This is a genomic window from Pseudomonas sp. MAG002Y (genome assembly GCF_019400845.1).
Taxonomy (GTDB): Bacteria; Pseudomonadota; Gammaproteobacteria; order Pseudomonadales; family Pseudomonadaceae; genus Chryseomonas; species Chryseomonas luteola.
Genome location: NZ_WOEJ01000002.1, coordinates 57,479 through 115,149 on the forward strand (window position 1 = coordinate 57,479; position 57,671 = coordinate 115,149).

43 protein-coding genes and 1 pseudogene (1 of these 44 cut by a window edge) are annotated in these 57,671 nt (G+C 57.5%); 33 read left to right on the top strand and 11 right to left on the bottom strand.

All coding sequences use genetic code 11. The features are described from left to right. Positions 1-81 precede the first annotated feature (81 nt). The 5 genes from GM154_RS03265 to GM154_RS03285 all read left to right on the top strand — a co-directional run bounded on the left by GM154_RS03265 (position 82) and on the right by GM154_RS03285 (position 7,186). A complete protein-coding gene (locus GM154_RS03265) occupies positions 82-1,980 on the top strand; it encodes a feruloyl-CoA synthase (protein ID WP_244322538.1) in 1,899 nt (632 codons plus the stop codon). Then, positions 1,977-2,498 (top strand): DUF3237 domain-containing protein, encoded by a 522-nt coding sequence (locus GM154_RS03270; RefSeq protein WP_122041533.1) that lies wholly within the window; start codon positions 1,977-1,979, stop codon positions 2,496-2,498. Before GM154_RS03265 ends, GM154_RS03270 begins: the two co-directional genes overlap by 4 nt. Positions 2,499-2,507: 9 nt before the next feature. Further along, positions 2,508-3,755 carry a thiolase family protein gene (locus GM154_RS03275; protein WP_219650986.1) on the top strand — a complete coding sequence of 416 codons (1,248 nt, stop codon included), beginning with the start codon at positions 2,508-2,510 and terminating at the stop codon, positions 3,753-3,755. Positions 3,756-3,764: 9 nt separating this feature from the next. Next, on the top strand, positions 3,765-5,501 hold the full coding sequence (locus GM154_RS03280; protein ID WP_219650987.1) for an acyl-CoA dehydrogenase family protein: 1,737 nt from the start codon (positions 3,765-3,767) through the stop codon (positions 5,499-5,501). A 266-nt stretch (positions 5,502-5,767) separates the two neighbouring features. Then, positions 5,768-7,186, top strand: a complete 1,419-nt coding sequence (locus GM154_RS03285; protein ID WP_219650988.1) for a sugar porter family MFS transporter — start codon at positions 5,768-5,770, stop codon at positions 7,184-7,186. A 15-nt stretch (positions 7,187-7,201) separates the two neighbouring features. Here the strand turns inward: GM154_RS03285 and GM154_RS03290 are convergent, their stop codons facing one another. Beyond that, a complete protein-coding gene (locus GM154_RS03290; protein WP_258019719.1) occupies positions 7,202-7,639 on the bottom strand; it encodes a MarR family winged helix-turn-helix transcriptional regulator in 438 nt (145 codons plus the stop codon). A gap of 438 nt (positions 7,640-8,077) precedes the next feature. On the opposite strand from GM154_RS03290, the gene putA reads away from it, so the two are divergent. After that, a complete protein-coding gene (gene putA, locus GM154_RS03295; protein WP_219650990.1) occupies positions 8,078-12,055 on the top strand; it encodes a trifunctional transcriptional regulator/proline dehydrogenase/L-glutamate gamma-semialdehyde dehydrogenase in 3,978 nt (1,325 codons plus the stop codon). Positions 12,056-12,110: 55 nt separating this feature from the next. On the opposite strand, the gene arcC is transcribed toward putA, so the two are convergent. Genes arcC through arcD form a run of 4 tightly spaced genes read right to left on the bottom strand, consistent with a single transcriptional unit; the run spans position 12,111 to position 16,795 of the window. Beyond that, on the bottom strand, positions 12,111-13,040 hold the full coding sequence (arcC, locus tag GM154_RS03300; RefSeq protein WP_074821851.1) for a carbamate kinase: 930 nt from the start codon (positions 13,038-13,040) through the stop codon (positions 12,111-12,113). 11 nt (positions 13,041-13,051) lie between these two features. Beyond that, positions 13,052-14,062 (bottom strand): ornithine carbamoyltransferase, encoded by a 1,011-nt coding sequence (locus GM154_RS03305; protein ID WP_074821853.1) that lies wholly within the window; start codon positions 14,060-14,062, stop codon positions 13,052-13,054. A gap of 37 nt (positions 14,063-14,099) precedes the next feature. Further along, entirely contained in the window at positions 14,100-15,356 is a 1,257-nt protein-coding gene (gene arcA / locus GM154_RS03310) for an arginine deiminase (RefSeq protein WP_219650991.1), read from the bottom strand. A gap of 14 nt (positions 15,357-15,370) precedes the next feature. Further along, a complete protein-coding gene (gene arcD / locus GM154_RS03315) occupies positions 15,371-16,795 on the bottom strand; it encodes an arginine-ornithine antiporter (RefSeq protein WP_219650992.1) in 1,425 nt (474 codons plus the stop codon). Between the two features lie 259 nt (positions 16,796-17,054). Between arcD and GM154_RS03320 the strand changes: the two genes are divergently transcribed. Further along, positions 17,055-17,414, top strand: coding sequence for a DUF5064 family protein (locus GM154_RS03320; protein WP_219650993.1), 360 nt, complete (start codon positions 17,055-17,057; stop codon positions 17,412-17,414). An 83-nt stretch (positions 17,415-17,497) separates the two neighbouring features. Here the strand turns inward: GM154_RS03320 and GM154_RS03325 are convergent, their stop codons facing one another. Next, positions 17,498-18,397, bottom strand: a complete 900-nt coding sequence (locus GM154_RS03325; RefSeq protein ID WP_219650994.1) for a LysR substrate-binding domain-containing protein — start codon at positions 18,395-18,397, stop codon at positions 17,498-17,500. Positions 18,398-18,544: 147 nt separating this feature from the next. Here GM154_RS03325 and GM154_RS03330 point away from each other — a divergent pair, with 147 nt between their 5' ends. The 11 genes and pseudogenes from GM154_RS03330 to GM154_RS25880 form a co-directional block, all read left to right on the top strand. Next, complete coding sequence (locus GM154_RS03330; RefSeq protein ID WP_150346537.1) at positions 18,545-20,035, top strand: aldehyde dehydrogenase family protein; 1,491 nt, start codon at positions 18,545-18,547, stop codon at positions 20,033-20,035. A 179-nt stretch (positions 20,036-20,214) separates the two neighbouring features. Continuing rightward, positions 20,215-21,495 (top strand): FAD-binding oxidoreductase, encoded by a 1,281-nt coding sequence (locus tag GM154_RS03335; RefSeq protein WP_219650995.1) that lies wholly within the window; start codon positions 20,215-20,217, stop codon positions 21,493-21,495. Positions 21,496-21,774: 279 nt separating this feature from the next. Beyond that, positions 21,775-22,896: a branched-chain amino acid ABC transporter substrate-binding protein gene (locus GM154_RS03340; RefSeq protein ID WP_010795895.1), complete on the top strand. Its 1,122-nt coding sequence runs from the start codon at positions 21,775-21,777 to the stop codon at positions 22,894-22,896. A 99-nt stretch (positions 22,897-22,995) separates the two neighbouring features. Further along, the gene (locus tag GM154_RS03345; protein ID WP_010795894.1) at positions 22,996-23,910 is read left to right on the top strand and encodes a branched-chain amino acid ABC transporter permease; all 915 of its coding nucleotides are present in this window, start codon (positions 22,996-22,998) and stop codon (positions 23,908-23,910) included. A 4-nt stretch (positions 23,911-23,914) separates the two neighbouring features. Beyond that, a complete protein-coding gene (gene livM / locus GM154_RS03350; RefSeq protein ID WP_074821874.1) occupies positions 23,915-25,192 on the top strand; it encodes a high-affinity branched-chain amino acid ABC transporter permease LivM in 1,278 nt (425 codons plus the stop codon). Then, on the top strand, positions 25,189-26,064 hold the full coding sequence (locus GM154_RS03355; RefSeq protein WP_074821877.1) for an ATP-binding cassette domain-containing protein: 876 nt from the start codon (positions 25,189-25,191) through the stop codon (positions 26,062-26,064). Before livM ends, GM154_RS03355 begins: the two co-directional genes overlap by 4 nt. Beyond that, complete coding sequence (locus GM154_RS03360) at positions 26,061-26,777, top strand: ABC transporter ATP-binding protein (protein ID WP_074821881.1); 717 nt, start codon at positions 26,061-26,063, stop codon at positions 26,775-26,777. The genes GM154_RS03355 and GM154_RS03360 overlap by 4 nt, the downstream gene beginning before the upstream one ends. Before the next feature lie 90 nt (positions 26,778-26,867). After that, positions 26,868-27,800 carry an ornithine cyclodeaminase family protein gene (locus GM154_RS03365; protein WP_219650996.1) on the top strand — a complete coding sequence of 311 codons (933 nt, stop codon included), beginning with the start codon at positions 26,868-26,870 and terminating at the stop codon, positions 27,798-27,800. Positions 27,801-28,534: 734 nt separating this feature from the next. Continuing rightward, complete coding sequence (locus GM154_RS03370) at positions 28,535-29,296, top strand: SDR family oxidoreductase (RefSeq protein ID WP_122041551.1); 762 nt, start codon at positions 28,535-28,537, stop codon at positions 29,294-29,296. A gap of 813 nt (positions 29,297-30,109) precedes the next feature. Continuing rightward, positions 30,110-31,855 carry a glycoside hydrolase family 5 protein gene (locus GM154_RS03375; protein WP_010795888.1) on the top strand — a complete coding sequence of 582 codons (1,746 nt, stop codon included), beginning with the start codon at positions 30,110-30,112 and terminating at the stop codon, positions 31,853-31,855. 508 nt (positions 31,856-32,363) lie between these two features. Continuing rightward, positions 32,364-35,132: pseudogene (locus GM154_RS25880) on the top strand (glycoside hydrolase family 5 protein); the annotation flags it as partial. A 66-nt stretch (positions 35,133-35,198) separates the two neighbouring features. Here the strand turns inward: GM154_RS25880 and GM154_RS03390 are convergent. Continuing rightward, positions 35,199-35,822 (bottom strand): hypothetical protein, encoded by a 624-nt coding sequence (locus tag GM154_RS03390; RefSeq protein ID WP_219650999.1) that lies wholly within the window; start codon positions 35,820-35,822, stop codon positions 35,199-35,201. Positions 35,823-36,156: 334 nt separating this feature from the next. Here GM154_RS03390 and GM154_RS03395 point away from each other — a divergent pair, with 334 nt between their 5' ends. The 4 genes from GM154_RS03395 (at position 36,157) to GM154_RS03410 (ending at position 40,325) form a co-directional block, all read left to right on the top strand. Beyond that, positions 36,157-37,443 (top strand): sodium:alanine symporter family protein, encoded by a 1,287-nt coding sequence (locus tag GM154_RS03395; RefSeq protein WP_219651186.1) that lies wholly within the window; start codon positions 36,157-36,159, stop codon positions 37,441-37,443. 132 nt (positions 37,444-37,575) lie between these two features. Continuing rightward, the gene (gene dmeF / locus GM154_RS03400; protein WP_010795883.1) at positions 37,576-38,526 is read left to right on the top strand and encodes a CDF family Co(II)/Ni(II) efflux transporter DmeF; all 951 of its coding nucleotides are present in this window, start codon (positions 37,576-37,578) and stop codon (positions 38,524-38,526) included. A 59-nt stretch (positions 38,527-38,585) separates the two neighbouring features. Further along, on the top strand, positions 38,586-39,935 hold the full coding sequence (gene chrA, locus GM154_RS03405) for a chromate efflux transporter (protein WP_219651000.1): 1,350 nt from the start codon (positions 38,586-38,588) through the stop codon (positions 39,933-39,935). 36 nt (positions 39,936-39,971) lie between these two features. Then, entirely contained in the window at positions 39,972-40,325 is a 354-nt protein-coding gene (locus GM154_RS03410) for a rhodanese-like domain-containing protein (protein ID WP_010795881.1), read from the top strand. An 86-nt stretch (positions 40,326-40,411) separates the two neighbouring features. Here GM154_RS03410 and ahpF read toward each other — a convergent pair whose 3' ends face one another. Together ahpF and ahpC are read right to left on the bottom strand one after the other, a co-directional pair. Continuing rightward, positions 40,412-41,968, bottom strand: coding sequence for an alkyl hydroperoxide reductase subunit F (gene ahpF, locus GM154_RS03415; protein ID WP_010795880.1), 1,557 nt, complete (start codon positions 41,966-41,968; stop codon positions 40,412-40,414). Between the two features lie 121 nt (positions 41,969-42,089). After that, positions 42,090-42,653: an alkyl hydroperoxide reductase subunit C gene (gene ahpC / locus GM154_RS03420; RefSeq protein WP_010795879.1), complete on the bottom strand. Its 564-nt coding sequence runs from the start codon at positions 42,651-42,653 to the stop codon at positions 42,090-42,092. 465 nt (positions 42,654-43,118) lie between these two features. Between ahpC and GM154_RS03425 the strand changes: the two genes are divergently transcribed. Next, entirely contained in the window at positions 43,119-44,207 is a 1,089-nt protein-coding gene (locus tag GM154_RS03425; protein ID WP_219651187.1) for an AI-2E family transporter, read from the top strand. Positions 44,208-44,243: 36 nt separating this feature from the next. After that, complete coding sequence (nhaA, locus tag GM154_RS03430) at positions 44,244-45,419, top strand: Na+/H+ antiporter NhaA (RefSeq protein ID WP_219651001.1); 1,176 nt, start codon at positions 44,244-44,246, stop codon at positions 45,417-45,419. Between the two features lie 33 nt (positions 45,420-45,452). Here the strand turns inward: nhaA and GM154_RS03435 are convergent, their stop codons facing one another. After that, positions 45,453-45,746, bottom strand: coding sequence for a YciI family protein (locus tag GM154_RS03435; RefSeq protein ID WP_010795876.1), 294 nt, complete (start codon positions 45,744-45,746; stop codon positions 45,453-45,455). Positions 45,747-46,142: 396 nt separating this feature from the next. Here GM154_RS03435 and GM154_RS03440 point away from each other — a divergent pair, with 396 nt between their 5' ends. The 4 genes from GM154_RS03440 (at position 46,143) to GM154_RS03455 (ending at position 51,394) form a co-directional block, all read left to right on the top strand. Further along, the gene (locus tag GM154_RS03440) at positions 46,143-47,207 is read left to right on the top strand and encodes a hypothetical protein (RefSeq protein ID WP_219651002.1); all 1,065 of its coding nucleotides are present in this window, start codon (positions 46,143-46,145) and stop codon (positions 47,205-47,207) included. A gap of 134 nt (positions 47,208-47,341) precedes the next feature. Beyond that, a complete protein-coding gene (locus GM154_RS03445; RefSeq protein WP_219651003.1) occupies positions 47,342-48,403 on the top strand; it encodes a hypothetical protein in 1,062 nt (353 codons plus the stop codon). Between the two features lie 119 nt (positions 48,404-48,522). Beyond that, a complete protein-coding gene (locus tag GM154_RS03450; RefSeq protein ID WP_219651004.1) occupies positions 48,523-49,902 on the top strand; it encodes a hypothetical protein in 1,380 nt (459 codons plus the stop codon). A gap of 142 nt (positions 49,903-50,044) precedes the next feature. Beyond that, on the top strand, positions 50,045-51,394 hold the full coding sequence (locus GM154_RS03455) for a hypothetical protein (protein WP_219651005.1): 1,350 nt from the start codon (positions 50,045-50,047) through the stop codon (positions 51,392-51,394). Between the two features lie 21 nt (positions 51,395-51,415). Here the strand turns inward: GM154_RS03455 and GM154_RS03460 are convergent, their stop codons facing one another. After that, positions 51,416-52,120: an aspartate/glutamate racemase family protein gene (locus GM154_RS03460; protein WP_219651006.1), complete on the bottom strand. Its 705-nt coding sequence runs from the start codon at positions 52,118-52,120 to the stop codon at positions 51,416-51,418. Positions 52,121-52,329: 209 nt separating this feature from the next. On the opposite strand from GM154_RS03460, the gene GM154_RS03465 reads away from it, so the two are divergent. The 5 genes from GM154_RS03465 to GM154_RS03485 all read left to right on the top strand — a co-directional run. After that, positions 52,330-52,737 carry a biopolymer transporter ExbD gene (locus GM154_RS03465; protein ID WP_010795870.1) on the top strand — a complete coding sequence of 136 codons (408 nt, stop codon included), beginning with the start codon at positions 52,330-52,332 and terminating at the stop codon, positions 52,735-52,737. A 3-nt stretch (positions 52,738-52,740) separates the two neighbouring features. Then, positions 52,741-53,511 (top strand): energy transducer TonB, encoded by a 771-nt coding sequence (locus tag GM154_RS03470; protein ID WP_125887600.1) that lies wholly within the window; start codon positions 52,741-52,743, stop codon positions 53,509-53,511. Between the two features lie 22 nt (positions 53,512-53,533). Beyond that, positions 53,534-55,816 (top strand): TonB-dependent receptor, encoded by a 2,283-nt coding sequence (locus tag GM154_RS03475; protein ID WP_219651007.1) that lies wholly within the window; start codon positions 53,534-53,536, stop codon positions 55,814-55,816. A gap of 33 nt (positions 55,817-55,849) precedes the next feature. Continuing rightward, complete coding sequence (locus GM154_RS03480) at positions 55,850-56,500, top strand: MotA/TolQ/ExbB proton channel family protein (protein ID WP_219651008.1); 651 nt, start codon at positions 55,850-55,852, stop codon at positions 56,498-56,500. 61 nt (positions 56,501-56,561) lie between these two features. Beyond that, positions 56,562-57,671, top strand: the 5' portion of a protein-coding gene (locus tag GM154_RS03485) for a phospholipase D-like domain-containing protein (RefSeq protein WP_219651009.1). 135 nt of this gene lie beyond the right edge of the window; only the first 1,110 of its 1,245 coding nucleotides appear in the window; the start codon lies at positions 56,562-56,564; the stop codon falls past the right edge of the window.

Genomic DNA, 57,671 nt, shown 5'->3' on the forward strand with positions numbered 1-57,671 from the left:
AAACAGGCTGGCCATGCATGGGGCCTGATGCGCGAATTCAGTCGTGCTCGGCCCCCTGCGTGCCAACAGGAGGTATGCGACGTGAACTGCGAGTCCGAGCTGTGCATTGAAAAGGTCGGTGCGGCCAAGCCCCGATACCGTTCGGTGTCGATCGGCCATCCGGCCGTAGACATCCGCCATGAGCAGAATGGCACTATCCGCATGCAGGCTCTGGAACCCCTGGCGCCGTTACCGCAGCGCTTGCTTGATCGCCTGGTCCATTGGGCCAGGGTACGGCCCGATCAAACCTTTGTAGCGGCACGTGAACAGGGCGGGGAGTGGCGGCGCATCACCTACGCCGACATGCTCCAGCGCGCACGTGCCATCGCACAAACCCTGCTGGGGTTTGGGCTTTCTGCCGAGCGCCCATTGGTCATCCTGTCCGGGAACGATCTTGAACATTTTCAGCTGTGCATGGGCGCGCTCTATGCAGGTATTCCCTATTGCCCGGTCTCACCAGGGTATTCGCTGCTTTCCCAGGATCTGGGCAAGCTCAAGCATGTAATCGATCTGCTTGATCCTGGCATGGTGTTCGCCTGTGACGGTGAGCTGTACCGCCGCGCCATCGAGGCGCGTGTGCCAGCGGAGGTGCCCGTAATCCTGACGCGGGGTGATCTTGACGGGCGGCTCTGTATTGCGTTCGAGGAGTTGCTCGCCCAGCCCGGCGGCGCCGAGGCGGATGCGGCTTTTGAGGCCACAGGGCCGGACAGCATTGCCAAGTTTCTCTTCACCTCCGGCTCTACCAAGCTGCCAAAGGCGGTAGTCACTACCCAGCAAATGCTCTGCGCCAATCAGCAGATGCTGCTGCAAACCTTTCCCACCTTTGGTGAGGAGCCGCCTGTGCTGGTGGACTGGCTCCCGTGGAATCACACCTTTGGCGGCAGCCACAACATCGGCATCGTGCTTTATAACGGTGGCAGCTTCTATTTGGATGAGGGCAAGCCTACGCCGCAGGGCATGGCTGAAACCTTGCGCAATCTGCGGGAGATTTCACCTACCGCGTACCTGACCGTACCCAAGGGCTGGGAGGAGTTGGTTACTGCGCTGGAAAATGATCCTGAGTTGCGTGAGCGATTTTTCGCCAAGATAAAGTTGTTCTTCTTTGCCGCCGCAGGGCTTTCTCAAAGTGTCTGGGACCGTCTGGATCGTGTAGCGGAGCGGCATTGCGGCGAGCGTATCCGCATGATGGCCGGGCTTGGCATGACCGAAACGGCGCCGTCCTGCACCTTTACTACCGGGCCACTGTCCATGGCGGGCTATGTCGGGCTACCGGCGCCGGGCTGTGAGGTCAAGCTGGTGCCGGTGGATGGCAAGCTCGAGGCACGCTTTCGCGGACCGCACGTGATGCCGGGCTATTGGCGCTCACCAGAGCACAACGCCCAGGCCTTTGACGAAGAAGGCTTCTACTGTACCGGCGATGCGCTCAAGTTCGCGGACCCGCAGCAGCCGCACCTGGGGCTGATGTTCGACGGGCGGATCGCCGAAGACTTCAAGCTATCGTCCGGTGTGTTTGTCAGCGTGGGGCCGTTACGCACACGCGTGGTGCTGGAAGGCGCGCCCTATGTGCAAGATGCGGTCATTGTCGGCCCGGACCACGACTGTCTTGGCCTGCTGATCTTTCCCCGTCTGCCTGAGTGCCGAGCCTTGTCCGGCCTGGGTGATGATGCCTCGTCCGCCGATGTGCTGGCCTCACCTTCAGTACGCGCCTGGCTTGCCGGGCTGCTCAGGCGGCTCAATCGGGAGGCAACCGGCAGTGCCAGCCGGGTGGAGTGGGCCTGCCTGCTCGATGAGCCGCCCTCTATCGATCGAGGTGAAATTACGGACAAGGGTTCGATCAACCAGCGCGCCGTGTTGCAGTGGCGAGCGGATCGGATCAAGACAATCTGCCAGGGCAATGACGCCTCGGTTGTCCGTTTCGAGGCGATGGAGGCAGCGCGATGAACAATTCTGTGGGGATCAAGGCGCGTACTGTGATGGGACTCGTCACTGGATGGATGCTTTTATCGATGATGACCACTGCCCAAGCGGCCACCGGTGTGGCTCCCCAGACGGAGCTGGTTTACGAGGCGACCGTGGAGATTGCCGATACCGTGTCCCTGGGCAAAGGCCCCCTGGGGGAGCGTCGTATCGTACCGATTACCGGCGGACGTTTCGTTGGTCCCAGGCTGCGTGGCAAGGTCTTGCCGGGCGGGGCGGATCGGCAGCTGGTCCGTGCCGATGGCGTCCAGCAGCTCGATGCCTTGTATGAGATGCGCACCCATGATGGCGCGATCCTGACAATCCACAATCAGGCCCTGATCCACGAGCTGGATACCAAGCCCTACGCCTTCTCCACACTAACCATTACCGCTCCGGACGGCCCTTACGGCTGGTTGAATCGCTACGTTTATGCCGGAACCGTCGAAAGGGCACCCTTGCAGCGCAATGCCGTACTGATTCGCGTGTACCGCCTCAAATAGGAAACTGCCATGGCGCGACAACAGGGCTTGTATTCTGCATTCGACGACGTGGTGCTGCTTGGGGGTGTCCGTACACCCTGGGTAGATTACTGCGGCGCGCTGGGGCAGGTTTCACCGATTGACCTGGGCATCAAGGTCGCGCGCGAGGTACTGGCACGCAGTGGCGTGGCGCCGGATCAGGTTGATAGCGTTCTGGCAGGGTCTGTCGCTCAGGCCAGTTTCGATGCTTACCTGTTACCCCGACACATCGGCCTTTATGCGGGCGTTCCCTTAGAGGTGCCGGCCCTGCAAGTCCAGCGTATCTGTGGCACCGGTTTCGAGTTGCTGCGTCAGGCGGGTGAACAGATTGGCTTGGGTCAGGCCGAGATCGCCTTGTGCGTCGCCAGCGAGTCCATGTCTCGCAATCCCATTGCGGCCTATACGCACCGGAGCGGTTTTCGCCTGGGAGCCTCGGTGGAGTTCAAGGACTTTCTCTGGGAGGCCCTGATGGACCCGGCACCGGGTATCGACATGATTGGTACCGCTGAAAATCTGGCCCGTCGCTACAGCCTTACGCGTGCCGAGGTTGATACCTATGCATTGGCAAGCTTCAACCGGGCGCTGGCAACACAGGAGGCCGGTTGGTTTGCGGATGAAATTGTTCCTGTGCAAACAGAAGAATTTCGGCTGGAAGGGTATCGCACGCGGGGTATTCAACTGCCACGTCGTATCGCTTCTGTCGCTGTCGACAGTCATCCGCGGCCCACGTCACTTGACGCACTGGCCCGGCTCGCCGCGATTCACGAGGGCGGTGTGCAGACGGCAGGCAACAGCTGTGCAGTGGTTGACGGTGCTGCGGCGATGGTCGTGGCCAGAAGATCAAACCGGACAGACAAGCCACTGCTAGCCAACCTGTTGGCCGCTACCGCGGTCGGGGTTGCTCCAGAAGTAATGGGCATCGGTCCGGCATCGGCCATCAGCCTGCTGCTCGAACGCAGCGGGCTGACGCTGGCGGAGATTGCGCGCATCGAGATCAACGAGGCGCAGGGCGCACAGGTGTTGGCTGTCCAGCGTGAACTGGATATCGATCCGGAAAGGCTGAATACCTGTGGCGGTGCGATTGCGCTGGGACATCCCCTGGCCGCAACCGGCCTGCGCCTGACGCTTACCCTGGCGCGGCAGCTACAGGCCAACCACGAACGCTATGGCATTGCCGCCGCGTGTGTGGGCGGCGGGCAAGGCATGGCGGTGCTGATTGAAAACTCGAACTATCGTTAAGAGGATGCCATGACCTATCACCCTCCGCTGCGCGATATACGGTTCGTTATTGATGAATGGCTCGATGCTCCTTCTACATGGCCTGCAATACCAGCCTTTAGTGAAATAGATGCTGATCTATCCATGCAGGTTCTGGAGGAAGCGGGGCGTTTTAGTGCCGACAGGTTGGCGCCGCTTAACGCCTCGGGCGATCGCCAGGGCTGCCAGCTGCAGGATGGACAGGTGACGACGCCGTCCGGATTTGCCGAGGCCTATCAGGCCTATGTCGAGGGTGGCTGGCCCGCCTTGGCTTGTGACCCGGCCTGGGGAGGGCAGGGCCTGCCACAGTTGCTGGACGCGGCGCTTCAGGAAATGCTGGTTTCCGCCAACCATGCCTGGGCCATGTATCCCGGTATTGCCCATGGTGCATACGAATGCCTGCGCGCCCATGCCTCAGAAGCGCTCAAGGATGCCTACCTTGGCAAGCTTGTAAGTGGCGAGTGGCTTGCCACCATGTGCATCACCGAGCCCCAGGCTGGCAGTGACGTTGGCCTGATTCGTACCCGGGCAGAGCCGATAGAGGGGGGACGCTATCTGCTCGACGGCAGCAAGCTGTTCATCTCGGGTGGCGAACATGATCTGACATCCAACATCGTGCATCTCGTACTGGCTCGCCTCCCTGACGCACCTGCCGGCAGCCGCGGGTTGTCGCTGTTCCTGGTGCCCAAGGTGCTTGAGGGCACGGCTAATGGCGTGTACTGCGAGAGCCTGGAGCACAAGATGGGTATCAAGGGCAGTGCAACCTGTGCCTTGCGTTTCGAGGGGGCCTGCGGCTGGTTGATTGGCGAGCCCCATCGGGGATTGGCGGCAATGTTTGTCATGATGAACTCGGCACGCCTGCATGTAGGGCTGCAAGGGTTGGGACATGTCGAGTCGGCCTATCAACAGGCACTTGCCTATGCCTCGGAAAGAAGGCAAATGCGCGCGCCGAAGCGCTCTGAAGAGACGGCTGAAGCAGCCGATCTGCTTGTTCATCATCCGGCCATGCGACGCGTTTTGCTGGAACTACGGGCTTGCAGCGAGGGAATGCGGGCGCTGGGGTACTGGGGAGCGCATCTGCTGGATCTGGCCGAGCATGCGACAGAGGCCGATGAGCGCGCCCGCACCCATCAACTGGCATCGCTGCTGACACCGGTCATCAAGGCATTCTTTACCGAGCAGGGGTTTCAGCAGGCCAGTGCGGCGCTGCAGGTGCTGGGTGGTTATGGCTACGTGACAGACTTTGGCATTGAGCAGACCCTGCGCGACAGCCGGATCGCCATGATCTATGAGGGCACCAACGAAATTCAGGCCAATGACCTGCTCGTGCGCAAGGTCATCGGCGACAGGGGAGCAGCACTGGGCAGGCTTCTGGAGCACTATCAGGCAGAAGCCGAGCGGTGTTTGGCAACGCCTTCGTGCAAGTCTTATGGTGCGGCGTTAAGACAGGCCTGCGACCAGACTTGGCAGGTGACAGCGGACTTGATGAGTTCCAGCGATTCGGAATGGCCCTACCGCGCTGCGTTGGATTATCTGCGCTTGCAGGGCTGGTTAGGGTTGGCATTTGTCTGGGCACGTACGGCTCGGCTGACCGAGTCCCGTCAGGAAGATGCATTTTATAGAACCAAAAGCGAAACGGCCCGCTTCGCGTTTGACTATCTGCTGCTCAATGTTGCGCAGACCGCGGACGCTATCAAGGTGAGCCGGGCACCTTTACCTGCTTTATAGGAGATAGTGGCGAAACGGTCGGGATCTGGCAGTAATTGGTGTGAAAACGGCAGGCATAATGGGGCGATGGCAGGCATTTCGTCAGCTTTTCTTTGTAGGGGTTGTTTATCGTTTTATGGCCCTTGAGCGCTGAAAGCGCCATGTCTGAGCGGTTGTAAGACCTTGATCGAGTCAAGGCTGACCGCAAGCGTCATGCGGCAGGCGGAACCACATGGGTAACGGCTCTCTCCATACCTTCATATCCCTCCCATATGACAGGTAACTTCATGGCAGACGCTGTTAGCTCCGCAACCGAGAGCCATATCAAGCCCAAGGCCTATATGGCAATGGTGGCTACCGTTGCAGCCATCGCCGGAGGGTTGTACGGCTATGATACGGGCATCATCTCCGGTGCCCTTCCACAAATTGCCCAGGACTTCGAGCTTAATCACCGCGCCCAGGAGCTTGTCACGGCTGCCATCTTGCTGGGTGCGGTAATCGGTGCCCTGAGTTCGACACGTATGTCGGCAAGGCTTGGGCGTCGGCTGACCATCGTGATCGTGGCGGGTATCTATTGTGTGGGGGTGGTTGCTGCTGCCATCTCTCCCAATGTCTGGTGCCTAGGGCTGTCTCGCCTGGTGCTGGGCTTTGCAGTCGGCGGCTCGACGCAAATTGTCCCCACCTACATCGCTGAACTGGCACCTCCCGAAAAGCGGGGTCGCCTGGTGACCTATTTCAACGTTTCCATTGGTGTAGGGATTCTCCTGGCTGCAATTGTGGGTGTGGCTGGCCAGAACCTCTTTACCTGGCGCTGGATGATTGGGGTTGCGCTTGTACCTTCGCTGGTACTGTTGTTTGGCATGACCCGAATGCCGAGAAGTCCGCGGTGGCTGGTCGAGCAGGACCGTCCGAAAGAGGCCAGGCATGAGCTGTCCAAGGTACGGGATACCACGGGGGAGGTGCGCGAAGAGATTGCGGATATCCAGGAAGTTGTGGACAAGAAGGAGGAGCATTCGGTAACAGGCTGGCGGGCCATGCGCCAACCGTGGTTACGACCGGCGCTTGTGGCCGGCCTGGGCGTAGCGGCGTTTACCCAGCTCAGCGGTATCGAGATGATGATCTATTACACGCCGACGTTTCTGAGGGATGCCGGCTTTGGCGCGTCCGCTGCGCTGTGGTCAGCCCTTGGCGTGGCAATCACTTATCTGGTCATGACGGTAATCGGTAAGCTGATTGTCGACAAGGTCGGACGGCGAACGCTGAGCCTAGCGATGATTCCGGGGGCAGTGGTGGCGCTTCTGGTATTGGGCGCCGTGCTGCACTTCAATTTGGCGGGCGATTCGCAGAGCTGGTGGGTAGTGGGGTGCCTGATCGTCTTCATGATCTTCAACGCAGGCGGCATCCAGGTGGTGGGCTGGCTGACCGGATCGGAAATCTATCCGCTGGCTATTCGGGATCAGGCGACCGGTGCTCATGCCGCCATGCTCTGGGGGTCCAATCTATTGCTGACCGGGACTGCCTTGACCATGACGCAATGGCTGGGTGTAGGCGGTGCGATGTGGGTTTACGCCGGACTCAATGTCCTGGGCTGGGTCTTCATCTTCTTCCTGGTCCCGGAAACGGGTGGACGAAGCCTGGAAGACATCGAGCGGTCACTGAAGGCCGGTTCCTTCCTGCCCCATCGCACCCACAAGCAGCCCGCGTAAATGTAATGCGCCGGGCTACCGGTAGACCTTGTGCAACAAGTGCAGCAGTTGCTGCCGCTCCTCGGTACTCAGGGCGGCGGTGGCCTCGTTATCACTGCGGATAGCCACTTCTTTAAGCTGCTTGAGCAGGGTCTCGCCGGTTTTGCTCAGAAAGATGCCATAGGAGCGCTTGTCGGCCTTGCAGCGTATACGTAGCGCAAGGCCCAGCGCTTCCAGCTTGTTCAGCATGATAACCATCTGCGGTGGCTCGATGGCCAATGCACGCGCCAGCTCGGCCTGCATGAGGCCCGGGTTCTGCTCGATCAGCGTAAGGGCGGTGAACTGGGCGGGGCGAAGATCATAGGCTTCCAGCTCATTGATCAGATGCTGGAAGACTCTCAGCTGAGCCCGACGCAGGGCATAGCCGATCACCTCGTCCAGAAATGGCGAGTTGATTTCGCTGCTTTCTTCCATATCGGTCGTATCGACTGCAACCTGCTGTTTTTTATTCATTGAATGAGAAACGGTTTCGTCATGATCATCGAATAATGCGGGCAGATAATATACAAGTCACGTATTTTCTTATACATCGTAGGGGTATTGTCGCTACCACCAGTGCTTTTCAGAAGGTCAAAGCAGGCTTAGGTGCAACCCGGCCTTTGCGGCTCGTCCGAATCAGCATAAAAGCGGCAAATCAACACAACGCAAGAGTGAGCAGGCTATTTTGTACTGGCAGGCTTGAAGCCTTGATGTAGACAGGTTCTAACGAGATGGGGCGGCGTCTTCCGGCGGTCAAGAGACAGACGGTTGCGCCTTTGTCGGTTTCCTGGGTTGCACCTGGTTGCACCATGCAGAGGTAGCCTCTATGCTTGCCGCCACCGTGTAGCACTTCCAATTAAAAAAGGCTGTTCAATGGCAACTACTACTACGCTAGGCGTGAAACTCGACGAAGCCACCCGTGAACGTTTGAAAGAGGCCGCTCGCCTTATCGACCGTACACCCCATTGGTTGATCAAACAGGCAATCTACACGTACCTGGAAACATTGGAAAAAGGTGTAAGTGTCGACGAGTTGCAGAATATTGCAGCGCGACTGGGCGAAGGTGACAACGAAGTAGTAGAAGCCCTGGCTGATCCGGTCTATCAGCCATTCCTTGAATTTGCCGAAAGCATTCTGCCGCAGTCTGCACTGCGCTCTGCCGTGACGGCCGCCTATCGCCGTCCGGAAGAAGAGATGGTGCCTATGCTGCTTGAGCAGGCGCGTCTCCCCGCAACTACTGCCGATGCCGCGTACAAGCTGGCCTACAGCATCGCTGAAAAGCTACGTAACCAGAAGGGCGCTGGTGGCCGCTCCGGCATGGTCCAGAGCCTGCTGCGCGAATTCTCTCTGTCTTCCCAGGAAGGCGTGGCGCTGATGTGTCTGGCCGAAGCGCTGCTGCGTATCCCGGACAAGGGCACCCGTGATGCCCTGATCCGCGACAAGATCAGCAAGGGCAACTGGCAGCCACACCTGGGCAACAGCCCGTCACTGTTCGTCAATGCAGCGACCTGGGGGCTGTTGCTAACGGGCAAGCTGGTCTCCACCCACAACGAGGCGGGTCTTTCCAGCTCGCTCAATCGCCTCATCGGCAAGAGCGGCGAGCCGGTCATCCGCAAGGGTGTAGACATGGCGATGCGCCTGATGGGCGAGCAGTTCGTCACCGGCGAAACCATTGCCGAAGCCCTGGCCAATGCCAGCGCGCTTGAAGCCAAGGGCTTCCGCTACTCCTACGACATGCTGGGTGAAGCGGCCCTGACCGAGGAGGATGCCCAGCGTTATCTGGCGTCCTACGAGCAGGCCATTCATTCCATCGGCAAAGCCTCTCATGGCCGTGGCATCTATGAGGGCCCGGGCATCTCTATCAAGCTGTCCGCCCTGCATCCGCGCTACAGCCGTGCGCAGTACGAGCGCGTCATGGACGAGCTGTATCCGCGCCTGCTGAATTTGACCCTGTTGGCTAAGCAGTACGACATCGGTATCAACATCGATGCCGAAGAAGCCGATCGCCTGGAAATTTCCCTCGATCTACTGGAGCGCCTGTGCTTCGAGTCCAGCCTGGCTGGCTGGAACGGGATTGGTTTTGTCATCCAGGCCTACCAGAAGCGTTGTCCGTTCGTGATCGATTATATGATCGATCTGGCGCGCCGCAGCCGTCACCGTCTGATGATCCGTCTGGTGAAAGGTGCGTACTGGGACAGCGAGATCAAGCGTGCCCAGGTTGAAGGTCTGGAAGGTTATCCGGTTTACACCCGCAAGGTGTATACCGATGTGTCCTACATCGCGTGTGCGCGCAAGCTGCTGGCCGTGCCGGAAGTGATCTACCCACAGTTCGCTACCCACAACGCCCACACCCTGGCGGCGATCTACCAGATCGCAGGTCAGAACTACTATCCCGGCCAGTACGAGTTCCAGTGCCTGCATGGCATGGGCGAGCCGCTGTACGAGCAGGTCGTCGGCAAGGTGGCCGATGGCAAGCTGAACCGCCCGTGCCGCATCTATGCACCGGTGGGAACGCATGAAACCCTGCTGGCGTACCTCGTGCGTCGCCTGCTGGAAAACGGCGCGAACACCTCGTTCGTCAACCGTATTGCCGATCACTCTATCTCCTTGAAAGAGCTGGTGGCCGATCCGGTCGTGACGATCGAGCAGATCGCAGCACAAGAGGGCAAATTAGGCCTGCCACATCCACGCATTCCGCTGCCCAGCCAGCTGTATGGCGAAGGCCGCTTGAATTCCAGCGGTATTGACTTGGCCAATGAGCATCGACTGGGCTCGTTGTCGGGTGCGTTGTTACATAGTAACAACACTGAATGGCGTGCAGCGCCCATGCTGGGCTGCCCGGCTGAAGTAGGCATTCCCCAGGCCATCCAGAATCCGGCCGATCACCGTGATGTGGTGGGTTATGTGCAGAACGCCAGCGTCCAGGACGTGGACAATGCGCTGAACAGTGCATTGACTGCTGCACCGATCTGGCAGTCCACACCGCCGGACCAGCGTGCCGCCGTGCTCGAAACCGCTGCCAACCTGATGGAAGCGCAAATTCAGCCACTCATGGGCCTGCTGGTTCGTGAAGCCGGCAAGACCTTTGCGAATTCCATTGCTGAAGTGCGCGAGGCCGTGGACTTCCTGCGCTATTACGCCGCCCAGGTGCGTCGTGATTTCGCCAATGACACCCACCGCCCGCTAGGGCCGGTGGTCTGCATCAGCCCGTGGAACTTCCCGCTGGCGATCTTTACAGGTCAGGTTGCGGCTGCGCTGGCGGCGGGTAATACCGTTCTGGCCAAGCCTGCCGAGCAGACGCCACTGATCGCGGCTCAGGCCGTTCGCCTGCTGCTGGAAGCTGGCGTGCCGGAAGGCGTGGTGCAATTGCTGCCAGGCCAGGGGCATACCGTAGGTTCGGCACTGGTCAGCGATGAGCGTGTGAAAGGCGTAATGTTCACCGGTTCGACCGAAGTCGCCAACATTATTTCCCGCAACATTGCCGGTCGCCTGGATGCCCATGGCCGTCCGATTCCGCTGATCGCTGAAACAGGTGGCCAGAACGCAATGATCGTGGATTCCTCGGCACTGGCCGAGCAGGTGGTAACCGACGTCGTGGCATCAGCGTTCGACAGCGCCGGTCAGCGCTGCTCCGCCTTGCGCGTCCTGTGTGTGCAGGAAGACGTGGCGGATCGCATTCTTGAGATGCTCAAGGGGGCGATGGCTGAGTGTCGCATCGGCAATCCGGATAACCTGCCGGTAGACATTGGCCCGGTGATCGATGCCGAAGCCAAGGCCAATATCGACAAGCACATCCAGGGCATGCGGGCCAAAGGCCGTACAGTTTACCAGATTGCACGCAACAACGATGGCGCGACTCATCGCGGCACCTTTGTGATGCCAACGCTGATCGAGCTGGAAAGCCTGGACGAGCTGGAGCGTGAAATCTTCGGTCCGGTGCTGCACGTGGTGCGCTATGCCCGTCAGGACCTGAACCGCCTGATGGATCAGATCAACGCTACGGGTTATGGCCTGACGCTGGGTGTGCATACCCGCATCGACGAAACCATTGCCCAGGTTGTGGAAAAGGCCCAGGCGGGCAACCTCTACGTTAACCGCAACATGGTAGGCGCAGTGGTCGGCGTGCAGCCTTTCGGTGGCGAAGGCTTGTCCGGTACAGGTCCGAAGGCCGGTGGTCCGGTGTACCTGTACCGCCTCCTGTCTACCCGTCCGGTAGACGGAGTGGCCCAGGCGTTTGCCCGTGACGATCAGGAAAGTCCGTCTGACCTGACCCTGCGTACCCAAATGGAACAGCGTCAGGGCAAGCCGCTCGAAGCGTTGCAGAAGTGGGCAGGCGAGCAGAACAACACCGATTTGGCCGAGCTGTGCCAGGCATTCGCCAGGCAGACCGTCAGCGGTGTGACTCGCCTGCTGGCCGGTCCGACGGGTGAGCGCAACACCTACAGCCTGCTGCCACGTGAGCGTGTGCTCTGTCTGGCGGATGACGAGACGGATCTGATGGCCCAGCTGGCAGCGGTACTGGCAGTCGGCAGCACCGCGCTGTGGGTGCAGAACGATCTGTCCCGTGCGTTGCGTGGTCGTTTGCCCAAGGCTGTTCAGGCTCGTATCCAAACGACGTCCGACTGGACCAAGGACGAGGAACACTTCGATGCCATCCTGCATCACGGTGACTCCGATCAGTTGCGTCAGGTCTGCCAGCAGGCAGCCCAGCGTAGCGGTCCGATCGTGGGCGTTCAGGGATTGTCCCAGGGCGAAACCGCGATTCCGCTGGAGCGTCTGCTTATCGAACGCGCGGTAAGCGTCAACACCGCAGCAGCCGGCGGTAACGCTAGCCTGATGACCATCAGCTGAGTGCTCCGCTCATGAAAAGGCCCGGTTGATCCGGGCCTTTTCGTTTCTGCAGGATTTATCGATACAGGATGCCCTCCGTCTCCATTGTGACTCGTGTTCCGGCGCGACCCTGCGTGATGGCCTCGATGTCCGACAGCGAGCCGATGACAGCCGCCTTCCCAGTCTTACGGGCAAACTCGCAGGCCGCCTGGACCTTGGGTCCCATGGAGCCTGCCGCGAACCCGAGCGCTTCCAAGGCCTCGGGGTGGGCTTGGGCAATCGCTTTCTGGTCGGGCTTGCCCCATTCGATATAGGCTGCGTCCACGTCAGTGGCAATCACTAGCAGGTCCGCGTCCAGCTCCTGCGCCAGTAGGGATGAGCAGAGATCCTTGTCGATGACCGCCTCAATACCTTTCAGGCGGCCGTGGTGGTCATAGCAGGTGGGAATCCCGCCGCCGCCTGCGCAGATGACAATGGTGCCTTTTTCCAGGAGCCACTTAATCGGGCGAATCTCGAAAATGCGTTTGGGTTGGGGGCTGGCTACCACGCGGCGGAATTTGTCGCCATCTGCGGCAATGGTCCAACCCTTTTCCGCCTGGAGCTGTTCGGCCTGCTCCCGACTATAGACCGGGCCGATGGGTTTGGTGGGATGTTGGAACGCTGGGTCGGCAGCATCCACCTCTACTTGAGTCAACAGCGTGGCGAACGGCACCTCATACGGAAGCAGGTTGCCCAGCTCCTGCTCGATCATGTAGCCAATGGAGCCTTCGGTCTGCGCGCCCAGCACATCCAGGGGGTAGGGGCTTACGTCCGTATAGGCCGCACCCTGCAGGGCCAACAGCCCGACTTGGGGGCCATTGCCATGAGCAATGACCAGCTCGTTGCCGTCCACGATCTTGGCCAGTTGCCCGGTGGCGATCCTGACGTTCTCCCGCTGGTTCTCAGCGGTAAGGGGTTCGCCTCGGCGAAGCAGGGCATTACCCCCCAGAGCGACGACGATACGCATGGTGCGACTCCTTACAGGTCAGCGAGAGTAGCGACCAGAACGGCCTTGATGGTATGCATCCGGTTCTCTGCCTGCTCGAATACTATGGAGGCGGGCGACTCGAATACGTCATCAGTCACTTCGATACCATTGGCAAGGTGCGGGTATTTTTCGGCAATCTGCTTGCCGACCTTGGTTTCAGCGTTATGGAAGGCAGGCAGGCAATGCATGAACTTGGTCCGTGGACTGCCGGTCGCCTTCATCAGCTCGCTGTTGACCTGGTAAGGCAGGAGCAACTGAATGCGCTCACCCCAGGCTTCCACGGGTTCGCCCATGGACACCCAGACATCGGTATGCACAAAGTCGACGCCCTGAACCGCTTCCCTGGGGTCTTCAGTCAATGTAACGCGTGCGCCAGTCCCCTCGGCGATGGCCTTGCACTCCTTGATCCAGTCTTCGTGTGGCCACAACGCCTTTGGCGCGCCGATGCGTACGTCCATGCCCAGCTTGCAGCCAATCAGTAGCAGTGAGTTGCCCATGTTGTTGCGTGCATCGCCCAGGTAGGCGTAGCTGATGTCATGCAGCGGTTTGTCGCTGTTTTCCTGCATAGTCAGCACGTCGGCCAGCATCTGGGTGGGGTGGTATTCATCGGTCAGGCCGTTGTACACCGGCACGCCTGCATATTTGGCCAGCTCTTCCACCGTCTCCTGGCTGAAGCCGCGATACTCAATGGCGTCATACATGCGGCCAAGCACACGGGCAGTGTCCTTCATGGTCTCCTTGTGGCCGATCTGGGAGGAGGTCGGGTCGATGTAAGTGACGTGCGCGCCCTGGTCATGGGCGGCTACTTCGAAGGCGCAGCGGGTGCGGGTCGAGGTCTTTTCGAAGATAAGGGCAATGTTGTTGCCCTTGAGGTGCTGCTGCTCGTTGCCGGTGTACTTGGCGCGCTTGAGGTCGCGGGCGAGGTCCAGCAGGTAGCGGATCTCCCGCGGAGTATGGTGGGCCAGGCTGAGCAGGTTGCGGTTGCGAATGTTGAAAGCCATGTGATTTCTCCTGAGGTTCCGGTAGGGGCGGGTGGGATTAGTAATCGACAGGGTCACGTACGATCGGGCAGGTCATGCAGTGGCCGCCGCCCCGGCCCCGGCCAAGCTCACTGGCGCTGATGGTGATGACTTCAACCCCCGCCTTGCGTAGCTGGGTGTTGGTGTAAGTATTGCGGTCATAGCCGACCACAACGCCGGGTTCCAGGGCGACCACGTTGTTGCCGTCATCCCATTGCTCGCGTTCAGCTTCGTAGCTGTCACCACCGGTCAGCACGACGCGCAACGCCTTGAGGCCCAGCGCTTCAGCCACAGTGTCGAGGAAGGGTTTGGGTTCGCGGCGGATGTCGATACCGCCCGGCTTGCTTTCATCCGGCCTCAGGCTGAACGGCACGATGGCATTGGCGACTTCTGGATACACGGTGACCAGATCGCGGTCGCAAAAGCTGAACACGGTATCCAGGTGCATGGCCGCACGGGATTTGGGGAGACCGGCCACGATGATCCGCTCCACTGCGCCTGCCTTGAACAGGTTTTGCGCCAGTTGGCCAATGGCTTGCCGTGAGGTGCGCTCGCCCATGCCGATCAGCAATATGCCTTTGCCAATAGGCATGACGTCGCCGCCCTCCAGGGTGGCAAGGCCGTGGTCCACATCCGGGTCTCCATACCAGATGTCGAAGTGCTGATCGGAGAATTCCGGAGCAAACTTGTAGATGGCCGCTGTCAGCAGTGTTTCCTGGCGACGGGCTGGCCAGAACATCGGATTTAGCGTGACGCCGCCGTAGATCCAACAGGTGGTATCACGGGTGAACTGGGTGTTGGGCAAGGGCGGTAATACAAAGCTGGAGTGGCCCAGGTAATCCCGGAACATCTTGACCATTTCACTGCCGCTGGTGTCGGGAAGGTCCGAGCCGGACACGCCACCAATCAGGAACTCAGCCAAATGGCGGGGCTCCTGGCTTTCGAGCCAGGCGCGGGTTTCGTTGACCAAGCCTATGCCGACCTGATTGGGCACGATCTTGCGGTCCAGAATCCATTTCAGCGCTTCGGGATTCTTCACCGTCTCGGTGAGCAGATTGTGCATCTCCAGCACTTCTACCCCACGCTCACGCATTTTGGTGACAAAGTCGAAGTGATCGCGCTTGGCCTGATTCACCCAGATCACATCGTCGAACAGCAGGTCGTCACAATTGCTGGGGGTCAGGCGCTGATGGGCCAGTCCGGGCGAGCAGACCAGTACTTTGCGCAGTTTGCCGACTTCCGAATGCACGCCGAGTGGGGTTGAGTTAACGGTCATGTCTGTTCTCCTTGTCACAGGGTCAGGAAGCCGGCGTACAGACCGTAGGCTGCTATGGCAGCGCCCAGCACGACGGCGGCGAAGATCAGTTTTTCAACAGCGGTGAAAACGGGCTGGCCCAGCTCGTGTTTGGCCTTGGCGAACAGGATTGCGCCAGGGGCATAGAGCAGGGCGGAAAGCAGCAGGTATTTCATGCCGCCGGCATAGAGCAGCCAGGCGCTGTAGAGGGTGGCAATGACGGCAATGATCAGGTCCTTGCTGCGTTCACGGGAGGCGGCCTCGTAGGACTCGCCTCGTACGCCGATCAACAGGGCATAGGCCGCCGACCAGAAGTACGGCACCAGAATCATGGAGGTGGCCAGGTACAGCAGGCTGGTGTAAGTGCTGGCGGCAAACAGGGTGATCACCAGGAACAGCTGAATCAGCCCATTGGACAGCCACAGTGCATTGCTGGGCGCATGGTTGGCGTTCTCCTTGCGCAGGAAACGCGGCATGGTGTTGTCGCGGGCGGCGGCATAGAGAATCTCGGCGCAGAGCAATGTCCAGGAGAGCAAGGCCCCGGCCAACGAGATCACCAGCCCTACGCTGATCAATACCGCACCCCAATGACCGACGAGATGCTCCAGTACGCCTGCCATGGAGGGGTTCTTGAGTCCGGCCAGTTCCGGTTGGCTCATGACGCCCAGCGACAGGACGTTGACCAGCACGAGCAGCAGCAGCGTGCCAAGAAAGCCGATCACGGTTGCCTTGCCCACATCACGGCGTTTCTCGGCACGTGCGGAATACACGCTGGCGCCTTCGATCCCGATGAAGACCCACACAGTCACCAGCATCATGTTTCGCACTTGGTTCATGACGCTGCCTGAGTCCGGTGTGCCCCAGAAGTCCGCTGTGAAGACATCCAGGCGGAACGCTACGCCCGCGAGCACGATGAACATCACCAGCGGAACGATCTTGGCGATCGTGGTGACGAGGTTGATGAAGGCAGCTCCATGTACGCCGCGCAGGACCAGGAAATGTACGCCCCACAGGACGGCCGAGGCACACAGGATGGCCAGCGGCGTGTTGCCCTCGCCAAACGCCGGAACGAAAAGACCCAGCGTACTGAACAGGAGCACGAAGTAACTGACATTGCCGAGCCAGGCGCTGATCCAGTAACCCCAGGCGGAGGAGAAGCCCATGTAGTCACCGAACCCTGCCTTGGCGTAGGCGTAGACACCGGCATCCAGTTCGGGTTTGCGGTTGGCGAGGGTCTGGAAAACGAAGGCCAGGGTCAGCATGCCGACAGCGGTAATGGCCCAGCCGATCAGCACGGCGCCCGCGCCGGCACTTTGGGCCATGTTTTGCGGCAGTGAAAAAATGCCGCCCCCGATCATCGATCCCACGACGAGGGCAGTCAGCGCGCCCAGCCTTAACTTTTGTGTTTGTGCTGTGGTCATGACGGCATTTCCTTACGGGTTTGAGCCTATTAGGAACCTGTAGGAAAAATGGCCAATGACCTGGATCAAGGAGACGAACGATTGTTTGAACACGCGCTATTGGAGATCAATGCCTCAATAGATCGTTGTGGATTGACCTGAAGCAATGAAGTGCTCTGCGGCAAATAGTTTGGCCGTGCAGATCCATTACGCTAGCCAGAAGACCGCCAAACGGTCTGACGTGAACGCAATCTGCCAAGCGGCGGGAGGAGTGAAAATCATGTACGAGCCGGGTCGTCTTGACGTGCAGCGGCTGGGTAACCCGCAACAGCCAGCCTTTCGCCTAAGCCTGACCTATGAGGTGACGTCTCCGTCGCGCGAACAGGTCGTAAGGTTCGACCTCAACGGTACAGTAGGTGAGCAGACCGTCCGCGAAACGTTCGAGTTGCGCCGCGATGTGGCCTGCAATTTTCTGTCAGTGATCAGCCGCCGCCTGCGGGGCTATGGACTGGCGCCGCGCACCGCCTGCGTCTTTTCATGGCATGACGACTACGATCCGTTGTTCGACGATCTGCGTCGGCGCCTGCAGCTCAAGCCGGGTGACCCGGTGGACCTGGAATGGTTTCTGAGCCGGGGGTGATGTGCGTTGGGCCCATTCTGTCCCCGGCCTGCACGGCCTCATTCAAGGCCTTCACAACACCTCCGTGCCAATAACAGCATGACTCAAACGGTAGGCGTATCGATCCGCTCGCGTATCCAGGCGACGAACTTTCGGATCTTGGGGACTTCTGCGGCATGCTCGGGATAGCCGAGATAATACGTATGTGGGCTGGTCATGCTGTGCGGCCAGGCAGTGACCAGCTTACCCTCGGCCAGCTCCTCGTCGATCAGAAAGCGTGGCACCAGGGCGACACCGCAGCCCACCTGCGCCGCGCGGATGCACATAGTAAAGGTATCGAAGCGCGGCCCGTGGTAGCTGTGTTCGGTGTGAAGGCCCTGGCTCTGGAACCATTCGTGCCACGCCTCGGGGCGAGCTGCATTCTGGAGCAGAATGTAATCGGCCAGCTGCGTCGGATCGCTCAGGTGCCCTTCGGGCCAGAGACCGGGTGCGCAGACCGGCACCATGTCCTCAGTCATCAACGGAATACATTCAGCACCGGGCCAGCGTCCCTGGCCGGCGAACAGTGCCACGTCACAGGCCGGCTCGTTGACGTCCATATTCTTGACTTCATGACGCACGTCCAGGTGGATCATCGGATGCTGTAGCCGCCAGCCCTTGAGGCGTGGGATTAGCCAGCGCTCGCCAAAGGTCGGAGGCGTTGCTACACGCAGCACCTCGGTTTCACCTCCATAGGAGCGCATGTAATGGGTCGACATCTCGATCTGCGTGAGAATCTTGCTGACTTCAGACAGGTACAGCGAGCCGGCTGGAGTCATCTGCAACCGCTGGCGTACGCGTCGAAAAAGTGGATGGCCCAGCTGTTCTTCGAGCTGAGCCACCTGCTTGCTCACCGCACTCTGAGTCAGGTTCAGCTCCTCGGCGGCACGGGTAAAGCTCAGGTGCCGTGCCACGGCCTCGAAACATTGCATGGCGGTGATCGAGGGTATGTGGCGACGGGACATGACAGCTCCAACCTGAGTCGGCGCGCAGATTTAAGGCTGCGTGCAGAACGTTCATGAAAAAAAGGAATGATAAACCGAGCAAAGGTCGTTTGTTGAGCAGCCGCTTCCCGGCTAATACTGAACCCATAATGACCTAAGGAGCCAGCCATGATTGACGCACTGCTCAGCCGTCTCGGCGTTGACCCAAGCCTTTACCAGAACGGCAACCATGCCGTGTTCACACCTATCGACGGCAGCCAGCTTGGCGCTGTCACGCTGGAAAGCGCCGCCGAGGTGGAGCAAAAGATCACCCGGGCCGACAAGGCTTTCCAGGCCTGGCGTGCTGTACCAGCGCCACGTCGCGGTGAGTTGGTCCGCCTGCTGGGCGAAGAGCTGCGCAAGCACAAGGCTGACCTGGGCGAGCTGGTGTCCTGGGAAGCGGGCAAGATCACGCAGGAGGGGTTGGGTGAAGTGCAGGAAATGATCGATATCTGCGACTTCGCCGTCGGCCTGTCCCGCCAGCTGTATGGCCTGACGATCGCCTCCGAGCGTCCCGGTCACCACATGCGTGAAACCTGGCACCCGCTGGGCGTGGTAGGTGTGATCAGTGCGTTCAATTTCCCGGTGGCGGTCTGGTCATGGAACACCGCCCTGGCCATCGTCTGCGGTAACTCTGTGGTATGGAAACCTTCGGAAAAAACGCCGCTGACGGCATTGGCCTGTCAGGCGCTGTTTGAGCGCGCCGTCAAAGCCTTTGGCGATGCACCGGACTACCTGAGCCAGGTCATCGTAGGGGACCGAGCCAGCGGTGAAGCGCTGGTGGATGATCCACGCGTGGCCTTGGTCAGCGCCACCGGCAGCACCCGTATGGGCCGTGAAGTGGGGCCACGTGTAGCGGCTCGCTTTGGCCGTTCGCTGCTGGAGCTGGGCGGCAACAATGCCATGATCGTTGGGCCCAGTGCCGATCTTGACATGGCAGTTCGCGCCATCTTGTTCAGCGCTGTGGGTACGGCCGGTCAACGCTGCACCACACTGCGCCGCTTGATTGCCCATGAATCCATCAAGGATGAATTGGTGACACGCTTGAAGTCTGCCTATGCCAAGGTGCGTATCGGCCATCCGCTGGAAGGCAATCTGGTCGGTCCGCTGATCGACGCACAGAGCTTTCAGGCCATGCAGGGCATCCTGGAGCAGGCCAAGGGTGAGGGCGGTGTGGTCTTTGGTGGCGAGCGTCAGCTGGCGGACCAGTACCCGAACGGTTACTACGTCTCTCCGGCTATCGTCGAGATGCCCGAGCAGAGCGAGTCGGTGCAGACTGAAACCTTTGCCCCCATTCTCTACGTGATGACTTACCGTGAATTCAACGAGGCCATCGCCATGAATAATGCGGTGCCGCAAGGCTTGTCGTCCTGCATCTTCACGACGGACATCCGCGAGGCTGAGTCCTTCCTGTCTGCGGTGGGCAGTGATTGCGGTATCGCCAATGTGAATATCGGCCCGAGCGGCGCCGAGATTGGAGGGGCCTTTGGCGGAGAGAAGGAAACCGGCGGCGGCCGCGAGTCCGGCTCCGATGCCTGGAAGAGCTATATGCGTCGCCAGACCAATACGGTGAACTACTCCCGCGAGCTGCCATTGGCGCAGGGGATCGTGTTTGATTGAGGTGGGACTTGAGTGATGCGTATCGCTGCGCTCAATCCACCCTACCGGGTAGCTTTGTAGGGTGTTGATGCGGGACTGCCGGGACGGTCTCGTAGGATGGGTTGGGCCCTGACGATATCTATCGAAACCCTCACCCTCAAGGTTAACGGTTCATATCGTCATTGTGTGAAGGAATACCTATGCCGCTCCGCCAGCAATGTCTGTGGGAAACCCTGTCACCTAATACCCTCAATGCACCACCCTTGAAAGGCGAATCCAGGGCTGATGTCTGCATCATCGGTGCAGGCATTACGGGGCTTTCGGCTGCGTTGCATCTGGCGGAACAGGGCAAGCGAGTGGCGATCATAGAAGCCTATGAAGTGGGGCATGGCGGTTCCGGCCGTAACGTCGGGCTGGTCAATGCCGGTATGTGGATTCCACCGGACGAGGCGGTCGCTACGCTTGGGCCCGCGGTAGGGGAAAAGCTGCTCAAGGTCATGGGGAACGCACCCTATGAGGTCTTCTCCCTGATCGAGCGCCACGGCATCGATTGCCAGGCGCAGCACCAGGGCACACTGCACATGGCGCATAACGGCAAGGGCCTTGCTGACCTGCAACGCCGCGCCGAGCAGTGGCAACGGCGAGGCGCACCGGTTGAATTGCTGACCGGTACTGCCTGCATCGAGGCCTGTGGCACGGCGCATGTCTCCGGCGCGCTGCTGGATCGCCGTGCCGGCACGATCAACCCGATGGGCTACAGCCTTGGGCTGGCCCGCGCGGCATTAGCGCAGGGCGTTCAGCTCCATCAGCAGTCACCGGTTACTCGCCTTGAGCGTCAGGGCTCACAGTGGTGCGTCGTGACGAGGCAAGGGGCCGTGCTGGCCGAGCAGGTGCTTATCGCTTCCAACGCCTATACCGAAGGCGAGTGGACTACCCTGCGCAATCAATTCTTTCCGGGGTATTACTATCAGGTCGCCTCCAGGCCGCTGGGGCCTGAAGCCGATTTTATCCTGCCCGGCGCGCAGGGCTCCTGGGATACCCGCACGGTGCTCAGCAGTATCCGGCGCGATGCAGCGGGACGCCTGTTGCTGGGCAGCCTGGGCAATATGGCGAGCCGTCCGGGCTGGTTCATCGAGGCCTGGGCTGATCGCATTCAGCAGCATTATTTCCCTGCGCTTGGCAAGGTCGAGTGGGAATGCACCTGGACAGGATGCATCGCGTTTACGCCTGATCATCTGATGCGCCTGTTCGAACCGGCACCCGGTTTGCTCGCCATGACCGGTTATAACGGGCGCGGTGTAACGACCGGTACCGTTGTAGGCAAGGCCTTTGCCCATTACTTGTGCAGCGGTGACAGCGAAGTGCTACCGATGCCCTTTGTCCCCTGGGATCACAACCCGGTAGGGCAATGGCGAAGCCCGCTCTACGAAGCCGGTTTTAGTCTTTATCACGCGGGGCAGTGTTTGCGAATTGTGGTGTAACTCGTAGTGTTACTTATTGGTGCAAGAGGTGAGGATGACAAGATCAGGACAGTGCATCTAGGCCGTTTCGCTGTCCTGAACGATGCTTCGTGAGTGACCTTATACATAGGCAAGCGCTGCTTTAGTCGCAGGCTGGCGGAGCATTTCGCCGATTTCTTACAAAATTCTCTGATTTTTCACAAAAACCTATGATTTTGAAGATTTTTAACGATATCAGAGCGCTGGCATGTGGATTGCTGTCTGGAGAGGGCCAACCTAACCCTTTGGAGCAAATCTCCCATGTCGACGATTTACAGAAAAGGCATTCTGGCTCTCGCAATTGGCTCAGCTCTTTCGTTTTCCGCTTTGGCTCAGGCCGATATCATCATCGGTGTTGCAGGTCCCTTTACTGGCGCTAACGCCGCTTACGGAGAGCAGTTCTGGAAAGGTGCAACACTGGCGGCTGAGGACATTAACGCCACGGGTGGTATCAATGGTGAAAAGATCAAACTGGTACAGGGCGACGATGCCTGTGAGCCCAAACAAGCGGTAGCGGTGGCTAACCGGTTGGTCGATTCCGAGGGAGTCAAGGCGGTGATCGGCCACTTCTGCTCCTCCAATACGCTGCCAGCGTCAGAGATTTACGATGAAGCAGGAATAATCTCCATCACGCCTGGATCAACCAATCCACAAATCACCGAGCGCGGTCTGGCAGGCGTATTCCGTATGTGTGGCCGTGATGACCAGCAAGGGGTCGTGGCAGCCAACTACATCGTGGATACGTTAAAGGCGAAAAAGGTAGCTGTTATCCATGACAAGGATGCTTACGGCCAGGGCCTGGCGGATGCCATGAAAGCTCAGCTGGCCAAGCGCGGCGTGAAGGAAGTGCTTTATGAAGGCCTGACGCGCGGTGAGAAGGACTTCAACTCCCTGGTAACCAAGATTCGCTCCTCTGGGGCCGAGGTCGTCTACTTTGGCGGTCTGCACCCCGAAGCCGGCCCGCTGGTCCGCCAGATGCGAGAGCAGGGCGTAAACGCCAAATTTGTTTCAGGTGATGGCATCGTCTCGGCTGACATGGTAACGACCGCCGGTGGCCCGCAATATACCAAGGGGGTGTTGATGACCTTTGGTGCCGATCCGCTGAAAAGCCCGGCCGGTAAAAGCGTAGTCGATAAGCTGCGCGCCTCGGGTTATGAGCCGGAAGGCTACACGCTGTATTCCTATGCCTCTTTGCAAGCCGTGGCGGCTGCCTTCAAGGGCGCCGGCAGCACGGATGGCGAAGCCGCCTCCGAATGGCTCAAGAGTCATACCGTTCCTACCGTTCTGGGTGAAAAGTCCTGGGATGGCAAGGGCGACCTCAAAGTCTCCGACTACGTAATGTACGAGTGGGACGATAAAGGCAAATACAACCAGTTGCCCTGATTCCCTTTCTGCGTTCATGCGTCTTTCACCTCCGGCTGACCAAGCCGGAGGTGATGTCCTGGCGCGTCTTTACTCAACCGCTTGCGCGAGAATGACATCGTGGACGGTATCTTCCTGCAACAACTCATCAACGGCCTGACCCTGGGCTCGGTATACGGGCTGATCGCCATCGGTTACACGATGGTGTACGGCATCATTGGCATGATCAACTTCGCTCACGGCGATGTGTACATGGTGTCTGCCTATCTGGCAGCCATCGGTATTGCCCTGTTGAGCTTTTTCGGCCTGCATTCCTTTCCTGTGCTGATCCTGGGCACGCTTATCTTCTGTGTAGTGGTGACCAGCCTTTATGGTTGGGCAATCGAACGAATCGCCTACAAACCGCTGCGTAACTCCACCCGCCTTGCGCCGCTGATCTCGGCCATCGGCATGTCGCTGATCTTGCAAAACTATGTGCAGCTGGCCCAAGGGGCTCGCCAACAAGGGGTACCAACGCTGCTCGATGGGGCGCTGCGCCTGCATATTGGTGAAGGCTTCGTCATCATCACTTACACCAAGATCTTCATCATCGTCGCGTCCATTGTGGGCATGGGCCTTTTGACCTATGTGATCCAGAAGACCACATTGGGCCGCATGTGTCGCGCGACCCAGCAGGATCGCAAGATGGCGCAGATTCTGGGCATCAACACCGACCGGGTGATCTCGTACGTGTTCATCATCGGTGCTGCGATGGCGGCGTTGGCCGGTGTACTGATTACCATGAACTACGGCACGTTCGACTTCTATGCCGGCTTCATCATTGGTATCAAGGCGTTTACTGCGGCGGTGTTAGGCGGCATCGGCTCGTTGCCGGGCGCCATGCTGGGCGGCATCATTCTGGGCGTGTCGGAGGCGCAATTCGCGGGTCTTGTGAACAGCGACTACAAGGATGTCTTCAGCTTCTCTCTACTGGTGCTGATTCTGATCTTCCGGCCCCAGGGGCTGCTTGGAAAGCCGCACGTGGCAAAGGTGTGATGTTATGACCCAGACTTCTTCCTTCGATTTCAAGGTCATCCTGCGTGATACCTTCATGGTCGGGCTGGTCTCGCTCATCCTGTTCGGGCCCATCGTAGGTATTGTGCTCGACGGTTATGGCTTCAACCTGGAGCCTCAGCGCGTCGGCATCATGGTGGCGGTGGTGATGGCGGGGCGTTTTCTGCTCAGCCTGTTCGGCCAGACGTCCAGGGGACGTACCTGGATCGAGTCGTTCAAGCGCAACGATGGGGGCGTGCATGTGCTGCCGCCCGGACACAAGTCGAATCTGCGGTACATCCTGCCTGTCGTGATTCTGGTCGCGCTGATCTTTCCCTTCCTGGCCACCAAGTACTGGCTGACCGTGGTCATCCTGTGCATGATCTACGTGCTGCTTGGCCTGGGGCTGAACATCGTGGTCGGGCTCGCCGGTCTTCTGGACCTGGGCTATGTCGGCTTTTATGCCATCGGTGCCTATGGGCTGGCGCTGGGTTACCAATACCTGGGGTTGGGCTTCTGGACGATGATTCCCCTTGCTGCAGTCATGGCTGCGGTGGCCGGGGCGATTCTTGGCTTTCCGGTGCTCAGGATGCACGGCGACTACCTCGCCATCGTGACCCTGGGCTTTGGTGAAATCATCCGTCTGGTGCTCAACAACTGGTTGGAGTTCACCAACGGCCCCAATGGAATTTCAGCACCGTCCCCTACGTTCTTTGGTATTGAGTTCGGTCGGCGGGCCAAGGAGGGCGGCGTGCCTCTCCATGAGCTGCTGGGAATCTCCTACAACCCCAACGCCACGATGATCTTCATCTACAGCGTGCTGTTTCTCATCGTGCTACTGGTGCTCTACATCAAGCATCGTCTTACCCGCATGCCCATTGGCCGTGCCTGGGAAGCGCTGCGCGAGGATGAGATCGCCTGCCGCGCCATGGGCCTTAACCATGTTCTGGTCAAGCTTTCCGCCTTCATGATCGGTGCGTCCACCGCCGGGATTGCCGGGGTTTTCTTTGCCACCTACCAAGGGTTTATCAATCCGGCGTCATTCAACTTTTTCGAGTCCGTTCTGGTGCTGGCCATTGTGGTGCTCGGCGGGCTTGGCTCGACCGTCGGGGTGGTCATTTCGGCCTTTGTCATGACGCTGCTGTTCGAGGTGCTGCGTGAGTTCGGCGACATCCGCATGCTCGTGTTTGGTGTGTTGATGGTCGTGATGATGATGTGGCGCCCACGCGGGTTGATCCGCATCAGCCGCAGTGGATTCGCGATTCGCAAGGGAGTAGCGCCATGAGCGACAACATTCTTACCGTTGACGGATTGGGCATGCGTTTCGGCGGGATCAAGGCGCTTTCCGATGTGGCCTTCAGCATTCGCCGCCATTCCATTACTGCCCTGATCGGCCCCAACGGGGCGGGCAAAACTACAGTCTTCAACTGCCTGACCGGATTCTACAAGGCCACCGATGGTCGCATCGTCTTGAGCAATGCTGACGGGCGCGAAACGGACGTGGGCAGGATCATGGGGGAGCCGTTTCAGCCCACCGATTTCGTCAACCCTGCCCAGTTCGGCAGTCGCCTCTGGTACAAGATGTTTGGCGGGACGCACCTGGTGAACCGTGCCGGCCTTGCGCGGACGTTCCAGAACATTCGCCTGTTCAAGGAAATGTCCGTGGTCGAGAATCTGCTGGTAGCCCAGCACATGTGGATCAACCGCAACCTGCTGGCGGGCGTCTTCAATACGCCGGGTTTTCGTCGGGCAGAGGAAAAGGCACTCGATGTAGCCTTTTACTGGCTGGAGGTGGTGGGGCTGACCGAGTGCGCCAACCGCCTTGCTGGGGAAATGTCCTACGGTCAGCAGCGCCGTCTGGAGATTGCGCGTGCCATGTGCACCCGACCGGAACTGATCTGTCTGGATGAGCCTGCTGCGGGTCTTAACCCTGCCGAGACCGAGAAGCTGTCGGCCATCATCAGGCACCTGCGTGACGAGCACAGGATCACTGTACTCTTGATCGAGCATGACATGGGCATGGTCATGAGCATCTCCGACCATATCGTCGTGCTCGATCACGGTAACGTGATCGCCCAGGGTCTGCCGGACGAGATCAAGAACAATCCGAAGGTCATTGCCGCCTACCTGGGCGCGGATGAGGAGGAGGTGGCATGACTACACCCTTGCTGGAATTCAAAAACGTCGACGTATTTTATGGGCCGATCCAGGCGCTCAAGGGCGTCTCCCTGCACATCAATGAGGGCGAGACGGTCAGCCTGATCGGTGCCAACGGGGCGGGCAAATCCACCTTGCTCATGTCCATCTTTGGACAGCCGCGGGCGCGTAACGGACAGATCATCTACCGAGGCGAGGAAATTACCCAGAAAAGCGCCCATTTCGTTGCTTCCAACGGTATCGCGCAATCACCGGAAGGGCGACATGTCTTTCCTGACATGAGTGTGGAAGAGAACCTGCTGATGGGCACCATCCCCATCGGTACCAAGCATGTGGACGAGGACATGCAGCGTATGTTCGAGCTGTTTCCGCGCCTCAAGGAGCGGCGTAACCAGCGGGCCATGACCATGTCTGGGGGCGAGCAGCAGATGCTGGCCATCGCCCGGGCCCTCATGAGCCGACCCAAGCTCCTGCTGCTTGATGAACCAAGCCTGGGACTTGCGCCTATCGTGGTGAAGCAGATCTTCCAGATCCTGCGTGAGCTTGCGCAGTCCGGCATGACGATCTTTCTGGTCGAGCAGAATGCCAACCATGCGCTCCGGTTATCGAACCGGGCTTATGTCATGGTGACGGGAGAGATCCGCATGACGGGCAGCGGCCAGGAACTGCTGGCTGATCCTCAGGTGCGCGAAGCCTACCTGGGCGGCCATTAAGCCGCCGTTCAGCCTGCGTCAGGCTCCATGGTACTGACGCAGGCCGTTGCCGCGTGCCGTCGAGTATGTGTTTCCAACAGGGGAGTTCCCATGTCATCCATCCGCTTTTTCACCAATGCTGAGGTGGCCGCTGTTCTGGATTATGCCGGGCTGATCGATGCGCTTCGCAGTGGCTTGGCTCACCCTGGCACTGCACCCAACCGGCAGGCTTACGCGCTACCCGAGGGACAGGCATCGCTGTTGAACATGCCGGTCTGGCAGAAAGGGCAGGGCATTGGCGTCAAGCTGGTGACTGTGTTTCCGGAAAATAGCCAACGCGATCTGCCTTCGGTTGCGGCAGTGTTTGCCTTGTTTGATGATGTGACAGGCCAGCCCCTTGCCTTGATGGAAGCCTCGGAACTGACAGCTCGGCGTACCGCCTGCACGTCAGCGTTGGCGGCTGACTATCTGGCCCGGCGGGATGCGTTGAGCCTGACCATCGTAGGTACGGGAACGCTAGCTGCCCACATGGTGCGTGCCCATACGGCTGTGCGTGATTACAGCCGGATCGAAATCTGGGGGCGTGATTACAGCAAGGCCAAAGCCCTTGCTGAGCGCCTGCAGGGGGAGGGCTATCCGGTTTCAGCAAGCGATAACCTGGCGCAGAGCGTAGGGCATGCCGATGTGGTTACGTGTGTTACCACCTCTCGAGAGCCGCTGGTGTTGGGCGAGTGGCTCAACCCCGGCTGCCACCTGGACCTGGTCGGTGCCTTTCTTCCCTCTATGCGTGAGACCGATTCAGCAGCCGTTGCGCGGGCACGCATCGTAGTGGATACCCGCGAGGGTGCTTTGGAGGAGGCAGGCGATTTACTGTTCGCGCTTGGTGATGGCGTGATCCAGGAAAGCGATCTCAACACAGAATTGAGGCACGTTCTGCAAGGGGATGGCGTACGCAGCGATGACCAGGAAATTACCTTGTTCAAATCCGTAGGCTATGCGGTAGAAGATCTGCTAGCTGCGCAGTACCTACTGCATAACATGTGACCTGTGAACAACACCCTTTAGCGCCATGTTTTAGCAGTTAAAGTCTGCTCTATTGGGCCAAGGTCCTGACTTACCCACGTTACACGTGGAGCACCTTGTGGATAACCCTAGGATACCTGTCTGCTGCCCTTAAAATATAAGGCTTACAGATAGATGGTTACTTTTTGATCAATCGTACAGAGGGTAGTAGTAACCAACCTCAGATAGTTATCAACATACCCACTAATAATATGAGCAAGCCTGTTGATAACACTTGGAAGACTCCACGCAAGCCGCATGTGGCAAGGCCTAGCGAGAATTGGTTAAAAAATGAGCGGTTATTTTCAAATGCAGGATGCTGGTTTTATACACGTTTTCGGCGAGCAAGGTTGTGTATAACCTTGGGGTACATGGCCAGACGCCATGTACCACCGTCTCTCTAGAGGCATGCTCAAAAAATGATCAACGCTAGAGTACGTCCGTTTATCCACGCTCCTAGGGTCGCTACGCCAGGTTTTTCATGCAGAAATCGCTGGGTTCAACGTTATGCACGGTTAACGCGAGTAAGCCTGTGAATAACATCTGAATGGTTGTACACAGCCCTTATACTGTCTGGCTCTTGAGAGGTCGATCAAAAAACAACCAGGATGCCAATAGCTGATTTTAGAGCTGTTTCGCTATAACTGTACCGCCTCAAGCGACAAAGAGTGCGTTACTCTCCGGGTATTTCCTTTCGACTTCAAGGAGCTGCATCGATGACTTCGACTTTGTTCATTACCGGCGCAACATCCGGCTTTGGCGCGGCTACTGCGCGCCGCTTTGCCAAGGATGGGTGGTCCCTGATCATTACTGGCCGTCGCGAGGATCGCCTGAGCGCGTTAGCAGAAGAGCTTTCCGCGCACACCAAGGTGCATCCGATTGTGCTGGACGTTCGGGATCGTGCAGCTGTCGAGGCGGCAGTCAACGGGTTGCCTGAAGAGTTTTCGACCCTGCGTGGTCTGGTCAATAATGCGGGGCTGGCCTTAGGTACTACACCTGCTCAGCAGTGCGATCTGGATGACTGGGACACCATGGTCGATACCAATATCAAGGGTGTCCTGTATTGCACGCGCTTGTTATTACCCAGACTGATCGCTTACGGTGCGGGCGCTGGCATCGTCAATCTGGGCTCGGTTGCCGGTAACTGGCCGTACCCGGGTAGCCATGTCTATGGCGCTACCAAGGCGTTCGTCAAACAGTTTACCTTGAACCTGCGCTGCGATCTGCAGGGCACAGGCGTCCGTGTGACCAACATCGAGCCGGGGCTTTCCGAGACTGAGTTCTCCGTGGTGCGCTTTGGTGGCGACAAGAGCAAAGCCGACGCCGTATATGCCGGAACTGACCCACTGACACCGGATGATATCGCCGAGTCGATCCATTGGGCTTTGAACCAGCCCAAGCATGTCAATATCAATCGGATCGAGCTTATGGCGACCTGCCAAGCCTGGAACGGGTTCAATATTCATCGAAGCGAGTGACAGCATAATGACGGCAGAGTATGTCTCTGCCGTCTACGATAGCTGTCGATACAGCTGAAACGATATAGCGCCGCTTATTGGCGTGTCCCATGCTTGAGAGCTTATACGCTCAAGGTCTTTTTGAAAGAGCTTTTCGTCTCATGCTGGCAAGGAGTCAGCATTCTGACACATAGGAGCAGAATGCCAGAATGATGACGCAGTAATAGCGTCAGGAATAACCATAATGCCATCATGGGTTGCGGCTCAATGGCCTTAGTAACCGGTTATCTTCTTTTCTTCCATCTCCTCGCTAAACCCCTTCCTTGAGGCGCTCAATTAAACGGGCGACGAACGGTCATCGCTTTGGCTGGCCTGTTTCTTGGTAATTGGCACGCCCCTTGAATAAGTACTGACGTGACGCCGCGTTAGGGTCACCGGGAACATTCAACTTTTGAAGCCTTATTAAGTTTAATAATTATTAATAAGGCACAGTTAATTAGTTTAAAGAAGAATGTTTTCATCGCCATTCCTGGTATTGGCATTTCATTGCCGACTGAACTTTTCGCATTTTGCAAAAAGTTCATAAGAGTGCAATGCCCGACAATAACGGTTTAGTACGCTGTTTATTGTTGCTGCTGGTTTTGACCGGCAAATACTTTCCATAGCTCAGGGTTGAGTGCAGGGAAGTTCATTCGGAAGGATGAAGTTAATCCCGTGCCAGTTATTGGCTCGGCCTAGATACAACTCAACGTGAAACGCGACTGTTGCGCCAGCCCTTTAATAATGGGCTATGGAAACGCTCGTGCTAAAAAACACTAGCAGTTTGGTGAATAGATGAAAACTTCTGCTTCTTTTGTTTTAAATAAAATCAGTTCCACCCGTTTTTTTAAGAAAGTTCTTCCGTTGGCTGCTGCCGTAGCCTTGGCCAGCCCTGCTGTTCATGCAGAACAGGTTGATCTGGTAGGTTTAAACCTGTCAGGTGCAGGCTTTGCTGCCCAGGTATTGCCAGGTATCGACGGTACCAACTACATTTTCCCGGTTGAATCCTATTTCCAGCAGTGGAACGCCAAGGGTATCAAGCTGATCCGCTTTCCCATCATCTGGGAGCGCCTGCAGCCGACCCTGGGTGGCGCACTGGACCCTACCTATACCGCGCTGATCGACCGTACGTTCGGCTATGCCAACAAATACGGTATGAAGATCATCCTGGACCTGCATAACTACACCATGTATCGCGGCACCATCATTGGTACGGGTAACGTGAGCTACAACCACTACCAGCAGATCATGACCCTGATCGCCCAGCGCTGGAGCGGCCAGCCGTCCCTGTATGCTTATGACATCATGAACGAGCCGCATGATTCGATGACCCAGTGGCCCATCATGGCTCAGTACGGCATCAATGGCGTTCGTTCGGTGGACAAGGTCAAGCCGATCATGATCGAAGGTAACGGCTGGTCCGAAGCGACCCGTTGGCCATGGTGGAACGATTCCCTGCTGAACCTGAAGGATCCGTCCAACAACCTGATCTTCCAGGCGCACTCGTATTTCGACGAGGATGCCGGTGGTAACTACACCGCCATCGACGTGAACAAGCTGGACGCCAACTACGGCGTCGAGCGTGTGAAGCCGTTCGTGGAGTGGCTGAAGAAGAATGGCAAGAGGGGCATGATCGGCGAGTTCGGTGTACCGGATAACAATCCGCGCTGGAATCTGCTCATGGACAACATGCTGGCTTATTTGAAGCAGAACTGTATTCCTGCTACGTACTGGGCTGCAGGTCCAGGCTGGGGCAGCTACTTTCTGTCGGTCGAGCCGATCAATGGGCAGGATCGTCCTCAGTGGCCGACCCTGAAGAAGTACATTGATAACACTACCTGTACAGCGATTGGCCCGTTCACGGCACCGGTTGCGACGACGCCTACTCCGGCTCCGACACCCACCGTGCCTTCAACCAGCACAGGCTATTCGAGCGCTATCAACAACTTCACCAATGCAGACTGGCTCAACGGTGTATACAGAAAGGCAGCAGGCTTCTCCGTAGCGGCGACCTCAGGCAACACAGCAGCATTCAAGGTAGGTACTTCGGTACGTCTGGCGAATGGCCTCGTAACCAAAATCTCGTCCGTTCAGGTAGTGGGTAGCAACATGAGCGTCTGGGTAAACAGCTCGGCACTGGATGGTGCCGTTGTGGGTTACCCGAACAAGCTGACCGTGGCGGACGCGGCAGGTACGGGGGCGACTACCCCTGCGCCGACGCCAGCCCCGACTGCACCCGCACCGACGCCTGCGCCAACCGCTCCGGCCGTTGTTGCGACCAGTACGATGAACAATTTCACCAATACTGATTGGCTGAACGGTGTCATGCGCAAGGCGGCTGCGATTTCGCTTCCGGCAACGACAGCCAACACGTCAGCCTTCAAGACCGGTGCTTCGGTACGGTTGGCCAATGGGCAGGTCTACAAGATCAAGTCAGTACAGATGGTAGGTAGCAACATGAGTGTTTTCCTGGACACCCCGACGCTTCTCAACGGTTCCGCCGTTGGTTATCCAAACGCGCTGACGGTAGTTAGCCAGTAACCGATCCGGGAACACAGAACGGGGACGTTTAAGTCCCCGTTTTTTATAGGGCTCGATTCTTCAGCCCAAGTATTTTTCGGCCGTTGATAAGGCGGTGCCTCAGGCCAAATTGCAGTGTTTGGCATGGACATTGAATAGTAAGGGTCGACGCTGGAAAACTGACAGCTTTCTCAACACTTGAAGCTGCTCACAACGCGGCCCCAGCGGTTATTTCGCCATCAGGTATTGGCATCCAGGGTGTAACGAAGCAGCGTTGTACCGCTGTATCACACCCGCCTGGCAGGGCAATTTTTTAGATTGTCTGTTGCTATCGTCAGCGGCTGTTCGCGCTGGCAAATACTTTCCACAGCTCAGGACTGAGTGCCGGAAAGTTTCATCGTAAGGATGACACTCGGCTCGGCCACCCATGGCCGGTTCACGGCGTACGCCAGATTTATCTTGTCGACTTCCCCGATCCAGGGGCTGGCTTTCTGCGCCTTGAACATCACTAGCAGTAATGGTGAGCTTAATGAAATCTCTGTCCGTCCTGAATGCAATCAGGTCTGTTCGTGTCTTGAAAAAAGTGCTGCCTGTGCTGGCAGCAGGAGCGTTGTTCAGCTCGGTTGTCCAGGCTGAGCCGGTTGATCTCGTCGGTCTCAATATGTCCGGTGCCGATTTTGCCGGACAGGTTTTGCCTGGCGTGAACGGTACTAACTACATCTTTCCAACCGAGTCCTATTTCCAGCAGTGGAGCGCAAGGGGCATCAAGCTGATTCGCTTTCCAATCCTGTGGGAGCGCTTGCAGCCAACGCTCAATGGCAATCTGGACGCAACCTATGCAGGCTTGATCGACCAGACCTTTGCGTATGCGCAGAAATACAACGTGAAGGTCATTCTGGATCTGCATAACTATGCGCGTTATCGCGGCCAAATCATTGGTACGAGCGGCGTCCCGTACAGCAGTTATCAGAACGTGATGACCCGCATCGCTCAGCGTTGGAGTGGGCAATCGTCACTGTATGCCTACGACATCATGAACGAACCCAACGGTGCATTGGCATATTGGCCTACTGCTGCTCAGTACGGGATCAATGGCGTCCGGGCAGTCGATAAGGTAAGGCCTATCCTGGTAGAGGGTAACGGCTGGGCCGAAGCGACACGCTGGGCCCAGTGGAACGACTCCCTGTTGAGTCTGAAAGACCCGTCCAACAAGATTATTTTCGAAGCCCATAGTTACTTCGATGAAAACGCTGGCGGCACCTACGAAACCGTTGATGTAAACAAGCTGGACGTGAATTATGGCGTCGAGCGTGTGAAACCCTTCGTGGAGTGGCTGAAGAAGAACGGCAAGCAAGGCATGATCGGTGAATTCGGCGTACCGGATAACAATCCGCGCTGGAATACCCTGGTCGACAACATGCTGGCCTACCTGAAGCAGAACTGCATACCGGCGACCTACTGGGCCGCAGGCCCGGGCTGGGGCAGCTATAGCCTGGCTGTAGAGCCTGTCAACGGCGTGGAGCGTCCGCAGTGGCCGACGCTGAAGAAGTACATTAACACTACCAGCTGCACCGCATACGGTCCGCTTAAATAAAAGCGGTTCGAAAAAGCCCGGCCTACTGGTCCGGGCTTTTTGCTGTCGGGCCCTTTGGGTTCAGATCTAAATCCTTGATCCAGTAGATAAATTTCCCTTCTCTCGACGAGCGGTCGCCCTGATCACAGCGCAAACGCTTATGGTTGCGTCCCCCGGTTAACACGACCCGGATGATGGCTAAAGGCCGCATGCTGGCTGGGTTTTCCCAGGACCGGTTCCTGTATCGATATTGGCCTGCGCAAGGTATTTATCGGGTCAGCCAACGTGCTGTAAAAGGCGTGGCAGGCACTAAACGATCCTGCGTTTTCGATGCCATGCGATACCTCTCGGCGGGCGTTTTCATACCCCGTTCATTATTCGCCATTCCTGGTATTGGCAAATAGTTGCGTTTCGACTGTGCGGGCAATGCCTGTTCACCGATACGCATGCCCTCAATGGCGGCTTTTTAGGCCGTTCATTGTTGTCGCCAGCTCGATGATTAGCTGGCAAATACTTCCATCACTCAGGGTTGAGGTCGGGAAGTTCATCGTAAGGATGAAATAACCGTCGGCTAAAACAATATAGCCGGTCAATTGGGACTTTTTTATATGGCTCTTTTGAGTCAGGGCATTGCTCGCGCGTAAAAAAGTTACTGGCAATTTGGTGAATATGAGTTTTTTATCTGTAACCCAACATTTTGGTATAACGCGAGGCGTATCTAAGGCACTTTCAATATGTGCGTTACTAGCTCTGGGAAGTACAACAGTACAGGCCGAGCAGGTTAATCTCGTCGGACTTAATATGGCAGGCGCCGAGTTTGCAGGTACGGTGTTGCCGGGTATTAATGAGAAGAACTATATCTTTGCCAAGGAGGAGACCTTCAAGAATTGGAGTGCAAGAGGAATAAGGCTGGTCCGCTTTCCCATTCTGTGGGAGCGGCTTCAGCCGGGGCTGGGATATTCCCTCGATCAGACCTACGCTTCACTGATTTCTCGTTCACTGGACTATGCCCACAAATACAACATCCGGGTCATTCTGGATCTGCATAATTATGCGCGCTATCGCGGCCATATCATCGGTACGAGCAGCGTACCGTATTATCGCTTCGAGAATGTCTGGAACCGGATCGCTCAGAAGTGGGGTAGCCACCCGGCCATTTATGGCTACGACATCATGAATGAGCCCAACGGCGCCGTGGCGTACTGGCCTACAGCGGCGCAGTACGCCATCAACGGGATCCGGCAGGCTGACAAGGCTCACCTGATCTTTGTGGAAGGCAATGCCTGGGCCAGCGCCGAACGGTGGCCGGTGTGGAGCGACTCTCTTAAGGACTTGAAGGATCCTGTCAACAAGCTGATCTATGAGGCGCACGTCTATTTCGACGCCGATGGCGGTGGTTCCTACACCCAGCTGAGCGCTGACAGTTTGTCTGCTCAGGCTGGCGTCAATCGGGTGAAGCCCTTTGTGGAGTGGCTCAAGCAGAACAACAAGAAGGGCTTTATTGGAGAGTTTGGTGTACCGGATAACGATTCCCGCTGGAATGTGGTCATGGACAACATGCTGACCTACCTCAAGCAGCATTGCGTACCGGCTACCTACTGGGCCGCCGGTCCGGGTTGGGGTAATTACAGTCTGTCCGTCGAGCCTATCAATGGACAAAGCCGTCCGCAGTGGCCCACGTTGAGAAAGCATCTGAACGACACCAGCTGTACCGCAATCGGTCCGGGTCGGTAAAACCGCTTCAACGAGACTATACAGCCGGGCGTTGGGAGGGCCCGGCTGTTGATAACGTCAAGGCTCCACCTGCTGCTTCAGCCAGCCGGGATAATGGTTGCGTGTAGCCTCAGGCCATCTCGGTGGGCAGCGAGTACCCAGGTAGGCTGCCCCCGCGTTCAAATGTGCTGCTAGAACGTGCCGATCACCAAAGGCCTCAAGCCCCAGCGTCCAGCCAGCCGCATGGCCATCAACCCAGAGTTGAGTCAGTTCTACGGTACAGCCTGCGGACGGCATGGCTTCGTAAGGGGATTCGTCTTCATCCAATGCGATTTCACGCAGAGCGGCCTGCTCGACCGTAAACAGGCGAAGCCAGCGTTGCTTCTGAACGGCAACCGTAGGATGCGGTGTCAGCGTCAAGGCCTCGGAATGCCATTTATGCCATAACTCGACAGGCCCCCTAAACGGCGAGACGTCCAGAGTATGCCAGTCAGGTATGACCAGCCCCTTTACCTCAACGGTTGAGTCTCCACGGGTTTTGATACCGAGGTCGGATTGACTGGCGTCCTTGAGGTAGTGGTGCATCTTGCGTATTCCACCTCCCGGTGGCTGATCCCACAGATCGGACCGGTGAAACCAGTCGATCAGATCAGTACCCGGCAGTGCGGGCCAAAACCAGCGGACTTCAGCGGAAAGCGGCATGGCGTGCTCCTGGTATGAAGAGAGGGCGGCGGACGTGCTAATTTCCGACCCGTTCCGAAAGACACGTGCTAGCATCCGTCCACGCTCCGGATGACGTTTAACCCATTGATCCGGGGTGCCGCATTATTGCTAGCCTCATTGAGCACCGCACAGACGTTTCTTCCCGCTGAGTTGTACTCGGCTTTCCTGGCGTGGTTTCCAGCGCGCGACGCTCATTGGCTAGACCTCATGGCTCAGCGCCCGTTTCCTGGCGTTGAATGAATGTAAGGAGTTCTACGTGCAATTTCTCCATACCCTGGTCAACGACCTCAATGGCCTTGTCTGGGGCGTGCCCATGCTGGTACTGATCCTGTGCACGGGTCTTTATCTGATGCTACGCCTCAAACTGATGCCGATCGTAAGACTGGGCACCGGCTTTCGCCTGTTGTGGCAGGGCCGGAACAAGGATGACGACGAAAGCGGTGAGATCAGCCCTTTCCAGGCCTTGATGACCTGCCTGGCTGCCACCGTGGGAACCGGCAACATCGCGGGTGTTGCTACCGCGATCTTCCTGGGTGGCCCCGGCGCGCTGTTCTGGATGTGGTGTACCGCACTGGTTGGCATGGCTACCAAATATGCCGAAGTGGTATTGGCTGTGCATTTTCGTGAAAAGGACGAGCGTGGCGAGCATGTCGGCGGCCCGATGTATGCCATCCGCAACGGCCTGGGCAAGCGCTGGGCCTGGCTAGGCGGCGCCTTTGCCCTGTTCGGTGGGTTGGCCGGGTTCGGTATCGGCAACATGGTGCAGGTCAACAGTATGGCGCAGGCCCTGGAGACAACCTTTTCCGTGCCCCTGTGGCTGACCGGTGTCGTGACGATGGTGGTTGTGGGGCTCGTGATCCTGGGCGGTATTAAGCGGATCGGGGCGGTCGCCTCGTCCCTGGTCCCTGCCATGTGCATAGGCTATATCATCGCGGCCATTGCCGTGCTGGTGACCCATGCGTCCGAAATTCCTCATGCGCTCAGCCTGGTCTTCACCCATGCCTTCACGCCGGCGGCGGCGACGGGCGGCTTCGCAGGGGCGGCGGTCATGGCTGCCATTCGCTTCGGGGTAGCGCGTGGCGTCTTCTCCAACGAAGCCGGGTTGGGCACCGCCGGTATCGCCCAGGCAGCCGGTACGACCAACAGCGCCGTACGCTCAGGCATGATCGGTATGCTCGGAACGTTTATCGATACCCTAATCATCTGCACCATGACGGGTCTTGCCATTATCTGCTCCGGCGTCTGGACGAGCGGGCAGAGTGGGGCGGCCTTGTCAGCGGCGGCCTTCGAGACGGCGCTGCCCGGTTTTGGCGGCATCATCCTGACCATCGCCCTGGTGGTATTCGCCTTTACCACCATCCTGGGGTGGAGCTATTACTGCGAGCGCTGCTGGGAGTTTCTTGCGGGTACCAAGACCATTCTGCCGTTCCGTATCATCTTCGTGCTGGCCGTTCCCTTTGGGGCGATTGCACAGTTGGACTTCGCCTGGCTGCTGGCCGATACGCTCAATGGTCTGATGGCCATTCCTAACCTGATCTCGCTGCTGTTGCTCAGTCCGGTGGTGCTCCGGCTGACGCGAGAATACTTCGCCAGCAAATAAACAAAGGCTCGCTACGGCGAGCCTTTTTCATTGGGGCTCGCGAGGCCCGGACCTGGAAAATGGGTGAAAATCGCGATGCTGTGGTCCAAAGGCTAACGCTGTTTTCCTGGCCTTTCTGGATAGAGCATTCCGATGTCCCGATCTTCGCTTGAGCATTCCTGTTCTCACCCGCACGTCTTCAACGAGGGAAACCCGCTGGCGGAAAAGAATACCCGCCGCGCCGTGATTTTCACCGCCATCATGATGGTGATCGAGATTGCGGGCGGCTGGGCCTTCAACTCCATGGCACTGCTGGCGGATGGCTGGCACATGAGTTCCCACGTGCTGGCGCTGGGGCTTTCGCTGTTCGCCTATGCGGCGGCCAGACGGTATGCGACCGACGCACGCTTTGCGTTTGGAACATGGAAAATGGAGGTGCTGGCTGGTTATACCAGTGCGCTGGCGCTGATTGGCATCGCTCTGTTGATGCTATACGAATCCGTGATCAGGCTCGTGACACCTGCTCCGATTCACTATACGCAGGCCATCGCCATCGCCATTCTGGGATTGCTGGTCAATCTGGTGTGTGCGTGGCTGCTCAAGGATTCTCACGGGCATGATCATGGTCATGGTCACGATCATCATCATGGCCACGGTGAGCATCAGGATCTGAATCTGCGTTCGGCCTACATCCATGTCATTACTGATGCGGCAACCTCCGTCCTGGCTATCGTCGCGCTGATTGGCGGCATGCTCTGGGGAGCCAGCTGGCTCGACCCTGTCATGGGAATCGTAGGCGGCATACTGGTCGCCATCTGGGCCGTTGGGCTCATCAAGCAAACCGGGCGTGTGCTGCTGGATGCGCAGATGGACGATCCGGTGGTACAGGAGGTCAGGGATGTGATCGCAGAGAGCCCTATCGAGGCCAAGATCTGTGATCTGCATGTCTGGAAGGTAGGTAAGGGCAAGTACGCCTGCATCGTCAGCATCGCCACAACCAGTGATGCCTCGCCTGAAGACTTCAAACAGCAGCTTTCCGTCCATGAAGAGCTTGTCCACATCACGGTTGAGATCAACAGAGACGGGATCTGTCCGGTACGCTGAGGAGGTAGGCGACAGCGGCAAGTGATATAACCGGGTCTTGGTCAACGACAGGATTCAACATGCCTTCTTCCGAGCCTCGCTTGTCGCTTCCTGCCCCGGTAGGCCTGTTTCAGGCGTTTCTATTCTGGCTCAAGCTGGGCTTTATCAGCTTTGGCGGACCGGCTGGGCAGATAGCAATCATGCATCAGGAGCTGGTGGAGCGTCGGCGCTGGATTTCCGAGCGACGCTTTCTCCATGCGCTCAACTACTGCATGGTACTGCCCGGACCTGAAGCCCAACAGTTGGCGACCTATATTGGCTGGTTGATGCACCGGACCTGGGGTGGGGTTATCGCCGGAGCGCTCTTTATATTGCCTTCGCTGCTTATCCTGATCGCCCTGTCATGGATCTATTTGGCCTGGGGCAACGCTCCAGTTGTGGCAGGTATCTTTTACGGCATCAAGCCAGCGGTGACCGCCATTGTTGTGCAGGCCGCCCATCGCATCGGAACACGTACCTTGAAGAACCATTGGCTCTGGGCCATTGCAGCGGCTTCGTTCATCGCCTTGTTTGCCTTCAACGTGCCGTTTCCCCTGATCGTACTGTCTGCGGCGATTATTGGCTTTCTCGGAGGCAGGTACGCTCCGGACCGGTTCAGGGTAGGGGGAGGGCATGCCAATCAGGCGGCTTCGTTCGGACCCGCGCTGATCGATGATGACACGCCACCGCCAGCGCATGCCCGTTTTCGCTGGTCGCGGCTGGCGCAACTGTTAATCATGGGTATATTTCTCTGGATCGTGCCGATGCTGACCTTGGTCTATCTGTTTGGCTGGACTCATACCTTTACCCAGATGGGCTGGTTTTTTACCAAGGCTGCACTGCTGACCTTTGGCGGTGCCTATGCGGTATTGCCTTATGTATATCAAGGCGCCGTCACACACTACGGCTGGCTGAGCCCAAGCCAGATGATCGATGGTCTTGCCCTGGGTGAAACCACACCCGGACCATTGATCATGGTGGTGGCGTTTGTCGCGTTTTTAGGCGGATATGGGCAGGCGGCGTTAGGGAGCGAGCACATGTTTGCCGCCGGGACATTGGCTGCCGTGCTGGTGACCTGGTTTACCTTTCTGCCTTCGTTTCTTTTCATTCTGGCCGGCGGGCCTCTGGTGGAGTCCACCCATAATGTGGTGGGCTTCACAGCTCCGCTCACCGCCATTACCGCGGCGGTCGTCGGCGTAATCCTGAATCTGGCCTTGTTCTTCGGCTACCACGTATTCTGGCCGCAGGGCTTGAGCGGATCGTTCGACCTACTCTCCGCTCTGATCACACTGCTGGCAGCGATAGCGCTCTTCCGGTTCAAGCGCACAGTTATGGAAGTGCTGCTAGCCTGTGCAACAGTAGGGTTGTTAATGCACGTCGTATTCATGTGACAAGGAGCAGCTTGGCTGCAGAAGAGAGGATGCATTATGGCTAACCATTCAGACGATTTTCTCAAACTTGCAGCCGAAGCCAAGTCTCGTATTCGGCAGGTTTCGCCCGTTGAAGCCGAGCAACTGGTCGATCAGGGCGCGCTGCTTCTGGACGTTCGCGAGCGAGACGAGTTCGAACGGGGGCACCTGGACGGTGCGACCCACATGAGTCGGGGAATTCTTGAAATGCACATCGGCGAGCTGGCAGCCAACAAGGCCACACCGATCGTCTGCTATTGCGGTGGCGGTAATCGGGGAGCGTTGGCCGCTGAAAGCCTGCAGCGCATGGGATACACCCAAGTCGTCTCCATCGAGGGAGGCCTTGCGGCCTGCAATACCCAGAAAGACTGATCAACGAGCAATAAAAAACGCAGGGCATCTTAGATACCCTGCGTTTTGAGAAGGCTGTGTACCGGCAGAGCGGTACACAGTGAAACTTACACCTGGCGGATCAGATAATCGAATGCAGCCAGGGAAGCCTTCGCACCTTCGCCGACCGCGATCACGATCTGCTTGTACGGTACGGTTGTTACGTCGCCGGCCGCAAAGATACCCGGCAGCGAGGTTTCGCCACGGCTATCTACAACGATCTCGCCACGGGGCGACAGCTCGACGGTGCCCTTGAGCCATTCGGTGTTGGGGACCAGACCGATCTGGACGAAGATACCTTCCAGGTCGATGGACTTGAACTCGCTGGAGTTGCGGTCCTTGTAGGTCAAGCCAACCACTTTCTGGCCGTCACCTTTCACTTCACTGGTCAGGGCGCTGGTGATCACGGTCACATTCGGCAGGCTGTGCAGTTTGCGCTGTAGTACCGCATCCGCACGCAGCTGGCTGTCGAACTCGATCAGGGTCACGTGTGCCACGATACCGGCCAGGTCGATTGCCGCTTCCACACCGGAGTTGCCGCCACCGATAACTGCAACGCGCTTGCCCTTGAACAGCGGGCCGTCGCAATGCGGGCAGTAGGCTACACCACGGTTACGGTATTCCTTCTCACCCGGGACATTCATTTCACGCCAACGAGCGCCGGTGGAGATGATCAGCGTCTTGGACTTGAGCGAAGCACCATTGGCAAACTTGACTTCGTGCAGCTGACCCGCCTCGGTGGCAGGGATCAGTTGCTCGGCACGCTGCAGGTTCATGATGTCGACGTCGTACTGCTTCACGTGCTCTTCAAGGGCTACGGCCAGTTTCGGGCCTTCGGTTTCCTTGATGGAAATGAAGTTTTCAATCGCCAGAGTATCGAGTACCTGACCGCCAAAACGCTCGGCTGCAACACCGGTACGAATACCTTTACGGGCAGCATACACTGCAGCGGAAGCACCGGCAGGACCACCACCGATAACCAGTACGTCAAAGGCGTCCTTGGCGCTGAGCTTTTCAGCGTCACGGGCACTGGCGCCGGTATCGAGCTTGGCCAGAATTTCTTCCAGACCCATGCGGCCCTGACCGAACGGTTCACCGTTCAGGTAGATGCTGGGCACAGCCATGATCTGGCGCTCGGTAACTTCGTCCTGGAACAGCGCACCGTCGACCGCAACGTGGCGGATGTTCGGATTCAGTACGGCCATCAGGTTCAGCGCCTGAACAACGTCAGGGCAGTTCTGGCAGGACAGCGAGAAGTAGGTTTCGAAATTGAATTCGCCCTTGAGCGAGCGGATCGCTTCCAGAGTATCTGCACTGGCCTTGGACGGGTGACCGCCCACTTGCAGCAGCGCCAGAACCAGCGAGGTGAACTCGTGGCCCATGGGCAGACCGGCAAAGCGCAGGCTGATGTTTTCACCCGGACGGTTCAGGGCAAACGAAGGTGTGCGAGCATCATTGCCATCGGTGCGCAGGGTGATCTTGTCAGTCAGGCTGACGATGTCCTGGAGCAGACCCAACATTTCTTGAGATTTAGCGCCGTCATCAAGGGACGCGACGATCTCGAAGGGTTTGGTAACCTTTTCCAGATAGGCTTTAAGCTGAGTTTTAAGACTGGCGTCCAACATGAGGCATTACCTCTCGACAAATTTCGGGAATAAAAACGCCCGGACGTATTCCGCCCGGGCGTTCGGGCACTAGAGGGAGCCGGAAGCCGGCTCCTAAGCGCAGATAACCGTGTGTTGGCGTTTAGATCTTGCCAACCAGGTCCAGAGACGGGCTCAGAGTAGCTTCGCCTTCTTTCCACTTGGCAGGGCAAACTTCGCCCGGGTGGGAGGCAACGTACTGAGCAGCCTTGACCTTACGCAGCATTTCGGACGCGTCGCGGCCGATGCCGTTGTCGTGTACTTCACACAGCTTGATCTGGCCTTCCGGGTTGATCAGGAAGGAACCACGCAGCGCCATGCCTTCTTCTTCGATCAGAACGTCGAAGTTGCGAGCCAGAGTTGCAGTCGGGTCGCCAACTAGGGCGTACTGAACCTTCTTGATAGCGTCGGAAGTGTCGTGCCACGCTTTGTGAGCGAAGTGGGTATCGCACGATACGCCGTAGATCTCTACGCCCAGCTTTTGGAATTCAGGGTACAGGTCAGCCAGGTCTTCCAGCTCAGTCGGGCAAACGAAGGTGAAGTCAGCTGGGTAGAAAACAACCAGGGACCACTTGCCTTTGAAGTCAGCTTCAGTCAGATCGATGAACTTGCCATCCTTGTACGCTGTAGCTTTAAACGGTTTGATCTCGGAATTGATCAAAGACATCACTGAATCTCCATCAGGGGTTAAGAATTGGCGAGGGATAAGATACTCGCTTATGCACATTAGACTTAATTGAATGTGGGCATCAATCTCATAAGTTTGACCTATCCACGCATTCAGGATCATTAAGTCTTTCTTTCAGGCAGAGTACTTGGAGGTATCTGAGGTCAACAAACACTGCCGCAAGCGCTAGTGGTATGGCTGAATTATCAGAATTCAAGCGCCTAAACGCACTAGCTCGGACATTTTGTGAAAAACAGCTGTTGAGCATTAAGCTGAAAAATATGGTTTCCTTGCCGATCGTGTTCGTTAAACAGGATGACGAAGGAGAAACATGTCAGGAGCCGCATTCGTCCAGTTGTTTCCTGAGGGCTTCGACTTCCCAAGCAGATTCACTTCACCGTTGATCGCTGTCTTTTCAGGTTGCCGACCTGAACCTGCCCAGCGTGGAGGGCATTAGTCATGGCGATCAGGCGCGTCATTACCCAGTGGTTTGCCCGCTATTTCTCCCAAGATGAAGCGGTGGTTCTCAGCGTCTTGCTTATCCTGGGCTTTGCTCTGGTCATGTTGTTGGGCAAGCCCCTGGCGCCGTTCCTGACGGCGCTGGTCGTCGCCTTTCTCCTACAGGGTGGCGTCAGCCGTCTGGAGCACTGGAGAGTACCCAGGCTTTGGGCAATATCGCTCATGTTCCTGTCTTTTTTAGGCATATTCCTGGGCCTCTTGTTGTTTGTGCTCCCGCTGGTATGGGATCAGCTGGTGACGCTGTTGCAGGAGTCGCCCCGGATGTTTGCCCAGGCTCAGGTCCTCTTGGATGAGCTTCAGCAGCGCTATCCCAGTGTCGTTACTCATGAGCAGATTCAGGGCTGGATCGGGACGGCAGGCAGTGAGCTGACTGCCCTTGCGCAACGAGCGGTCCGGCTGTCGTTGACCTCGCTGGGCAATATCATCGCCTTTGGTACGTTTCTGGTACTGGTGCCGATCCTGGTGTTTTTCATGCTCAAGGACAAGGACCTACTGGTGGGCTTCTTCCTGTCCGTACTTCCCCGTAAGCGGACCCTGATGACCCGAGTCTGGAAGGAGGTCGACGAGCAGATCGCCAACTATGTGCGCGGCAAGGTCATCGAGATTGTGATCGTGGCAGCGGTTAGCTACGCCACGTTTTATATCCTGGGGTTGCCCTATGCCATGTTGCTCGGGCTGGTGGTCGGTCTGTCCGTGCTGATTCCCTTCATCGGTGCTGCCGTCGCGACCTTGCCCGTTGCGGCTGTGGCGGGCTTTAGCTTTGGTCTGGGCGATCAGTTCCTGTATGCGATTCTGGCTTACACCATCATTCAGATACTAGATGGCAATGTTCTCTCACCGCTGCTGTTTTCAGGTGCCGTCAATCTGCATCCGGTAGCCATTATCCTGGCCATTCTCTTTTTTGGCGGCACGCTGGGCTTTTGGGGAATCTTTTTTGCGATCCCGCTGGCGACCCTGTTCAAGGCGCTCTGGAGCGCATGGCCGCGGGATGCCGTGGTCGTATCCGATAACAACACATCAGAGAAAAGCCCTTAAGGCTTCGATTACATTTTCAGGAGTGAGGTTGAAAAGATGCAAGACAACAAGATCCGAGGCTCGAATGGCCTCCAGGCCTTTTACAGGGCCTTTCTGACAAGTGAGGCCTCAGGCGGATTGCTTCTGATGGTAGTGGCGGCCATTGCTTTGATTGTGGCGAATTCGCCGCTGGCCAGTGTGTACTTCAGCACCCTGGAGCGCTACGTGCTGGGCATGAGTGTCCTGCACTGGATCAACGATGCGCTCATGGCCGTCTTCTTCCTGCTGGTCGGGCTCGAAATCAAACGTGAAATGCTGGTCGGGCAGTTGTCCACTTGGGGACGGCGTGCACTGCCAGGGCTGGCGGCATTAGGCGGGGCGGTCGTGCCAGCGGTGATTTATGCGGCACTCAACCATGACGATGCGCATTTACTTCAAGGCTGGGCGATTCCCACGGCGACCGATATCGCCTTTGCACTCGGGGTACTCTCCCTGCTGGGCTCGCGTATTCCGGTATCGCTCAAGATCTTTCTGACCGCGCTTGCGATTCTCGATGACCTGTTCGCCGTGTGCATCATCGCTGTGTTCTACACGGCAGATCTGTCCCTGCCGATGTTGGGACTGGCGGGTCTCACCCTGCTGGTGCTGATTGCCATGAACAAGCTGGGCGTAACGCGAATCCTGCCGTATCTGCTGGTCGGTATCGTGTTGTGGTTCTTCGTGTTCAAGTCGGGCGTACACGCGACGCTGGCCGGGGTAGCGCTGGCCCTGACCATCCCGCTGCGTACCGGCTCGAAGCATCCGCCGCTGGAACGTCTTGAGCATACATTGCACCCTTACTCCGCGTTTCTGGTCATTCCGATCTTTGGATTCGCCAACGCTGGTGTCTCGTTCAATGGCGTGAGCCTTGCCTCCGTGATGGGCTCGGTTCCGCTGGGGATCGCGCTGGGCCTCTTGGTTGGCAAGCAGGTGGGCGTATTCTCGTTTGCCTGGTTGAGTATTCGCCTGGGACTGGCCGAACTGCCGGAACATGCCACCTGGAAGCAGCTGTACGGGATCGGCCTGCTGTGTGGAATCGGCTTCACGATGAGCCTCTTCATCGGCCTGCTGGCATTCCCCAATTCGCCAGAACTGGTGGATGCGGTCAAGATCGGTGTACTGCTGGGGTCGATTACGTCCGGCTGTCTGGGTGCGCTTATGCTGATTGCGGTCGGCAAAAAGAAAAACGCCTAAGAGCAAAGGGCACCGGAAGGTGCCCTTTTTGCATCATGTGGTGATGTTAACGAGCTTGATTTCTCGTACATCTATCTCATTCCAGACGCGACCGGTGACATAGGGGTCGCTCTTCAACCAGAGGTCCAATGCCTCGCGGTTCTCGAATTCGACATGTACGGTCGAGCCTACCATTCGACCTTCATCGTTCAGAATGGCCCCGCCGCTGATAAATGTTCCTTCCTTGGCCATGGCTCGAATTCCTTCCAGATGAGCCTGGCGATTTTCCAGTCGACGATTAAAGGCCTCTGGATCGGTATGGTCGTAGGCGGTTACTACAAATTGCATGGTGGCTCCTGTTTTTAATTATGTTGGTGGAGATCAGTCCAGGCGATTCGAGTGCCTGACAGTTCTGTCTTATAAACCAGCGCAAGTGTCTAGGATGAATACCATTCATCGTATTACACCGTTCGATGGATATTCGTAAAGACGGATTTGCACGAATCTTCGCCTCCGTATCTCCAGGCTGGAGATCAGGTTGTTACCGTGGGGCGTTGCCGTACGTGCTCGCACGGGTGAGTAGGATGATCCGTTGCTGGGGATGCTGGACATCGAACCTGCCGATCAACTGCTACAGGAGTCACCGGGCACGCCTTCACGTGTGCCTTCATGAGTAGTTAATGGTTTTACAGCTTTGCCTTTTGCTCAGCTTATTGGCCTTATGACTAATCAAGGAAAGTACTCATGTCTACGCTCAAGCCTTTGGCATTAATTCTTCTCGTCTCCCTTGGTACTACCGCCTTTGCTGCCAGCCATAGTGCCACCCAGGCGCAGGATGGCGATAACAACGAAGTTATCCTTGAACAGAGCGGGCAGGGCAATACTGCGACGCAGACCCAGACTGGCTCAGCGCATCGCTCCGCCATTACCCAGAATGGGTCCATTAACTCGGCTGAAACGACGCAGCTAGGACTTGAAAATGCGGTCGCTCTCTACCAGACGGGTGATAGCAACATAGCTCAGGTTTACCAGCAGAGCTTTATGTATGGGCATAGCGCTACCGTTACCCAGTTGGGCGATACGAACCACGTGACGCTGTACCAGCAGAACGGTAATGGCTCCGTGGCGACTCTGTACCAAGAGGGCAACAACAATATCCATGAAGTTGAACAGAACGGTGGAGGTTTCAAGGAGCTGGTAGCGCGTACGGTAGGTACCGGCAATAGGCTTGATGCCATTCAACGCAATGAGGGTGTATTTGCACAGACTATCCAGACCGGAGACAACAACCTCATCAGTCTGGATCAGACGGGCAGTATGGGCGGAAGCTGGACCACGATTACCCAAGACGGCAACAGCAACCTGGCGTCGGTAACGCAGACCTCGGGCCGCTACCCTGCCGGGCGAGTGACGCTGACGCAGGACGGCGATGCCAATACGTCGACCATCAGTCAGCGTGGCGGCTTTGACGTCGTTGAGTTTACCCAGGAAGGTAACAACAACGAGTTGAATGTCGATCAGTTCAGCACTAACGGAGCCATTTCCGGGCGTTCAGTCGGTGACAACAACATTGCCAGCATCATGCAAGGTGACTACTACACGAAGGTAGATCTGGTGCAGGAGGGTGATGCCAACCTGGCCACGATCAACCAGGGCGGCAGTGAAAGTATCGCAACCGTCAATCAAATGGGCTCTGCCAATCAGGTTGCGCTGATGCAAACCGGTATAGCTGGTGTATTCGGTGAAGGGAGCGCAGCGACCGTCATGCAGAGCGGTACCGGCAACGTGGCCAGGATTACCCAGCAGTAGCAGTCAGTAGAGCATTTGGGGCTGTTACTGCCTGCCCAAGCGTAGCGGTCCCATTTACCTAACCAGCGTAGGGATCATTCCCTGCGCTCGGTATGGGCCTTAGTGGTTAACTTATACGTCTAGAGGGATCTCTCATGTTCAAACTCAAGCCCTTGGCTGTGGTATTGATGATGCTCTCCGGCAGCTGTGCCCTGGCTGCAAACAACACCGCTACCCAAACGCAGGACGGTAATTACAACGAAACGACACTGGAGCAGACGGGCGAAGGCAATACCGCTACCCAAACTCAAGAGGGCAACGAACATCGCTCGGCTATTACTCAGAATGGGGCCACCAACGCGGCTGAAACAACGCAGCTGGGGCTTGGAAATACGGTTGATCTTTATCAGACAGGAGATAGCAACGTAGCCCAGGTCTACCAGCAGAGCTTCGATCTAGAGCATAGCGCCACTGTTACCCAGTTGGGCGATACAAACACCGTAGCGTTGTATCAGCAAGGCGGTAATGGCGCTGTCGCTACGCTGTATCAGGAAGGCAGCAACAATACGCACAATGTCGAGCAGAACGGCTATGGCGGCAACGAGCTGACAGCACGTACGGTGGGTAATGGCAATGCGCTCAATGCCATCCAGCGCTTGGGTATGGTGGCGGAAACCACTCAAACCGGGGATAACAACATCATCAATCTGGACCAGACCGGCAGTTTTGGTGGAGGTAGCACTACGGTTGCTCAGGGCGGCAATAACAACCTGGCGTCCGTAACGCAGACCTCGGGGCGCTATCCGGCTGAGCGGGTGGCACTGACGCAGAGCGGCGATACCAATACCGCGACCATCAATCAGAACGGTGGCTTTGGCATCGTTGGGTTTACCCAAGAGGGTAACAATAACGAGTTGAACATCGACCAGTTCAGCATCAGCGGAACCATTTCAGGCAGTTCGGTAGGCAACGACAATGTTGCCAGCATCACGCAGGAGTCCTACTTCACGCAGGCAGATCTGGCGCAGGAGGGAGATGCCAACCTGGCCACAATCAATCAGGCTGGCGATGGAAGCACCATATCGGTTAACCAGATGGGCTCTGCCAACCAGGTTGCGCTGACACAAACCGGTCCTTCCGGCGTGTTCAGTAATGGCAATGTGGCTACCGTCATGCAGAACGGCACCGGCAACGTAGCCAGGATTACCCAGCAGTAAAGACGAGGGTTGGTATCGCTTCAGCGAGGGTGCCAACCCGGGACGCACAGGCACATCGGCGGCGCGGGCCGCCTTTCCATGGCCTGGATTTGTCAGTTTACTCTCTAGAGGGTTCTCTCATGTTCGCACTCAAACCTCTGGCTGTGGCATTGCTGATGCTCTCCGGCAGCTATGCCCTGGCTGCAAATAACACTGCCACCCAAACGCAGGACGGTAATTACAACGAAGCGACCCTGGAGCAGACAGGCGAAGGTAATACTGCTACGCAGCTCCAGAGCGGTGAGTTCAGTCGCTCGGCCATTGTGCAGATTGGCAACAACAACTCCGCCGAAACTAATCAGCAGGCGCAGTTTTCCTCTGCCAACGTGATACAGCTCGAACAGTCTGGTAATGGAAGTACAGCTGCGATCACCCAGCAGAACCTAGGGTTTGGGCACGAAGCTACAGTTACGCAGCGGGGCGATGGCAACGATGTCACGCTTGATCAGCAGGAAGGCAACGGATCGGTGGCCACGCTGTATCAGGAGGGAGAAGGAAATACTCATACCATCCTGCAGCGAAACTACGCCAATGAATTGGAAGTAATAAGCATAGGTAATCGTAATGCAGTAACTGTACGCCAGAACGGCGGTGGCGGTAGCGAGCCGATGCGTGCCGAGCAGCGAGGTGATGGAAACACAATGGATCTAGAGCAGCATGTCACTTATGCCGGCGGCGACATGGCGGTCTATCAAGAAGGAAATGATCATTCGGCTACGGTATACCAGTCCTCAGGTCGCTATGGTCAGATCGATTTAACGCTTAACCAGTTGGGTAGCGCTAATACGGCAGAGGTTACGCAAAATGCCGATATGGTTCAGCTAGCGCTCACTCAGGACGGTACAGGAAATACCGCCAGTGTTCATCAGCAACTTTGGCGGGGTGGTTTTACAGGTACTACTACGGGCAATAACAATGTAATGACTGTTATCCAGGATGGAATATCGCTTAATGCGACAGCCAGTCAGCAGGGTGATAGCAACACGCTAAGTGTTTCACAGGCCGGGGTTGATAATAGTGCGGATGTATTTCAAACAGGGACTGGCAATGCGGCTACCGTTGTTCAAACCGAAGTGTTCTCACTTGAGAACGTAAACGGCTCTGCGCTGATCACGCAGAATGGCGATAACAACGCAGCCACGATCAACCAACTGGTCAATCGAAACGGCTCTGGCTCCATCGAGCAGACCGGTCTGGCCAATCAGGCCACCATTCAGCAGGAAGACTTCATTGGAGGCAACTCTGCGGACATCGTGCAGAGCGGCGATAACCTGGAAGCCATGATTACGCAGCAGGTTTCCGCCAGCGCTAATCGGGCCGAGATCACTCAGAACGTATCCGGCAATATCGCCAGCATTACCCAGGGCGGCAGGGTAAATGGCGATATCACTCTGGGTGGTAACAGCGCAACGATTGCGCAGACTGGCCTGAACAACACGGCCTCCATTGTGCAGCAGTAGCTGTAGCAGACGCTGCCGCGTCTGTTGCTCCAGCGCCTGGGCCTGAAAGCTACCGCCTTGGTCCGGGCGTGCGTTACCGCCTGTCCGACCCTGTGAAATACAGGCCCGGACAACAACAATAACGCTACTGAAGGACGTGCATATGTTCAGGTTAAAACCCTTGGCTGTTGCCTTTATGTTTGTTATTGGCAGCCATGCCTATGCTGAAAGCAATACCGCTACCCAGAGTCAGGCAGGAGACAACAACGAGGCCACGCTGGAGCAGCAGGGCGCGAGAAATCAGGCGACGCAAACGCAGACGGGCAGTTTCGGCCGATCTGCCATTGTCCAGAACGGCGATGACAACGTCGCGGAGACTGTTCAGGACACGAACTTTTCTCCCAATACAATCGATCTGGCCCAGACCGGCAGTCGTAATACCGCTTATGTCGCTCAAGAGGGTGAGGCTCAAGCTGCCACAGTGACGCAGGCAGGTGACGATAACCGCATGACGCTCTATCAGCTAGAACCCCAGGGTTCTGCGGCCACGGTCTACCAGGAAGGCAATAACAATACACATACCATTGAGCAACAGTGGTACGCCAATTCAGCCAATACTTCCAGTATGGGTAATGGCAATACGACACAGGTGACCCAATACGGTTACGGCATTGGGCAGACAATGCAACTGGGTGACAACAACGCGATTACTCTCGAGCAAAGCGGAACTGGGGCAGGCGCTATTGCAACGGTATCTCAAAATGGCAATGGCAACGCTGCCCAGGTTGATCAAGACACCTCACGCTATACGTCTCGTGCAACATTGGATCAGCTCGGCAACGATAACGTTGCAAGCCTCAGCCAGGGTGGCCTTGCTAACTTCGACTTTCTTCAACAAGGTAACAGCAATCAGCTCACGGCTGCGCAGACGGGCACTGGAGCCTCCATTACAGGCAGCTCTATTGGCGATGACAACAGCGTTGCGCTCAACCAGTCCGTTATCAACGGTACAATTGAACTGTATCAGTTGGGCTCAGCCAACAGCGCAACGCTTAGTCAGCAGGCTGACGCCAGTCTGATCAGTGTCAACCAGACCGGTAATGCCAACCAGGCCAGTGCAACGCAGGGCGGTGGCGTGGGTAGTGCCTATAGCAGCGCAGCGCGAATTGCACAGCAGGGGGACCGCAATACTGCTTCGATTGATCAGCTATGGGGTAGCCGTCAAGCTACGATTACCCAAACGGGTAATGATAATGAGGCTGACATTTCCCACGTAAATCTTGACGGCATGGCTGTTGCTGAAATCACCCAGACGGGTGAGTTGAACAATGCCAGCCTGACCCAAAGCTGGAGCGGTGGTGTTAACGAGGCCAGCATTACACAGACCATGAGCGGCAACATGGCGACTGTTGTGCAGGGCGGCTTGGTCAATGGCGATATTACCAGTGCAAATGATACAGCGACCGTTGTTCAAAATGGCTTGAACAATGTGGCTTCTGTGCTCCAGCAGTAAATATATAGACGCTGCCGTACCTTACGGCAGCGTCTGATTATCCAACGCGAAATCCATCGCTGCTTCGGCGTGAATTTCGGTCGTATCGAAGACAGGAAGAGCGAGATCCTTCTGGCTGAGCAGCAATCCGATTTCCGTACAGCCCAAGATCACGCTGTCGGCGCCTTGGTCGGCCAGCTTGCCGATTTCTGCCACATAGGTCTGTCTGGATTCGTTCCGAACCACGCCCTGGCACAACTCTTCATAAATGATCTGGTGAATCTGCTCGCGACCTGGGGCGTCCGGGATACGAGGGTCCAGACCGTGGGCGCGCAAGTGGCCGACATAGAAGTCCTGCTCCATGGTAAAGCGTGTGGCGAGCAGGGCGGGGCGTTGCATACCGGCTTTCGTTAACGCTTTTGCGGTCGCGTCAGCGATGTGAATCAATGGGATATCAATTGCCGCCTGGATAGGTTCGGCCAGCTTGTGCATGGTGTTGGTGCAGATGAGCAGACCTTCGGCGCCTGCCGTTTCCAGGCGGCGTGCTGCATCTATCAGCAGTCTGGCGCAACCATCCCAATCGCCGTGATGTTGCAGCTCGGCAACCTTTGCAAAATCGACCGACCACATAAGCAGTGGTGCCGAGTGCAGACCACCAAGGCGCTGTCGGGCGATTTGATTGAGAAGGCGATAGTACGTGACCGAGCTTTCCCAGCTCATGCCCGCAAGAAGTCCTAGCGTTCGCATGATTCTGCTCCTTGATGAGGGAGTGGAACCGTCTCATAGGCCAGTCCAATGCAGCAAGGCAAGAGGCCACTGTACCGATCCAATAGTTAACAGCTGTATCGATTGTTCAGTAAAAAGCCCGATCTAGAGCTTTAAATAGTCAAAAATACTTAACCCCGCTGTCATTTTCGATTGTTAGCGTGCCCCCATCATTTTGGAGGGCAGTCATCATGAGAACCTGGGAAGAACCCAAGAAGCGCAAGGCTCATATCGAGCTCATCCCGATGATCGACGTGATGATGTTCCTGTTGGTCTTCTTTGTACTGGTCAGTCTGAACGTGATCCCGGCATTGGGAATGAAAACCCAGCTCCCTAGCGCCAGCAGCGCGCAACAGCTCAAACCGCAGAACAAGGCCATCCTGACGCTGGGCGCTAACGGTGAGCTGCAGCTGGATGGTCAGGACATTCAGGTCGATGCCCTGGTCGTGGCGCTCAAGGCGCAGGAGAAACCAGACAGCAAGACCACTATCATCGTCAACAGCGACAAGGGCGTGGAGGTGGCCCGGTTGGTCGAGGTGATGGACACCCTTCGTCTGGGCGGCTTTACCTCCGTCTCCATCGCTACGCGCAAGTCCTGATCCATGTATACGTTCTATCGCTCCCGCCATGTGTTGGGCTGGCTACCTGCGCTTGCTGCGCTGGTACTGATTGCCCTGTATGCCCAGCGTACGCCGCTGAAAGTTCAGCCGGTATACGACGAGTCGGCCGTGGAATTGGCTTTGGTTGAACCGGACCCTGTTCAGGAACCCGAACCGGTCGTTACACCGCCGGAGCCTGTAGCCGAACCGGTTGATGCGCCTCCGCCGGAGCCTGTTGTTGAGGAAGAGGAGGCAGCCTTGCCACCACCTCCCAAGCCGGAACCCAAACCTGAGCCCAAGCCAGTGCCGAAGCCGCAACCCAAGCCTCAGCCGAAACCACAGCCAAAGCCAGTGGCCAAGGTCGAGCAACCGGTAGCCAAGCCAACGCCTGCTTCGGCACCTGCGCCGGCCGCGGCCAAACCCGCCCCGGTTGCGCCAGCCACACCCCCCAAACCGACCGTCAATGCCCAGGCACTGGAAGGCGGCTACGTACAGGGGTTGCGTGCCGAGCTGGATCGTTACAAGCAGTACCCCACCGGACGCCAGGCATCGCTTGAGCGGCCACACGGTGATGTCGTGATCTGGCTGCTGGTCGACCGCGCCGGACGCGTACTGGACTCCGGCATACAGGACAAGGCTGGCAGCATGCTGCTCAATCGCGCGGCCGCCAACAGCCTGAACCGTATCAAGAGCGTCAAGCCGTTCCCGTCCGAGGCCTTTGCCGGCAAGGACCAACTGCGGTTTACCGCCACTTTCAGTTACAGCATGCAGTGATTATCCGATTCGAGGAATTCCAATGAAGTACACAAGGATTTACCTGGCGCTGGTTGCCTCTGGTCTTTGCCATGGTGTAGCCATGGCGCAGGAAACCGGTGAGCGTGATGTCGGTACCATCGGTGTCGAAGGAAAGGCCACGCTGGGCAGCGGGTACATGACCCCTGAAGAAAGCCCCAAGTCGCGCTCCACCCTTACTCGCGAAGCCATGAACAAGCAGACGGCAACCGCCAATGCCGTCGACCGTCTCAAGTACACACCGGGACTGAACATCTCCAGCGAAGACGCCACGGGCCTGTCGGGCTTTCGCTTCACCCTGCGGGGGCTTAACTCCGATCAGGTCGGCATGTCCGTCGACGGGATGCCCATCAATGACTCGGGCAACTATGCGCTGTATTCCAACCTGCTGGGCGATCCGGAAAACCTCGACCAGATCTCCGTAGTACAGGGCGCCTCGGATGCCGACGGTCCGCACATCGGCTCCAGTGGCGGCAACATTACCCTGACAACTATCCGGCCAACCAAAGAGACCGGTGCATTTGTTAAACAGACTGCAGGCAGCAACGGTACTTACAAGACCTTTGCCCGTCTGAATACAGGCGAGTGGAATGGCCTGTCCAACTGGCTGTCTGCCTCGCATACCGAAGGTCAGATGTGGCGAGGCCACGGTGCCGTTCGGGCCGACAAGGTGGAATGGAACAGCTTTTTCGACGCCGGGGATGGCAATACGGCCAACCTGATCCTCAAGTACCATGAGCAGGACAACAACAGCTATAGCCAGCTCACCAAGAATGAATTCACCCAGTACGGGCGCAAATACGATCCTAACCCCAATCCGCCTGCGCTGGGCTCCAACGGCAAGATTTCCAAGTACTACGAGCTGGCACAGAACCCGTTCAAGACTTTTACCGGCGTGCTCAACACCCAATTCCGCCTGCGTGATGACATGTCCCTGTCGGTCATCCCTTATTACTACTGGGGGGACGGCAGCGGCGTAGGCAGCACCGCGTATTCGCTCAACCGCGGAACCAGCAGCAATGGTGTCTACGACCTGGGCAATCTGCCTACGGCCAGCAGCTACGCCAATGATGGGCTCTCCTATACCGGCGTCTACTATCGGCCGTCTCGTACCCAGACCTGGCGCCCCGGCATCACGACCAAGCTGAACTGGGACCTGGGCGATCACAGCCTGCAGTTCGGTTATTGGTACGAACGCGCCCGTCAGCGGCAGACCCAGCCGTTCATTGCACTCAAGTCCAGTGGCAAGCCTGAGAGCGTCTGGTCTGACTCGGACGAGACCCGCGACGCCAACGGCAACATCATCCAGGGACGCGACCGTTACACCGTTACGCCAGCCCATAAGGTCTGGGTACAGGATACCTGGTACATGAACCCGGACTGGACGCTCAATGCCGGCGTGGCCTACATGGATGTCGATCGCAAGGGGACCAACCATGGCAGCCTGACCGAGCTGCCGGAGAAGCGTCACCAGAACTACAGCAAGGTGCTGCCGACCTTTGGTATCGGCTACCGCTTCGACGAGCAGAACCAGTTCTTCTATAACCTGACCCGTAACATGCGCATACCGTACAACTACGTGCTGTACGATCAAGGTGAGGGCTCAATCAATCTCAATCCTGAAACCAGCTGGAGCAACGAGCTGGGTTGGCGCTACACCCAGGAAGACATGGCCCTGTCGGCCACGCTGTTCTACCTGAAGTTCAAGGATCGCCAGGTTTCCTCGCGTGACGAGAACGGTGACTACGCCGATATCAACGCGGGTGACGTAGACAACATGGGGCTTGAGCTGGAGTGGAGCGGCCTGCTGCCGCACAACTTCAATTACTACACCTCCTACACGTACACCCGTGCCAAGCAGAAGGACGACATTACCGCTTACAACAATGGCGTTGCGGTGGAGCTGCCTACCAGTGGCAAGCAGTTTGCCAACGTGCCTAAGAACATGCTGGCAGCCAATATCGGTTATGACGACGGCCGTTATTACGGCACTTTCGGCGCCAAGTACACGAGCAAGCTCTACGGTGACCTGACCAATGACGAGAGCATTCCGGGCCGGACGATCTTCAACCTTGGGGCTGGCATATACCTGCCGGTAGACAAGCACATCGTCAAGGACGCCACCCTGCGTCTGAACGTCGACAACCTGTTCGACAAGAAGTATCTGGACGGTGTGTACACCTACAAGACCAACGCAGCGAGCTACAGCGGCTACCGCGACGGCGACCCGGCTTACATCGTCGGCGTCGAGCGGACCGTAACGGTGTCCCTGGAAGCCAGCTTCTGACCTTCGAACCTTCTTTAACGAGGTGTGCTGAATATGAATACCGACCTGCTCCATGACATCACGTTTTATGTCATGTACGGCGCTATTGCCATTGCCCTGTTCGTCATCATCGAGCGGAGCCTGTACTTTGCCTATACCCGCAGGCAGGCGCGTCAACTGGAGTCATTACTGACGGCTAAGGTGCGTAGCGACCGTGATCTGCCGGAGTCCTTTACCCGCCGCGAAAGCTTGCCGCTTACCATGGTGCGGCCGGTACTGGCGCAAAAGGCGCAGCGCGGCACTCGCAAGGAACTGGACGAGACGATCGAGGCGCAGTACCTCGCAACCCGCGCACCGCTGGCCCGTAGTCTATGGATCATCGAAACCATTACGACCGCGGCGCCGCTGCTGGGTCTGTTGGGTACCATTCTGGGCATTATTGATACCTTCAAGGCGCTGGCCTCAGCAGGTGTCTCTGATCCAGGCCAAATTTCGGCAGGCATCGGAACGGCGCTGTTTGCGACCGGTTTGGGTATTGCTATCGCGCTGGGCTGCGTGGTCTTTCATAACTTCTTCCAGGATCGCCTGGAGCGCATCAACGATCAGCTCAAGATCCTGCTGATTCGCGCCAGCATGGGCGCTCGGCCTGTGGATGAAGCCCACGTTCAATCTGCAGAGCCGATGGCGCAGTACCGTACCGCCTGATCGGTTGCGGCGAGGGCCAGTCGGTCCTCGCCCAGTCTTTTCCTTCTTGTTTGAGACCTCCATGCCTGTATTGTCCTGTTTGCCGATCCGTGGCGCTCGACGCCTGTGTTTTGGGTTTTTCTTACTCAGCGCCAGTACGCTCAGTTGGGCCGATTTCAAGATTCCAGGGTTCGAGCTGGTGCATACCGTGCCGGTGGCGACCGATCTGGCAACGAATGACCTGCGTAACCCGGTCGAGGTCTGGAGCGAAATGTTCGACCGGGCCCAGCACCGTATCGACATTGGCCAATTCTATGCGTCCGGTCAGCCGGGTTCACAATTGGATACTGTGATCGAGCATTTGCAGGCGGCCGGGCAGCGCGGCGTGACGATTCGCTTCCTGCTGGAAGAGAAGGGGCTGCGGATGTCGGACCCTGCCACGCTGGACCGCTTACGCAGCATTCCTAATCTGACCTTGCATGTATTGCCGTATGGCCAGCTGACCGGGGGGATCATTCACGCCAAATATCTGGTCGTAGATGGCCGCGAGGCTTTTGTGGGCAGCCAGAACTTTGATTGGCGCTCTCTGACGCATATCCACGAAACAGGCGTGCGGATCAGTGATCCCACGGTGGCTGCTCAGGTTCAAGCCATCTTCGAGCAGGACTGGCAAGCGCAGGAAGCGCTGGCGAAAGGTAAACCCGTGCCTCAGCCCCGGCATACCCCCTCAGATCAGCCAACTCCGACCGGCAATTATCTGGTTGCCAGTCCTGCTCGTTATAACCCGCCTGGAGTGCGGGACTCTCAGCTAGAGTTGCCGCGTTTGCTCGCTCAGGCCCGGCATGAGGTGCGTGTGCAGTTGCTTGACTATGCGCCGTTATCCTACGGACCGGACAAGAGCCGCCCGTATTACCCGGTGATCGACAGTGCCTTGCGCGCGGCGGCCGCCCGAGGGGTATCCATCAAGCTGATGGTGTCCCACTGGAACACGGGCGCACCGGAGATCGACTACCTGAAAAGCCTGGCCGTGCTGCCGAATGTACAGGTCAAGATCGTCACGCTGCCGGCCGATCCGAGCGGCTTTATTCCCTTTGCGCGGGTGATTCACAGCAAGACGATGGAAATCGATGGACGCCTGGCCTGGGTAGGCACCAGCAATTGGCTCGGCGGTTATCTGGATAACTCCCGCAAC

Bases quoted from the DNA above. Each gene is read 5' to 3' on its own strand.
- arcD (WP_219650992.1), bottom strand. From the start codon at position 16,795: ATGACCACAGCACAAACACAAAAGTTAAGGCTGGGCGCGCTGACTGCC.
- GM154_RS03460 (WP_219651006.1), bottom strand. From the start codon at position 52,120: ATGCGAACGCTAGGACTTCTTGCGGGCATGAGCTGGGAAAGCTCGGTC.
- arcA (WP_219650991.1), bottom strand. From the start codon at position 15,356: ATGACCGTTAACTCAACCCCACTCGGCGTGCATTCGGAAGTCGGCAAA.
- ahpC (WP_010795879.1), bottom strand. From the start codon at position 42,653: ATGTCTTTGATCAATTCCGAGATCAAACCGTTTAAAGCTACAGCGTAC.
- GM154_RS03340 (WP_010795895.1), top strand. From the start codon at position 21,775: ATGTCGACGATTTACAGAAAAGGCATTCTGGCTCTCGCAATTGGCTCA.
- putA (WP_219650990.1), top strand. From the start codon at position 8,078: ATGGCAACTACTACTACGCTAGGCGTGAAACTCGACGAAGCCACCCGT.
- GM154_RS03445 (WP_219651003.1), top strand. From the start codon at position 47,342: ATGTTCAAACTCAAGCCCTTGGCTGTGGTATTGATGATGCTCTCCGGC.
- GM154_RS03275 (WP_219650986.1), top strand. From the start codon at position 2,508: ATGGCGCGACAACAGGGCTTGTATTCTGCATTCGACGACGTGGTGCTG.
- dmeF (WP_010795883.1), top strand. From the start codon at position 37,576: ATGTCCCGATCTTCGCTTGAGCATTCCTGTTCTCACCCGCACGTCTTC.
- GM154_RS03480 (WP_219651008.1), top strand. From the start codon at position 55,850: ATGAATACCGACCTGCTCCATGACATCACGTTTTATGTCATGTACGGC.
- chrA (WP_219651000.1), top strand. From the start codon at position 38,586: ATGCCTTCTTCCGAGCCTCGCTTGTCGCTTCCTGCCCCGGTAGGCCTG.
- GM154_RS03290 (WP_258019719.1), bottom strand. From the start codon at position 7,639: ATGGAAGAAAGCAGCGAAATCAACTCGCCATTTCTGGACGAGGTGATC.
- GM154_RS03440 (WP_219651002.1), top strand. From the start codon at position 46,143: ATGTCTACGCTCAAGCCTTTGGCATTAATTCTTCTCGTCTCCCTTGGT.
- GM154_RS03410 (WP_010795881.1), top strand. From the start codon at position 39,972: ATGGCTAACCATTCAGACGATTTTCTCAAACTTGCAGCCGAAGCCAAG.
- GM154_RS03280 (WP_219650987.1), top strand. From the start codon at position 3,765: ATGACCTATCACCCTCCGCTGCGCGATATACGGTTCGTTATTGATGAA.
- GM154_RS03375 (WP_010795888.1), top strand. From the start codon at position 30,110: ATGAAAACTTCTGCTTCTTTTGTTTTAAATAAAATCAGTTCCACCCGT.
- GM154_RS03355 (WP_074821877.1), top strand. From the start codon at position 25,189: ATGAGCGACAACATTCTTACCGTTGACGGATTGGGCATGCGTTTCGGC.
- GM154_RS03330 (WP_150346537.1), top strand. From the start codon at position 18,545: ATGATTGACGCACTGCTCAGCCGTCTCGGCGTTGACCCAAGCCTTTAC.
- GM154_RS03335 (WP_219650995.1), top strand. From the start codon at position 20,215: ATGCCGCTCCGCCAGCAATGTCTGTGGGAAACCCTGTCACCTAATACC.
- GM154_RS03465 (WP_010795870.1), top strand. From the start codon at position 52,330: ATGAGAACCTGGGAAGAACCCAAGAAGCGCAAGGCTCATATCGAGCTC.
- GM154_RS03475 (WP_219651007.1), top strand. From the start codon at position 53,534: ATGAAGTACACAAGGATTTACCTGGCGCTGGTTGCCTCTGGTCTTTGC.
- GM154_RS03435 (WP_010795876.1), bottom strand. From the start codon at position 45,746: ATGCAATTTGTAGTAACCGCCTACGACCATACCGATCCAGAGGCCTTT.
- GM154_RS03305 (WP_074821853.1), bottom strand. From the start codon at position 14,062: ATGGCTTTCAACATTCGCAACCGCAACCTGCTCAGCCTGGCCCACCAT.
- GM154_RS03395 (WP_219651186.1), top strand. From the start codon at position 36,157: ATGCTGGTACTGATCCTGTGCACGGGTCTTTATCTGATGCTACGCCTC.
- GM154_RS03390 (WP_219650999.1), bottom strand. From the start codon at position 35,822: ATGCCGCTTTCCGCTGAAGTCCGCTGGTTTTGGCCCGCACTGCCGGGT.
- GM154_RS03325 (WP_219650994.1), bottom strand. From the start codon at position 18,397: ATGTCCCGTCGCCACATACCCTCGATCACCGCCATGCAATGTTTCGAG.
- GM154_RS03370 (WP_122041551.1), top strand. From the start codon at position 28,535: ATGACTTCGACTTTGTTCATTACCGGCGCAACATCCGGCTTTGGCGCG.
- GM154_RS03365 (WP_219650996.1), top strand. From the start codon at position 26,868: ATGTCATCCATCCGCTTTTTCACCAATGCTGAGGTGGCCGCTGTTCTG.
- GM154_RS03285 (WP_219650988.1), top strand. From the start codon at position 5,768: ATGGCAGACGCTGTTAGCTCCGCAACCGAGAGCCATATCAAGCCCAAG.
- ahpF (WP_010795880.1), bottom strand. From the start codon at position 41,968: ATGTTGGACGCCAGTCTTAAAACTCAGCTTAAAGCCTATCTGGAAAAG.
- GM154_RS03270 (WP_122041533.1), top strand. From the start codon at position 1,977: ATGAACAATTCTGTGGGGATCAAGGCGCGTACTGTGATGGGACTCGTC.
- GM154_RS03450 (WP_219651004.1), top strand. From the start codon at position 48,523: ATGTTCGCACTCAAACCTCTGGCTGTGGCATTGCTGATGCTCTCCGGC.
- GM154_RS03455 (WP_219651005.1), top strand. From the start codon at position 50,045: ATGTTCAGGTTAAAACCCTTGGCTGTTGCCTTTATGTTTGTTATTGGC.
- GM154_RS03320 (WP_219650993.1), top strand. From the start codon at position 17,055: ATGTACGAGCCGGGTCGTCTTGACGTGCAGCGGCTGGGTAACCCGCAA.
- GM154_RS03470 (WP_125887600.1), top strand. From the start codon at position 52,741: ATGTATACGTTCTATCGCTCCCGCCATGTGTTGGGCTGGCTACCTGCG.
- arcC (WP_074821851.1), bottom strand. From the start codon at position 13,040: ATGCGTATCGTCGTCGCTCTGGGGGGTAATGCCCTGCTTCGCCGAGGC.
- nhaA (WP_219651001.1), top strand. From the start codon at position 44,244: ATGCAAGACAACAAGATCCGAGGCTCGAATGGCCTCCAGGCCTTTTAC.
- livM (WP_074821874.1), top strand. From the start codon at position 23,915: ATGACCCAGACTTCTTCCTTCGATTTCAAGGTCATCCTGCGTGATACC.
- GM154_RS03360 (WP_074821881.1), top strand. From the start codon at position 26,061: ATGACTACACCCTTGCTGGAATTCAAAAACGTCGACGTATTTTATGGG.